We start from the raw sequence: 53,063 nt of genomic DNA, 5'->3' as shown, positions 1-53,063 counted from the left end.
CGGGCAGTTGGACGGTGACCTCCACGGAGCCGGAGCCGAGGAGCCGGCTGTCCGGGGCTCCGGCGGTGATCCGCAGGACGCCGTCGGCGTACTCGACGGTGGTCTGCTCGGCGGTCCTGCCGTCGCGACCCTTGGCCGGGTCAGCGGGCCGGACCTCGACGGTGGTGTCCGTACGGTCCGCGGCGATGAACTGGACCCGACCGGCGGGGACCTCCAGGACGGCGGAGACCGGGGCGGGGGTGTCGAACTTCTGCATCATGCTCTCCCGTAGTCGTTCGCTCTTTCCAACAAGAGAAACGCTACGTTGCTTTCCAGGCTTCGACAACATACTCGTTGCGACAGATCTACATCATCGCAGGTAGATAGCAGAAAACTGTTGCATCGACTTTGAATCTAACGCAACGGAAGTGCCCCCGATCATTGCAATAGATGAAACTGAACGCTACGGCGAGCCCGACCACCACCTGTCTGCATTGGGCCGCGTGGCCCGAACCCGCGCCGGCGCACACCCTCAGAGCGTCGCGGCGAGGGTGGCTGCCAGCCACTCCTCGTAGGCGTCGGCCGACCAGCCCCGTCCAACCGTGAGCTGGGTGTACAACTGCGGGCCGGCCAGGGCCCAGAGGGCGTCCGCCAGGTGGACCCGGTCCGCCTCCGGCCGCAGCGCGCCGGTCTCGTCGAGGTGCGCGACGAACGCGGTGACCCCGACCAGCCGCTCCCGCTCGCCAGCCCCCAGGACCTCCCCGACCTCCGGTCCGGCCTGGGTCAGCAGCGTGAACAGCGGGGTGATCCGCTCATGGATGCCGCGCACGAACCCGGCGTAGAGCCGGAGCTTGGCGGCGGGCTCGCCGGTCCGCAGGACCTCCTGCATCTGGGGGCGGTCCGCCATGGCCACCGGTTCGTCGTCGCCGGCCAGCGTGCTGTCCCACAGGGCCTTCACCAGGCCCGGCTTGCCGCCGAACGTCTTGTAGACGGTCTCGACGGAGACACCCGCCCGCTCGGCCACCGCGCGCACGGTCGTGGCGTGGTAGCCGTCCTGGAACAGCAGCTCGCGGCAGGCCTCCAGCACCGCGGCGCGGTTGCGGGCCGCGGCCTCGCGCCGGCGCCCGGAGTTGTAGGGCCGGCGTGGCGTCTCGGCTGGCATCGGCGCACCCTCTCATTTGATACAGTCGACTGTATTGAATTACTCCCCGGTTGCCGGAGGTCCGCATGTCCCGTCCCGCACCCACCCAGGTAGCCCCTGGCGTCCACCGCCTCGGCGATCACGGTGTCAACTTCTACCTGATCGAGGACCCGGACGGTCACATCCTGGTCGACGCGGGGACGCCCGCCCATCTGGAGCAGCTGCAGGGACTGCTGGCCGGCCTCGGCCACTCCCTGGCCGATGTCCGCGCCGTGCTGCTGACCCACGGTCACCTCGACCACACCGGCCTGGCCCACACCCTGCAGCAGGCCGGAGCGGTCGTCTGGATCCAGCAGCAGGACGCCGGCATCCTGCGCGACGGTCCGCGCAGCGTGACCCGCTACGCCAAGCCCGAGCGTTCGATGCTCCCCTACCTGCTGCGCAGGCCCTCCACGCTCGCCCTCCCGCTCCAGCTGGCCCGCTCCGGTGCCTTCACCGCGCACGCGGTCCAGGGCGCGCGGGCCTTCGACGCCGACCAGGTGCTGACCGACATCCCCGGCGCCCCGCAGGCCGTCGCGCTGCCCGGCCACACACCCGGCAGCGCCGCCTACCTCTTCGCCGACCGCGGACTGCTGTTCACCGGCGACGCCCTGGTCACCGCCGACGCGTTCTCCGGCCGCACCGGACCCACGATCGTCAGCCGCTGCTTCACCCACGACAGCCGGGCCGCACTCGCCGCCCTGGACCGCCTCGACGAGCTGGACGAGCTGGACGAGCCGAAGCCGACCCTGCTGCTGCCCGGCCACGGCGACCCCTTCGCCGACGGCATCCGAGCCGCCACCCGCCAGGCCCGGAACCTCGGCGTCAACTGACCACCCGCACCGCGGACCCGGCCATCAACAGTTCAGCCGCCTGCGGTCCAGCCGTCAGTGGTGGCCGGAGAAGATCTCCTGCGCCTCGCGCACCGCGTAGTAGACCAGCACGTACCCGGCCAGCGGGTCGGCCCACCACCAGCCGGCCAGGGCGTTGAGCACCAGGCCGAGCAGGACGGCGGCGGCCAGGACCCCGTCGACGAAGGTGACCCGGCCCTCGGTCCTCAGCACCGGGTTGTCCATGGCCGCCCCGGTCCGGGCCTTGCCCGCCGCCAGGGCGAACATCACCGCGGCGGTGACCGCGGTCCAGGCGATGCCCAGCGCCGAGTGGTGCGGCCGGAAGCCTGCGGCCAGGACCACCGTGGACTGCACCGCGAGGTACCCGGCCAGCAGCACGAAGGCCGCGCCGATCAGCCGCAGCGCCCGGCGCTGACGGTCCTCGCCGGTGCCCGACAGCTCCCACACCACCACGGTCGAGGCGCCGATCTCGATCAGCGAGTCCAGCCCGAACCCCGCCAGCGCCACCGAACGGGCCGCGATCGCCGCAGCGCCCAGCACGACGATGCCCACCACGTTCCAACCGAGCGTGACGTACTCCAGGGCGAGGCCCCGACGGAGCAGGGAACTGCGCGCGGTCGCATTCGAGGAGGTCACCCCGGAAGTCTCCCAGGTCCGTCCCTCGCCCACGGAACGGCCCCGCCGGGGGGCCGGTGCCACACAGAAGCCACAGCTCCGCCACAGCGCAAGGCCTCGGGGTTTCGTCGACGGGCTGCCGGGCCTTCCAGCACGATCCGGAGCAGTAGCTGCCGCAGAGGTGCGCGGTTGTATGTCCTTCGGTACGTACCCGAACCGAGGTCTTGACGTGTCGTCACCCCGGGCGCGATGGTGATGTGCAAGAAGACGTAAGCGCCTTCGCTGGGAGGACGTCATGACCCTACGGTTTATCGGAGTTGACCCGGACACCAAGAGCGGCGGCAGTCCGACGGTGTGGGTGGACGAGGACACCGCCGAGATCGTCATCCAGGGCTGGAAGATCAACGACGCGCTGCGCCGGCGGGTGGAACAGAACCCTGCTCCGGACCACGCTGCAGGAATCCCAGCAACGGAGGACGTCGTGCGCCTGCCCGCGCGCATGGCGCCGATCCTGAAAGAGGCTTGTAATGCCGCAATTCGACTGGGCTGAGTTCATGAGCGGCGCCCAGGTCTCGGCGGTGCATCTGGAGATGCGCGACACCTACGGCGTCGCCGACGAGGCCGAGGAGTTCGCCCAGTGGAAGGTTGACGGCCTGGTCGACGCGGACCCCGACTCGGAGAGCTGGATGCCCTGGACCTCGATCATCCGCGACGCCGTAGCGCGCGGCGTGAGCGTGCGACGGGCCCGGATCGTCTCCGAACCGGTCACCCAGTACACACACTGGCTGTATGCCAGCACCCCGGCCAATCTCGCGGCCGGCGAACTCGTCCGCTGGCTCCCGCGCGCCAAGGCATCCGACCTCTCCCTGCCGGGCAACGACTTCTGGGTCCTGGATGACCACACCGTGCTGTTCAACCACTTCACCGGCGACGGGGACTGGGCCGATCCGGCCACCGAACTGCGCCACGACGCCGCCGCGGTGAAGCTGTGCAGCGCGGCTTTCGAAGGCGTCTGGGACCGAGCCGTGGAGCACGAGAACTACACGATCCGCTGAACCCGACCATCGCACGAGCACGAGGCTCACCCATGGCACGATCCCCGCACTCAGGAGCCGAACAAGCCCGAGCGCGGATCGCCGCCCTGCTGCGGGACCTTCGCCTGGACGCAGGGATCACCGGCGACGAGCTGTCGCGCCGCTGCGGCTGGAGCGCGGCGAAGTCCTCGCGACTCGAGCACGCCAAGACCTCACCCTCCGACTCCGACATCCGCACCTGGTGCGGCGCCTGTGGAGCATCCGACCAGGCGGACGAGTTGGTGCTGGCCAACCGCCAGGCAGACCAGCTCTACAGCGAGTGGCGCCAGCAGCAGCGCTCCGGCCTGCGTCGCATCCAGGAGAGCGTCCTTCCCCTGCATGAGCGCACCCGCGTTCAGCGGGTGTACTGCTCCAACGTGGTCCCCGGGTTCTTCCAGACCCCTGCCTACACCCGAGCCCTGTTCGCCTCCTTCGTCCGATTCGAAGGCATCCCCGACGACATCGACCTGGCTGTGGAATCGCGCCAGAAGCGCGGTCGGCTGCTGATCGAGGGGGATCACCGGTTCGTGGTCCTGATGGAGGAGACGGTGCTGCGCTATCGCATCGGCGGTCGCCGCGTGATGGCCGAGCAGTTGGAGCGTCTCCTGGCCGTGTCGTCACTGCCCTCGGTCGCACTGGGCATCATCCCGTTCACAGCGGATCGCGACGCGATGTGGCCGCTGGAGGCGTTCTATCTCTACGACACCGAGAAGGTCCTGGTGGAGACGTTGTCCGCCGAGCTCAACGTGACCTCCCTGCGCGAAATCGAGCTCTACCATCGAGCCTTCCTGGAACTGGGCCAGATCGCGGTGTACGGTCACGCGGCTCGCGAGCGGATCCGCCAAGCCGTGGACGCTCTCCTGTGAAGTCTGCTGCAAGACGGTGTAAGAACATTGAACGCCAGGGCGCGAAGCGAGGAACGTGATGTTCTGTCAGCACACGTACCACGTACCCCGGAGCCCACGATGCCCGATGTCCCGAAGGGCTGGCCGATTCATCCGGCAACTCGATGGCTGGTCAAGCAGTACACCGGCCCCTCCACGAATCTCCACGCCCGCTGGCAGGACCCCGGTGTCCTGTCCTTCCCCCTGGGCAAGAGCTTCGACGCGATCCTGGTCACCCTTCACCTGGGCCGGGCCGCAGTCGAGGTGATGCAGCGCGCCGGCGACGGCCTCGGGCCGGTTATCGAGAGTTCCCGCGAAGCCCGCCTGATGTTCCTCGTGCCGCCCGGGACCGCCCGTTCCTGGAACTACCCGCTGACCTCGGCGCTGGGTGAGGGTGAGTCGGTATTCTGCCCCGAGCCCGGGCAGACGGCATGCAACCGGTTCTGGCTGGCCGAGCCGGACCCGCGCGGGACGTTGACCGATCCGGCGCGGCTGCTGATGGCGTTGATCGAGGCCGGGCAGGACCTGTTCAGCAAGACCGCCACGAAGGCGGGTTAGCAATGAGCAGAACGCCATCGGAGGCGGCGCAGGTCGCGAAGCTGCTGCGCGACGCCCTGGACGCCCAGGGCATCACCACCCCGGTCCAGGACGGCTCCCACCTGTTCCCGGAGTCCACGAAGGGCTGGGTGACGGTGGGCCTGATCGACGTCTCGGCCGCCTATCGGCTGCTGGAGTTGGTGACACGGCAGGATGCCGACCTCTACGCACGCTGCCAGAAGCAGTAAGGAACAGGCTTCGACTCCAGGCCAGACCCCTGACCTGCACGTTCAAGATGTTGAGGGCCCAGTGGAATGTGGCGACAGGCTGTGCGCCGTTTCGGGGCGATCTGCCAGCGTGATCTGTCCGGCCGCAGCCGTGACGAACTCGTTGATCAGTGAACTCACACGGTTGCGGCGCCGCTCCAGATCGGGCTTGTCGTCGGCGTCGTGGATGTCGGAGGCTTGTCCGATGACGTTCAGCGCCACAGCCAGCATGGGACCGGTGGTGGCGTTGTCCGGCGTGACCAGCCGGACACGGTAGTAGGCGACCCAGGCGGCGGTACGGGCTTGGAAGAATGTGTCTTGGATCGCGAACGACTCCTTCCCGTCCGGGCTCTCGCGTCGTCGATGCCAACGGTCGCCGGAGGCCGTCCGTAGCGCGGCCGCTGCTGCGGCGAACGCGCTGCTCGCCTCCAGCTGCTGCTCGCGCAGCCGTTCAGCGCGGGCGGCTGCCTCAGCACGTTTCGCGGCGCGACTGCCGAACACGAAAGTGAGCGTCGCGCCAGAGAGGGTGCCGACGACCGCAATCAGGCTGGACAGCAAAGCAGTCACGCCAGACATCAGAACACATCAGCGTCTGGCCGCAACAGTGCGGCGGCCACAGCTGGCTCTCCCCGACGGCAGCCGGGTAAGGACGGTAAGCAGTTTCTGAGAACAGCGGCCGGGAGCGTTTGAAACCCCCCATAACGCCTATCGTCGCCCGTACGCGCGCGACAGGGGGCAACACAAGCAATGGGGGAACCAGCACTGTGGTTCGGCCTGCTGGGGACACTCGAGGTCCGGCAGGACGGAGTGCCCGTCGCCGTACCGGCGCGCCGGCAGCGGGCGCTGCTGGCCGCTCTGCTGTTCCGGTCCAACCAGGTGGTGGGGCTGGACGAACTGGCCGAGGCCGTCTGGCAGAGCCGGCCCACCGAGGCGGCGGCGACCACCCTGCGCAGCTACGTCATGCGGCTGCGCAGGATCCTCGGGCCCCGGGACGGCAGCCGCATCAAAGCGCTGGGGACCGGCTATCTGATCGAGGTCCGCGAAGGTGAGCTCGACCTGCAGGTGTTCGCCGACCTCGCCGCGCGCGGACGCAGGGCCAGGGCCGCCGGGGACTGGGCCGAGTGCGCCGACCTGCTGGCCGGGGCGCTGCGGCTGTGGCGCGGGGAGGTCCTGACCGACCTCTCCCCCGGCGCCGCGGACCATGCGGACCTGGAGGGGTTGCGCGAGCTCCGGATGCAGTCCCTGGGCTGGCGGATCGAGGCCGACCTGCGGCTCGGACGCCACGCCGACGTGCTGGCCGAACTGCGGGCGCTGACGGTCCAGCACCCCCTGGTCGAGGTGTTCCACGCCCAGCTGATGCTCGCTCTGTACCGCAGCGACCGCCAGGCCGACGCCCTGACCGCCTACGAACGCGCCCGCACCCTGCTCGCCGAGGAACTGGGAACTGACCCGGGCCCGTCGCTGCAGCAACTCCACCGCCGCATCCTGGCCCTGGACCCGGAACTTGACCCGGTACTTGACCGGGAACGCGACCCGAGCGCAGTCCGCAGCCCGGACCGGCCCGCTGGCGCGGGCGCGGAGCCGCCGACCGTGACAGTGGCCACACCCACCCCGGCACCGGCCCCGGCGCCCCCCGTCCCGGCCCAACTCCCGGCCGACCTGCCCGACTTCACCGGCCGCCGGGACCAGGTGAGCCGACTGCGCGAACTGCTGCTGCCCCCTGCGGGCCAAGCCGCGAACCGCGTCGTCGTGGTGTCCACCATCACCGGGACCGGCGGGATCGGAAAGACCACCCTCGCGGTCCACGTCGCCCACGCCGTGGCCGGGTCGTTCCCGGACGGCCAGCTCTACGTCGACCTGCGCGGAATGAGCGAGTCGCCGTTGAGCCCGGCCGAAGTCCTCGGTGACGCCCTGCGCGCCCTCGGGGTGTCCGAGGGCGAGGTCCCGCGCGGCGACGAAGCCCGCTCCGCGCTGTTCCGGACCCTGCTGGCGGGCCGCCGGATGCTGCTCCTGCTGGACAACGCGCTGGACGCCGCCCAGGTCCAGCCGCTGCTCCCGGGCGTCGGCGGAAGCGGTGTGCTGGTCACCTGCCGCAGCCGGCTGGTGGGACTGGCCGGCGCCACGACCGAGTACCTGGACGTGCTGGACGAGGCCGAGGCGGCCGAGCTGTTCACCGCCGTCGTCGGGCAGCGCCGGGTCGCTGCCGAACCCGAGGCGGTCCGGGCGGTCCTCGGCTACTGCGCCGGGCTGCCGCTGGCCCTGCGCATCGCCGCGAGCCGGCTGGCCAGCCGCCCCGGGTGGACCGTCGCCCACCTGGCGGCCCGTCTGAGCGACGAGCGGGAACGCCTGGACACGCTCACCCTGGACACCGCGGATGCGGCGGTGCGTGCCACCTTTCGCATGAGCTACGCCCAACTGGTGCTGGCCGAGCAGCAGGGCGCCTCGGACGCGGGCCGCGCCTTCCGCGGGCTGGGCCTGGCTCCCCTGTCCGAGATCGGTGTGGCGGCCGCGGCCGCCCTGCTCGGCGAGACGTCCAGGGAGGCCGAGCGACTGCTGGAGCAACTGGTCGACGTCAGCCTGCTGGAGTCCCCGGCGCCGGGCCGCTACCGGATGCACGATCTGCTGCGCGCCTACGCCCAGGAGTGCGCCGCCCAGGACGAGAGCGATTCCTGGCGCCGGGCGGCGGTGCGGCGCCTGACGGCCTGGTACCTGCGCACGGCGGAGCAGGCCATGGACCTGGTCTACCCCCACCGGCGCAGGTTCCGGTCCGAGGAGGCGGCCGACCCGGGTGTCGAGGGCGCCGTGGGCATCGCCGGCCTCGCGTTCGAGGACACCGACCAGGCCCTGGAGTGGTGCGAGAGCGAGCGGGCGAACCTGGTGGCGGTGGTCCGCCTGGCCGGGGACGCCGGGCTGGACGCCGAGGCCTGGCTGCTGCCGGCGACGCTGCTGCACTTCTTCAACATGCGCGGCCACCTCCAGGAATGGCTGGAGTCCTACACCGTCGGCCTGCGCCATGCCCGCCGGGCGGGCTCCGCGTCCGGGGAGGCCTGGATGCTGGGCGGGCTCAGCATGGCCCACCGGACCCTGGAGCAGTACGACCTGGCCCTGACGGAGTGCCAGGAGGCGGTGGAGGTCTGCCGGAGGTCGGGCGACCTGCAGGGCGAGGCCACCCATCTGAGCGCCCTCGCCAGCGTCCTGCACCTGCTGGGACGGACGCCCGAGGCCGTCCTCTGGTTCGAGCGGGCGCTACCGCTGCGCCGGCGCACCGGCGACCTGAGCGGGGCCGCCGCCACCCTCAACAACCTGGGCTTCGTCCACCAGGCCAACAAGGACTCCGACCGGGCGGCGGCCTGCTACCGGGAGGCGCTGGAGATCTGCCGCGAGGCGGGCCTGCGCTACCTGGAGGCCGCGGTACTGGACGGCCTGGGCACCGCCTCGCTGGACCTGGGCGACACCGCGGCAGCCGTCTCCTCCATCCGGGCCGCGATCGCGATCCGGGCGCAGATCGGGGATGCGACCGGCGAGGCGGTCAGCCAGGAGAACCTGGGCGACGCCCTCGCCGCCGACGGACAGTCCCGGCAGGCCCGGCAGGCCTGGGAGTCGGCCGCCGCCTTCCTGCACCGCTCGGGCCACCCCAACGAGGCCCGGGTCAGAGCCAAGATCGCCACCCTGCCCCAGAGCGAGGCGCTGGCCCCGGCCCCGGCCGACAGCGTCACGGCAACGAGCGGGTGAGCCACACCACCTCACCGCTGTCCTCCGTGGAGACGTGGTCCCGCTCGAACCCGAGCTTGTCCAGGACCCGGAACGACGGGGTGTTCCATGCGCCGACGGTCGCCCACAGCCGCTTCCGCCCGGTCGCCGCAGCGGCACCGAGCACCGCACCGGCCGCCTCGGTGGCGTAGCCGCGCCCATGGGCGCGCAGCAGCAGCTCGTACGCGATCTCGGGTTCCTCCAGGGAGGAGCGGCCGATGATCAGCCCGCAGTAGCCGATGAAGTCGCCCTCGTCACGGCGCTGGATGGGCAGCAGGGCGATCCCGGTGCTCTCCGTCGCGGTGAGCAGCTCGGCGATGGCGGTCCGGATGTGCTCGACCGTCGGCGTCCCCTTGCCGCGTTCGGCGAGCAGGGTGCAGAAGTCGGCGGCGTCCGACTCGGCCCACGGCCGCAGGATCAGCCTCTCGGTCTCCAGGTGGAACGGCATCGTTTCGTACGCAGACATACCGCCTACTCTGCCCCACGGTGGTCACAGCCCCAGCAGCCGGGCCAGCCTTCGGTAGGAGTCGAGCAGGGCCTCGCGGTCGTAGCCGCTGGTGGTGACCAGGTACTCGTCCGCACCGCTGCGCGCCAGCAGCCGGTCCAGGGCGGCCGCCACCTCGTCCTCGGTGCCGTACAGCTGCCCGCGCTGGGCCTCCTCGTAGAGGGAGCGCTCACGCCCGGTCATCGCCGCCACGTCGGCCAGGACCGCGTCCAGCGGCGCCAACGGCGGGAACACTCCGTGGGTGCGGGAGTACGCCGTGGCCCGGGCCTCGGGCAGCAGCAGCCCGCGGGCCTGGTCGGTGCCGGCCGCGACCGCCACCGTGCCGGACAGCACGACGTAGGGCCGCTCACCCCAGGCGGACGGCCGGAAGCCGTCGCGGTACGACTCGACCGCCCGCAGCATCGCGTCCTCGCCCCGCACCGGCGCGATCACCAGCGGCAGCCCGGCCTCGGCCGCGACCTGCGCACCCCGCCCCGTGGCCAGCACGAACGCCGGCACCCGCAGGCCCTCGGCCGGATGGGCATGTACCTGGGGATGCACGGTCTGGGTGCCGGTGAAGTAGCCGAGCAGCTCGGCGAGCTGAGCCGGAAAGTCGTCGGCGTCGCTCTTGTCTCGGCCCAGAGCACTGCGGATGCCGTCGGTGAACCCCACCGACCGGCCCAGACCCATGTCGATACGGCCCGGGAAGAGCGATTCCAGCACCCCGAACTGCTCCGCGACCACCAGCGGCCGGTGGTTGGGCAGCATCACCCCGCCCGTCCCGACCCGGATGGTGGAGGTCGCAGCCGCGACGGCGGCGGCGAGCACGGTCGGCGCCGAGCCGGCGATGCCGGGCACACTGTGGTGCTCGGACACCCAGAAGCGGTGGTAGCCGAGTTCCTCGATCTGCTGGCCGAAGCGCACGGTGTCGCGCAGCGACTGCGCCGCGTCCTGCCCCTGTCGGGTGCGGGAGCGGTCGAGCACGGAGAACGGGATCCTGCCGGCGACTGGGCTCACCTGTGGTTCAACACCTCCGCAGTGCCGTGATTCCCGCCCGCTGCCCGAGCCCGGCGGGTAGCGGTCCGGCAACGCCCGAGCAAGCCCCGACGCGTCCGGGGCAGCGGCGGTACTGTGAGCCCCGCGGTCACCGGTGGCCGCTGCTCCTGGTTGACGAGGGGGATCGCGGATGTTCGACAAGGTGCTGCACCACAAGCTGCTGCGGGAGGGCCTGGAGGGCGAAGGGGTGGTCACCGAGCAGAAGGTCGAGGGCTCCAAGGGTCAGACCGGCGCCATGGGTTTCTACATCGGCGTCGAGGGCCGACTCCGGTTCCCCGACGGCACCGAGGGCAACTTCCACTCGAAGGGTCTGGACACCTCCAGGGTCGGAGACCTCATGCCGGGGGTGATCGTGCCGGTCCGCTACGACGCCGATCACAAGCACGTGGTGCTCGACATCCCCAAGCTGGAGGCCGTCCAGCAAGCCAAGAAGCAGGCCAGGGCCGACTTGGCGGAGCGCCAGAAGCACCAGGCGATCGCCGCAGCCGAAGCCAGGCTGGCCAAAGCGCCCAAGCACCCCCACCAGGGCTGAGGAAGGGGTGGGCCCGCTCCCCCACAAGGCAGGGCGGGGGCGGGTCCGGCGGTGTCGGATCTGTCAGACGAAGCAGAAGCGCGCGGCCGCTTCGGCGGGCGTAGTTCCCTGGCGGCGTCCGGGGACGTCGTGGACGGCGGTTGCGCCCTCGGAACGCAGTTGGTCTGCGGCGGCATGTCGGGCCATGATCGCGGCGTAGGCGCGGACGTCCGCGGCGGTGACGTCAGTACGGCCTCGCTCCGCGTGCTGCTGAAGGAGATCGGTGACGTCCGGGTCGAATCGCAACATGGTCACCGGGGCGTCGAAGCGCCGGGCGATAGCGATGAGTCGTGCGCGCGCCCGGGGGGTGACGTTCGTGGACTCCACTGGGGTGGCTACTCACCGGCCACCTCGCACCACACGACTTTTCCGAACGGCTCTCGGGGGTGCGTGCCCCACGCCCGCGTGATGGCGTCCACGAGAAGCAACCCCCGGCCGCCCTCATCGTCTGAGTCGCCGTGCTGCAATACCGGCGTGCCCCCGCCCGCGTCGTGCACCTCAACCCGCACGGCATCCGGGAGCGCATGGAGTTCCACCAAGATGTCCCGGACGCGGCCCCCTACCGCCAACGGGGCGTGCCGCACGGCGTTGGCCGTCAGCTCGGTGATGCACAGTGCCACCGTGTCGGCGATGTCGGTGCTCCGGCCCCAGTCGTCTGAGACGATGTGCCGCGCCCATTGGCGCGCTCCCGGGACACTGCTGCGCAGGTGAGCGAAGTAGCGCCGCTGGGTGCATTCGGTATGGGCGGTCTCCGGCATGACTGTCATGACCCGCCCTCCCTACGCCGCCGCCCGGATCGTTGCTGACCTCGGCATAGTGGGTATCTCCTCATCGTCTGACCCTTGGAAGGATCAGCGTCGTCTGGACGGCCGGACGATGACCACGACGGGCGTGCATGACGGATATGCACGGGACGAATACAACGAGCTACCGGCCCGGCCTGCCGCCGATACAATCCAGGGGCGAACCGGCCATGAGCGCCGGATGTGGGTGGTCGGAGAATCGCGATGAGCACCACAAACCAGCAGCCCAGACACTGCGTGCGGTGCAGTCATCGGCTGGCCCGGGATAACCGGGAGCCGTTATGCGCCAGCTGCCAGCAGAACGCCCGCACGACGCTCGCCCGCGCGCCCCAGGTGCCGGAGGCGTTCTGGCGGACCAACCACATGCGGGATGCACTGGATAGTTGGCACATGGGGGCGGTTTTCCGTGCATACCGGGGCCATCTCTACCATGGGCGACCAATCACCCAAGAGGCACTCGCATGCTGGCTCGACCTGACGCAGGCTCAACTCTCCCGCATTGAAAAGGGCGACGCGCCCCAGGAGCTCACCAAGCTGACGAAGTGGGCGCAGGCCCTCGGCATCCCAGGCGACGTACTGTGGTTCAAGCTGCCCGATCAACGGCGACCGGCGCGGCCGCAGTCTGGCAATGTCGTGCCCGCCCAACGAGTGAGTACGCATCCGCCGGCTGCGCAACCCGAAGCGTCGAGCGACGGATGGTCGCACATGACGGACATGGAGCGGCGAGCCTTCCTGGCTCGCAGCCTGGCCGCCGTGGCACTCCCCACGGTGGGACTCGAAGACCTCTCCCATCTTGTAGCCGCGCTGGACAACTCCCGCCGCTACCTCGACGCCGACGTCGTCGACCACTTCCGCGCCCAGATCACCGCCTGCGGTACGACGGACGGCACCCAGGGGCCCAAAGAAACGTTGCCCGTCGTGCTCGGCATCCTCGGCGCGATTGAGAGCCACGCCCGCCAGGTGAAGCCGCAGGTTCGCCGCGACCTTCTCCGTGTTGGCGCCCAGGCCGCCGAGTTCGCCGGTTGGCTCTACCGCGATGTCGGTGTACCCAGCATGGCCGCCTACTGGCGCGACCGGGCCACCGAGTGGGCGCAGGAAGCCAGCGACTTCGTGATGCAGGGCTACGTCCTGCTGAAGAAGAGCCAATCCGCCTGGGACGACCGAGACGGGTTGCGGATGCTCACCTTGGCCCAGGCCGCGCAAGAGGGGCCGTGGCAACTCCCGGTGAAGGTGCGTGCCGAAGCCGCTCAGCAAGAGGCCCGGGGCCACGCCATGACGGGTGGTGACCTGGCGATGGTGGAGCGCAAGTTGGATGAGGCGCACCAGCTGCTCGCCGACGCGCCGAGTGGCGACGACTCGGGGCAAGAGCTGGGCGCGCTCTACAGCTCCGCCTTGCTCGCCATGCAGACGGCCATTTGCTACTGCGAGGCGGGCCAGGGTGCCAAAGCTGCCGAGCTGTACCAATCTCATCTGTCTGCGGGGGTCTTCTCCAGGCGGGACTACGGGTACTTTCTCTCGCTCCGCGCCGGGGCCCTGGCGCAAGCGGGTGAGCCCGAGGAAGCGGCGCGCCTCAGCATGGAGGCGCTGCCAGTCGCCACGGCGACCAACTCCACGCGGACGACGGGGGAGCTGCTGCGCGTGGCTGACATGCTGCGGCCGTGGGCCGACGTTGCCGCTGTGCTGGAGTTCACCACGGCTGTGAGCAACTAGGGTTCTACGCCAAGGCCAGCGTGACGCTCTCCAGAGCCGAGCATTCCAAGTTGCCCGAGCTGTTCCGTGCTGCCATGACTTGGAAGAGCCTGCGTACCGAGCCGCTGCTCATCAGGTCTTGTTTGGCATGTCCTGCGACACGTGTGGTGCATTGTTGAGTGTGTAGTAGTCGCCGTTCGGTGAGACCTGTCCGGCCTTAATCAGTGTCAGCTGATCCGGCGTCACACTGATTAGGTAGTATGTCCGCTGGATTCCTGCTGTGGTGTGGGACGGGAATATTTGAGTCGCCGAGTCATGTGTGTTGAGAGTCCACACGAGCTTGTAAATAGTCCGCTCTTCTTTTGTCCCATCCAAGGTTTGGGAAACCAAGATAACCTCGTTGCCCTGCGGTACGGGGCAGGTGATCTTCACTGCGATGGGGAAGCTCGTTGTTCCAGGGTCTGGCGGCACCTGAAGGACGTTGAGGCATCTTGAAGATGGCATGGTTGAAGTCGGGCTTGGCCCGCTGGTGGCGAGCGCGGTAGTGGCGGGATCAGTGACCGTTGAGGGCGATCCTGTGAAGGAGCTGGGAGAGGCCGAGATTGTTGCAGACGCCATCGTCGACTCGGCGCCTGGGTTGACAATCACGGGGCAGTGCGAATGATCGGCACAAGCGTTAACTATGCCCCCGCCCTGGCCGCTTTGGGTGGTACCGGTACACCCGCACACTATGGTCACCATGGAGATGACCATTACGGGGCCCAACGATCTGGCCCAAGGCATTGCTTCCCCCCACCGAAACGCTACTTCTTGCTGCCGCTGCCCACGGGACAAGCGCTATGATCCTGGCAAGCGTTAATGATGCCGGTTCCGCCAGTGGTGCTTTGATTGATTTGATTGCTTGGGCCAGAAAAGACGCCCGCGATTGCTGCCGCACCGAGCGTCGCAGCGGCTGTGATACTCGCACAAAGAATGGTCACCTGCTTGCGAGTCATGCGCCCCCCGTACCTACTACTTAGACCTCTCTACAAGTTAGCACTGGACTGTCTCAACGGACGGGTACCGACAGCTGCTGTGACAATGCCGTTACCTAGGGTGATCCGTTGTTGCTGGAGGAAATTAAGAAGCCCGGAGGGCTCCTTTTAGGCACCTCGAACAGTCCTTCTTGATGCCTTTTCCCGTTCGCTAAGGCAAGGCTTGACTTACCAATTGAGTATTGATCCACTCCGCAGCAGTGCTAATGAATGAGCGCTGCCAATCTTGAGTCTGGGGGTCGGCGTACGCCGGATCGTCATGCACCGCGATGCCGTGCTGTGCGCCGTCAACCTCCAGGAGTTGCACCTCGACCGGGACGCGCTTGGCGAAGTCGCGAGAGCTCTCCACTGGGATGAAAGTGTCCCGGGTGCCATGGACGACCAGCGTCGGCACGGCCAGCTGCTCGACCACTCGATGCGGCTGGAGGTGGAAGACCTCGTTCAACAGGGGCCGACCCAGCTTGAAGGAAGGGGAGTGGGCCAGGTAGCCGTGCTCAGCGAGTTCACGGCCGGCCTCGATGTCCAACCGGTCGTCGTACCAATACGGCTTGTCGTCGATGAACCTCTTCTTGTAGTTGAGCAGTGGGTTGATGAGCACCAACCCGCGGAGCCAGTCCGGGTGAGTGGTCGCCACGTACGCACAGATGCCACCGGAGAAGCTGGCCCCGAGCAAGAAGAGCGGCACCTCTGGCACGGCAGCGGCCACATACTCCAGGGCTGAACGGATGTCGTTGGCTACCCCAGAGATGGTGAGGTCTTCCTGACGGCCGCCGGAGTCGCCATGGCCGCGCAGATCGAACCGGAGTGACGCGGTGCCGGCCTCGGCCAGGCCCTCGGCGAGCCGCGCGAAGAAGCCGCCCTCTTCCCGAGTGACGCCACCACCGTGCACCAGGACGATGGCGGCATGGGGAGCCTCAGACGGGATGACGAGCGTTCCCGCCAACTCGATGCCGTCCAAGCTGTTGAACCGGACGGTGCTGCTGTGCGGCATCTACGTCTCCTACCCAAGCCCAACAGGGGAGTTGCCAGTTTAGCGATGGGTACGCCTGACCCAGCTCGTGCGAGCCTCTGCGCCCAGCTGGGGCGATGCGAGCGGCGCATACGGGCCAAGGTGTCCGATACGGCCACCGTATGCCGCGCGTCCGTAGCCCCGACTAGCGTGCCCCTCGCGTCGACGTAGGCCCCAACAATCACGGGAGCAATGGCGACGTCCTGGCAGTGCGGACGTGTACTGGCGCGGCGTGAACCCGTTGCTCGGCCCTGTCGAGGAGGTGAATGAGATGACCGAATCCAACATGACCAACCCCACGGCCGGTACTGGCGGTGGCGGCGGTGGAACGGGTGGTGGCGGCGACGGCAAGCAGGCCGACAAGTCGAGCGGTCTGCGTGGTGGCGCTGGACGCTAACGCGCTCGCGGTACGAGCGGTCTCGACTCCGAAGCGTTGGGGTCGAGACCGCCGCATGGTCGTCACGTGTGAGCATGAGCGGCAGACCGCAGGCTGCGAGCTCTTCACCGGGCATCCGGCTCTTGTCTGAAGTGACCATCGGCATTGGACAGTTGCCGACTTCAGTAGGGCGGCGTTCCAGGCGGCCCGCTGGGAGAAAACCAGCCGTACTGGTTACAGGTGCGGCAAGATCGGTGAAACGGTTCGGGGCCGTTGCGCCTCCACTCGTACGTGGTGACGATGCCGGTACCAGCGCAAAAGCGGCACTCTCGCCAGCCAGCGCGGAGGGCAGCTTGGCGGCGGTGTTCGTTGTGCTGGGCCACCTTCCCCTGGGCTTCTGCCGCGACAACGCCCGAGCAGATTGCCAGGATGATGAGGAAGGCACCGAAGATGATGCTCGCTACGTCGTGTTGGGCTGCCCCATAGAAGATGAGAATCCAGGTGCCAACGATGCCAAAAACGAAGGTAAGTGCCGTCGCCATGCATCCCATGTAGAGCCCCCCGGCCCGGGCCACACCAGAGGCCCACGTAACAGATTGTGTCGATACAGGCACGTTAGGTCAATGTCCGGATGCGCGCAGCCGATCCGCTCAACTGCAACCGGCTCCCATGGGAGGGCACCGTGCAGTTGACCCTTGAGCGATGCTGCGCCGCCGGCCAGGCCAGTTGGCTTTCCTGAAGCCGGGGCGCTGGGACTTCAGCGTCAGCTAATGGAAAGTCAAGTTGGTCATTTGGTATAATTAGTGCGATATGCAAAGCCCGTTACAGCGCCTCTACCGCACGAAGCTCGCTCTCCTCGCCACCGTCTCGACCGTGGCGGGTATCGGCTTACTGGTGCTGGCGCACTGGGTGAGTGGCCACCTATACGGCTCATGGGTGTTGAACCTCCCCATCGGCGACGTCGGCTCGGCGCTCTTCACCACGGGCCTCATCGCCATCCTGTTCGAGTACATCAACCAGGCGGACGCCGAGGAACGCGCCAATGAACGGCTCCGCAAGGTACTCAAAGAGGAAGCCCCGGCCATCCGGGACGCCGTGGTCGACGGCTTCGCCTTTGCGCCAGAGGCGCTGACGAACGTCTCCTCTCCGGAGACCCTCGACCGCATCATCACCAACTGCCTGACGATCCAGTTGGGCGATCCCGAGTTGGCCGCCGACTCCTACACCGATCTCCGGGAGCAGGTGGTTCGGTCGCCGGAGCGCTTCTACGACGCCCGGGTGTCGGCCGACCTGGCTCCATGGGAAGGCGACCCGTCCACTGGTGACTCCATGTTCGTCGCCACCATCCGGTGGGAGTACCGCGTTACCCCGACCAGTTCGACCATGCGGTTCGCCTGCGTCTCTGACTTAGATGAGTACCGGGAGCTGCGCCAAGACCTCAGCGTGACGGACGCCTGGTACTTCGAGCCATTGGCCAGCCTCGATGGCACTGCTCCCGAAGCCTTCTCACTGGTGCAGTGCTCAGTGGATGGTGTGGTTCGGACGGCGCGCCGGACAGCGAAGAAGGGGAGCCAGCTCTACAGCGTCAGCCTCGGAGACGGCGTGGTGGCAAGTGGGAAGGAAGTGATCATCTCCTACACCTACCGCACGCTTGTGCAGCGGCACGGGCACCTGCTCCACCTCGACTTGGCGCGGCCAACCAAAGGGTTCGCTGCCGAGTTGCGGTATGGCGGGTGCGGTATCCGGCACGTCAACGTGCTCGACTACGTGGCGGGGTCGAAGCAGCCACGCATCTCGGGGCTACTCGCCAGCGACCCGACGCCATCCGTTGAGGTCAGCTTCCCGGGGTGGGTGTTCCCCAAGGGTGGAGTGGCATTCGTGTGGGTGTTGGAGGACGAGTTGACGACAGCTACCGCTGCAGTCGAGTAGGTTGCTGGAACATTTCAGCATGATCCATATTGTCAATGGATGGCTGATCTTTCCTAAACGCACTGACTCGCCAGACGCCTCCGTGCCAGACTTAGACTGGGCCAGGGGGAACAGTATGAGTAGATCAACTAAGTGGCTTGTCACAAATGCGGCCACGGTAGCAACCTTCGTCTTGACGCTACTATTCGTACGCTTGGTCGCCTGGGACTGGGTGCACACCGAAGACGTGAACCGGTATGTACTCGCTGCGGCAGCTGCGACGGTCAGTGCCTCTGCCGTCCTGGCCTCAGGCGCCTGGTGGGCGGGGCGAGAATCGGCTTCATCTAGCGAATCAACCGCGACGCCAGAGGCATCGAAGAGAAAGACGACTGCAACAATTGAAACCCAGATCAATGGAAACATTAAGGGGAATGTTGCACCGCACGGCAAGATTTATGTGAATCAGCCGAAGCGTCGAAAGAAGCAGCAGTGAGTAAAAGGAAGCCATCCGACTCTGTCGAAAATCAGTTCACTGGGTCAATTGATGGCAACGTGGCGCCTCACGGGAAAATCTTCGTTGGGCTGTCAGGTGGAACGGTTGCGCTGATCTTGGCTGTTGTCATTGTGGCTATCTTGGCAGTGATCCTTCTCGTTGACCCCGCTTGGCATCAGTCCCAGTCGCTGCCCAAGTCGCCAGCTAGCGGATCTCCGATCCCTGGAGATGATCTGAAGTCAAGCATTACCTCTCGCCAAGATGGAGGTGCCAATGTCTCGGATTACATTCCAACGCAATCGGAATTCTCCAAGTATCTTGCCAACTTGCAAGGCCAAACGCGCGATGCAGCCTATACGAGCTTTTGGAATCGGCTTCATTGGGTCAGAGTGAGTGATGCATATAAAATCTCGATCACAAATGTGGGTGGCACACTCGCAACAATTGAGGATATCAAGCCGGTAGTCGTGAAGCGTAAGCCGGCTCTTACGGCAGCCTGGTATGAGAATCTAGGTGGCGCGGCACCAGTGGAGGGAACTATTGCCAGCCTCGACCTTGATGAACACTTTCCAACGCTCAAAACACGCTCCGGGGGTCTTTTCATTCAGAAATCCGTACCCATAAAGGCAGGCGACACGTTCAATATCACCATAAATCCAAGCGCCAACGAGTCCTACTGTGACTACTACTTCCAAGTTATATATCTTGTCAATGGAGTCCAAAAAACTATTTCCATTTACGACAACCTTACGAGTCAGACCAAAGATTTTGAGTTCAGCGCAGATTTGCCCCTGTCCCGGTTCAAGGTGGTATTCAAAGCTCACGGTTTTGGCTACTCGGAGAATTTCAATTGACGGTATAGAGTGGAGAGGCAGCACAACCGATGCAGCTACCCGTCGGCTGACTTTCGGACTGCGTCTGGCAGTGCAATGGGCTTACACCAGCCCGTTGCAGCGTGAGGGAAACTGACACACACTCAGCGTGGACTGGTGCGCAAACATTGGTGTCTTATGCTAGGCCGAGAAACCAGCAAAATGAGCCGGGGAGGTTATGCCTATCCGGCTTTTGCCATGTAAATTGATGGCCGTGGGTTCCAAGAGTGATTCGGAACCCACGGCCTATGTTTTGTGGCGGCTACTTACCGCCAGCCTGAGCCCGCTCGTACGCCTGGCGCACGTCCGTCGGGATGGGGCACTTGTCCGAGATGGGGCGGCCGTTGCGCATCGCCCAGTCGCGAATGGCCTGCGACTCGTCGCCGTTGCGCGCGCGGCGGGGCGGTGAGATGGGTCGCGAAGCGGCCTTGTACGGTTCGAGCTGCCCCCGGAACTTGGCGGCATTGACTTCCGAGAGGTCGAGTTCGTACCACTCGCTGTCCATGCCCCACGTGACGGTTTCGGCCGCCTCCGACTTGCCGTCGAGGTCGTCGACCATCACCATGCGCCGTGCCATTTTTATGCTCCTCCCAAGAAGCGGATAGTGGCTATGGTGCATGGTTTATTATGAACTAATGACAGAATTAGTCCACCCTGTTCGGCCGGCTCTTGACTTACTCCGGATAGCCATGGTGTAGCTATACGAAATCGGGGCCGCGGGCAACCTGGCTACACCATCAACTCGCATGCTTGGCAAGAGCTAGTGAGGCCGCGCCAGGGCCTCAGCCTCACGGGCCACAGAATAACCATTGTGCGACGTTGTGAGATGCAGCGATGGGCGGCCATCAAATGGGTCATCAGGCTTGCTGGTGTGGACTATCATGCACCCATGGATGAAGCCTGCCAGATTTTCGGTGACGCGTTTGTTTCCTACTGTCTCAACGTTGAGGTTGACTCGCTGAGGTCAGCGACGTTGTCGAGTGAGCAGCTAGAGGTACTTCAAGCGCTGATGCTTTGGGCTGGTCAAATTTCTACGCAGCAGAATTCCTTTGCTCGATCTCATGCCATCGGACAAGTGCTGAGCTTTGATGCGGCCGCTCAAACCACGCTGCCGAACATCTGGCGGCAACACTGTGGCGGATCGCTGTTGGCCATTGAAAGTGATGACCCCCTAGAAGAGGCACTTTTGCATCTCGGTAGGGACTTCTTCGCCGGATGCCTTCTTCCTCGCCCGACTGGTAATGCTGCCGGTGGCATGTCATCAATTCTCACTATGCCAACGTTCAAGCATCCGAAGATCAGGGAATTTGCACAAGCTGTGCTCCGCGACTCCGTCATGTGTCGACTGTTTCCTGGCGTAGCAAATGCGGATACGTACAACGGCGACGGCGCAGATGTTCACTCACATCTCCTTTGGTCTAGTGGCCAGGGTGGCACCTGCCAACTTATTCTGCTGCCGAGTTCCCTCCTGGGGGTGGCACTGAGACGGCTTGGTGCTCATCCCACTCCGGGCGGCTTCTTCGATGTACTCCGATGGGCGCTAAAGCTGGGTCGTAACCTGGCGGCGAAAAGGAATGTCCACGTTCCCGTGCTCGTAGGCCTGGCCCACATCGAGCTTGTCAATGGGGAGCCCATTTTCTTTCAGGGAGGTCAGATCAGAGTTCCCACGGACGGGGATCGGGAAAATCTGTGGGATGCCGATGGCATTACGGCAGTCTTGGAGGTCGAGGTGCCCGTTCGCCTCCTGTCGGTCCGTTACTGGGCTCCCGGGCCGCAGGACGATTCAGGCCAAGTCGAAAGGCGTTGGGAGACGGCCCGTCCTTCCATCCAGAAGTTTCAAGATGAGATGCGGCGTCGCATTAACTTGATCCGACTGGCAATGCTGTTTGCTTCCCCATCCGGCGAGGTTATTGCCCCGGCGGAGATGGTATCAACTGCCATTAACCCGCTTTCCCTTGGCCAAAGCGCCTCCATGAGCGTGTACCGGTACCCAATGTCCGCTTTCGCTTCAACTCAAATTACAGCTGAGGTTGGCACGGAGATCCAACGCTGGGTGGTGCAGGTGGCGAAGCATCCAACGGGTTTGGACATGGCTATGCGGCGACTACTCTCCGCTGTGTCGACCCGCCCCGACCCCATGGATGGCTTTGTGGACGCTGTCATCTGTTGGGAGAATATTTTTGGCACCAATGAAGGTGAAGTTACCTTCCGCGTTTGCGGTGCTATGGCAATTCTTCTAGAGCCAGACGACATGGTAAAGCGCAGAGCTCTCTTCAAGGAGTTGAAGGAGCTCTACGGCGTGCGCAGCGAGCTTGTGCACGGAGCAAATGAACCCTCCATCGCTGACGCCTACAAACATCGGGAGCGTTCTGTGGATGTTGCCACACAAGCCCTCAAGGCGTTGTACTCGCGACCTGACCTCCTCAACGCGCCGGGGTCAAATGTCCGTGGGAGAATGTTGTTGCTCGGTGTCTAATGTTCACAATGGCATCGAAGACTCATTCCACCGAGGAGGCGCCATGGCAGTCAAGGCGAGGCTGGAAGGGCATGTCTACGATCTGGACAGTCTGGTTGAGCTGTTTCGCGAGGGGGAGCCCCTCGTTGCCGTCGATGATGATGGCTACTACCTAGAGTCGTCGCACTTTGATGGGCTCACGGAAGGTGGCCAGAAGCTCTTTGACCAGGCCGCAAACGTACTTCGGCGTGTGATGGGCGTGGCTCGCATTCTCGATAGCAGCTTTCGCCCTGTGTCGATAAGCGGCCATTTTGTCGTTGATGATGCTGAGGGTGTGCGTCACCTCATCGTGGTTGGTGACACGGTCGAGGTGCGTTCAAACGCCATTGTGGGGGTTGTTGAAGTTGGCGGAGTGGTTTCACCAACGCCTCCTCCCGAGCCGCTTGGGCCTCCCTACGTTCAACTGAGTGACTCCCACCCGGATGTTGAAGAGGTGCTGAGCATCCTTGGCAAGCCAAGTGTGGCGCTCACATGGGTTGACCTGTACAAGGTCTACGAAATCGTCCGGCATAGTGTGGGTGACGATAAGGTCTTGAAGGGGAACGGGTGGGCCGCGCCGGCGGAGATTTCAGCGTTCACAGCTTCGGCTAATAGGCCGGACGTGAGTGGGAGCCAGGCGCGCCATGCGAGGATGGGTGGGGATTCACCGAAGCACACTATGACGCTCGCCGAAGGAGAGAGCCTCATTCGCCGTCTGGTGGTTGCATGGTGGAATTCGCTCAGTCCAAGTGTGTAGCAGTGCGGCAATGGTGATGGACTAGCCTGCCGTGGCGGGGTTGCGTCCACCCAAGCGCTCCACGTTCACTTCTGCGCCTGGCACCTCGGCCAGCTCGTAGCCACTGCAGCGAAATACCTCGTGGCCCGAAGGGCGTACGCAGAAAATGGCGTAGTTCACGATTCGAGCCGACCAATCTTCCCCCTGAGTCCAGCAAGAAGCCTTCTAGCTTGCTGATCAACCGTTATGCTGGCAACTTCGATTCGGCGATGTTCTGCATCACTGAATCCCTGACGAGCCTCTTCTACCGCCAGTACCACTCCAGGGCCATATTCATCAGAATCTTCTGAAACATTTGTACGGCGCCGAGCCAATTCAAGCATATAGTTGGCAGCAACTAGCACATTATAACTGCGATTAACAAGCAGATCCCGAATCTCCCTTGTCCCGCGATCTGACACCCCTTGTGGGATAACTGATAGGACAGTAATTTCGTCATTCAGTAGCTTAACTAGTCCCGCCGCAACAGTGCGAATTCCGCGGACAGCCGCAAGGCGCTCCTCAAGATTTTCACTGTCGATCAAATTCGTAACATAGTCCTGAAGAGTAACCCAGTTCCTGCCAGCGATTCCCACCAAAGCGTTTGCGCTTATGGAACTTAGGTGGCGATTTAAATCGCCACGCTGCGGCGCAGGAAGTACCTGGTGAACCTCTCTGAGAAGCTCCCATAGGAGACCCCCGTCCAATGCATCTCCCAGCAGCCCGAACCAGCGGTCCTGTATTGTTCGGTTGCCTTGCGCCCATGTTCCACTTGTGGACACCCCTGCTCGCCTAGCGCGAACCTTCATTGCATCAACATCATCAATATACGCTGCAAGAAAATCGCCCAGAGGGCCCAGCAGCGATTTGTCCCAGGTGGGCGCCACTTAAGGCTCACGGCTGGGGGTGGTGATTGCGCCAGTTCTGCACTGCGTTCCGAAGATCCTGCGAGGGACCCTGTTGCAGGGCTTCCTCAAGAAGCTCGTCCATCTTTCGCAGATCGCCGTATTTTAATACATACTCCAGCACCAAGTGCCAATAGGTTCCAGCGCTGCTAGCTTGTGTTGGGAGTGAGATCTTCCCAGGAGAATAGCCGACTCGATTGACTATCCTTCGGATCATCGTGAGATCATCTATGGTCTGCTCCAGAGTATCCTCAACCGCGTTAAGCCAGGAATCTCGGCGAGCCCCCTCCTGCATTCGGTAAATTCCAGACGGCAAACTGGACTTGTCCACTGATGTGACAGTGAAGCTTGAGTCGGGAAGCGCAGAACTCTCTTTTTTGCTACTGCCTCCGAGGGGAGGTTCGAGCTCTTTGGAATCCGGCACTACCCAGACTGCCGTTCCTCCATATATCGCAGCTGCAATGGCACCTACGGTGCCGATCCCCACGCCGACATCAACGCGGTAATAGATGCATACGACTACAGCTCCGCCAATGAGACCAAACGCTCCAACAAGCCATACCGCCACTGGGCCACGCATACCCCACTTCGCCATGTCCTGATAGTGGCGGTTGGCCAGGAGCGTCAGCAAGAGGTTGTACTAGTCGATGTTGTACATCTTGTGACAAGTCATGCGGTCGAGCCCAGCGGTTCTGGGGGTGGTCCTTCTGGATCATGTGCTTCCGGATCCATCCCTTCCAGGAGCCACGGAAAGGGCCCGAGAGCAAACCTCAGCGCGCTGGCTTGCGGTTAAATCTCAGGCCCTGGTGGGTAGCTTGGGCTACCGGGTTGCGGTTCTGGGGGCGCCGCGTGAAACGATCTCAGGCACGGCATAGGCGTCGTAGTGGCCCCACGCGTACCCATCCTCCAGCGTGAGGACACCTTCTTCCAGCCGCGCGCTGAGGTCGAGAGTTCTCGCCCAGGTTCCTTCACCCTCGCGATCGATCACGTAACCCGCCAAGCAGACCGAGGGGAGATGTTCCTTGTATTGGTACATTCCTCGCACCCAGTTGGGAAAATAAGCTGCGGCTTGGATGACCTGCGCGTGCGCCGAGTTGGATCGTCGGACGTCTCTTGGCCGGACCCAGCCCCAGCGATTTCGATTTGCGCACAAGTCTAGGACGACCCATTCCAGACTGCGTGGCACGAACGGTACTCCTGGTGCGTGTCCTGCTCCGAAGCCAGTGCTCGCGCTACCTCCGGCGAGTCGAGCCGGTAGAGCACGGCCTCAGTCACAAACTCGTCCAGCGCGGCCGCGTCGCGGAACACTTTGCCGCAACCAATCTGCCGCGCGTGGTTGTCGAGTCCCTTGCAGCGGTAGCGGCGTTGACTCGTACCGTTGTCCCGCTTCCTTGCTTGCCCGTACATCGCGGTCCCACAGGGGTCGCCAGAGGCCAGTACTCCGCCGCATCGAGCGAGACCACTCAGAAGGTACTTGCGGCCGTTAGAGAGGCCGTGAGCCCACGGCTGGGTGTGTTGCTGGAACCGCGCCATCATGAGCTCGTACTCAGCCCGTGTGATGACGCCGGGCCACTCCGCGCGGTACTCCCCCGTTTGGTGCTCCCGGGTACCGCGCTTCTCGGGGTCACTGTCGTCGTAGATGACGTAGCGCTTCTTCGCGAACATGCGCTTGAGGTTGCCTACGGTCCAGAGCGCACCCTCTGCCGTCAGCGACCCTCGGTCGTTCAGCCGGCGGACCATGGCGGTCTGACTCTCCCCGCCAATGAGGCGCCGCACGCCTTCCTCGTACTCTTCGATTTCGGAGTCCCGAAGAGTGACACCATCCTTCTCGTAGCCGTAGGGGCGGCCACCGCCATGGAACTTCCCAGCCTCAGCACGCTGGAGAGCGGCGCGCGCCACTCGTTCAGCAGTCTCCTCGGCCTCGCCCGCATCCTTGGCGGCCAAGATGCGGGCTATCATCCGGCCGCTGGCGGTATTGAGGTCGAAGTCAGGCGACGCCACGTAGAAGAACAGCGTGCCGTGTGCCTCGGCCAACTCGATGAGGTCTTCGTTTTCGCGCGGCTTACGCGTGATGCGGCTGGTTGTGTACGCCAGCACCACCTTGAGGAACCCCGTGCTCGCGTCCCCAAGAAGCCGTTGGTAGTCCTTCCGCTTCCGCTTCGTCCTGGTGCTGGCGCTGATGTCGTTGTCCTTGTAGACGCCGACCACGCGCACTCCCAACCTGTCGGCGAGACGTCGACAGTCTTCTTCTTGCTTCTTCTTGCCGCTCAACGCCCAGCTCACGACCCTCGCGGTCGTCGCTAATGCGGAGGTAGATTCCGGCTGGCTGGCCCTTTGCCTGGGTTCGCACGTTTGTTCGTATCCCTTATGCCCGCATTGTGCTGGATACGTAGTTGTGTTGTCAAATCGGCGACTGCACTGTGTCCGATAGCGAGCCTGGCCGCGATTCTGCGGTCACGCTCCTCAAAGATCAGGGCGTCCGCCGCTTCAGGATCCGCTTCGGCGGGTGAGGTGTCGAAGAGTTCCGCGCGGATCTCGTCGCTGGACACCACGGCGTCCTTGTCGATCTGCCGACCTGCGATCAGTGCCCGAACGAAGCTGGTCTTGCCCGAAGCCGGCGGTCCGACGAGGACGACCAGGCCTGCCGGCACCCGGATCAGCCCGTCGATGCCCGGTGCGAAAGCCTTGAGGTAGAGGTAACCGGCGCAGTCGAGGGCTTCTTCAGGGGATCCGGCGGGAAGTCCGTTGGGCAGGATGCTGTCCCGGTAGCTGTCAGTGCTCTCCAGGTAAAGAGCGAAGCCCCAGGTGTGCAGCACGCCGGTGAACCGCAGGCGGCACAGCGGAATGGCCCGCTCGCCGAGCAACTCGGCTTCCACGTAGGCGAATCCGGCGCGGAATCGGACCGTGATGGCGTCCACGTACGGCCAGCGCTCGCGGGCGTGACGGTTCAGGCGCTGGCGCAGGTGCTGCTGCATCGATTCCGGCGGGTTCTTCGGCACGGCCTCATACTGCCGGGTGACAGCCTTCGGCACATGCCTCGACGCCACCGGCTTCGACGCCGACGGAACAAAGCTGCAGCTCTTCGGTCCGGCATGACCGCTGTGCACTACCGCGGTCCTTCAGACCTTCGCAAAGCGCTGGTACCGATCCTTGAACGATGGAGTCAGCCGTCACTGACACAGCCCCGTGACCGACCTGATCAGTCAGGGCCGGATCCAACAAACTCGACCTGGGAGATGCTCCATAAAAGGGCAGGTCGGCCTGGATCACTACCAGGTGAGGCACTGGACTTATGGGACCACCTGCTGCACTGGTCGACCTGGCGGCGCCGGCACCAGGCCCGGGCCCGACGCAGCCACTACCGGCACCGACTCGCCGACAGCGCATAGTTCCCAGCGAATCCAGTCCACCCGCGAACCACGAGAGGGATCACTAGGCTGGGCTGATGATGCGCGATCTGATCGCCGCGTTCAGCACCGCCACGCGGGACCGGATGACCGGTGCCGAGTGGCGCAAGCGCACCGGCGACATCTACACCCACGACCTCGGCGACGGTTTCCACGCCTGGGTCGGACTCAACCGCGCCTCGAAGCAGTACCCGCTGAAGATCAACCCAGTGGTCGGCCTGCGCTACGACCCCCTCGAACGACTCCTCGCCGACATCACTGGGGCCAGGTCCCAGACGGCGGCCACGATCGCTCAATCGGTCGGCTACCTCACCCCCGGCAACAGCTTTCTGCAACTACAGGTCACCGAACCGGATGACGCGGGACGGGTCGCGGACGAGCTGCACGACCTCGTTGAGACCTACGGCCTGCCGTTCGCCCGGCAACACGCCAACACAGACGCACTGCTGACCGCCCTTCGAGCAGGCGGAAACGTGCCCAATCCCGACCGAGCCAGGCTTCTCATCCCAGCCCTTCACTTTCTGCGCGGGGCCACGGACGAGACCCGCGCAGGCCTCGCACAAGGACTCGCCCACTACGGGCAGAACACAAGCATGCCGGTCGTCGCTGAGTACCACCGATTCGCCAATGCCCTGACCACACGCCTGCCGGCATGAATCAGTGGCGCCCACCGCCCACAGACCCTGATCATCAGGCTCTCGGCCCGCGCCGACGGGCAACCCGCAACGCAGGGAGAGTCGGTACCGATTGCTGCCGGTGCTGCGTCCGCTGCGCGCGGAGACTGGCCTGCCGCTCCGTCCTGCCCGCGAGCCCGTCCGGGCTCGCGGGCACCCTGGCGGGGGCCGGTTCCTGTGTTTCCCCAGCCTCTTCAGAGGTTCCGCAGCGTGACGGACTGACCGGTCCTGACGCTGATCTGTCGCGAACTCCCGTTGCAGACGAGCGTCGTGGAACTGCCGCCGACGCTCTTCAGGGTGACCTGGGTGACCTTGCCGTTCTTCCAGCTCAGGTCGGCGACGAAGCCGCCGCGGACGCCCACACCGGATATCGAGCCGGCGGCCGCCCAGGCCGCGGGCAGCGCGGGCAGCAGCTCGACGTGTCCCGGCCGCGAGTAGAGCAGCATCTCGATGATCGCGGCGGCCGTGCCGAAGTTCGACTCGATCTGGAAGATGCCGTCGCCCTGCGAGACCTCGTAGATGTCGAAGAGGTTCTGCGCGCTGCCGTTGCCCCCGTTCACCGACGGCTTGAGGTTGTTGACGACCTCCTGGTACGCCTTCTCCGAGTCTTTCAGCCGCGACCAGCACAGGCTGCGCCAGGCCTGGGCCCAGCCGAAGCTGGTCATGCCGCGTGCGGTCAGCAGCGCGGTCGCGCCGGCGAGGATGTCCTTGGGCGTGGAGTCGTCCGGGCGGATCCGGTCGCCGGGGAACAGGCCGATGAGCGGGGAGAGGTGGCGGTGCGTGGTCTCGCCGAGGTTGTCGGGCGACATCCACTCCTCCAGCCAGCCGCTGGTGGGGCTGACCACGGGCAGGTACAGGCGGGCCCGCAGACCGTCGATGGTGGCGCGGTAGGCGGCGTCCCTGCCGAGCTCCGTGGTGGCGGTGTGGTAGTTGCCGAAGAGGTTCCACACCAGTTCCTGGGCATAGGTGATGCCCTTGGCGTCGAGCGGGCCCTGTTCGGGCGACCAGTCGCTGTCGTTGATCAGGACCTCGCGGGAGGCGCCGGAGGCGTCGGTGACGGTCGTGGTGATGAGGCGGGCCTCCCAGAACTGCACGGCGCCCTTGAGGAGCGGGTAGATCTTCTCCAGGTACGCGCGGTCCTGAGTGAACTCGTAGTGCTCGAACAGGCTCAGGCACAGCCAGGCGTTGCCGGCCGGGTGCCACCACCAGCCGCCGCCTCCGTAGGGGTTGGTGGAGATGGCCACCGTCCAGCCGGCGATCTTGCCGCTGGAGTTGCGGTACCGGTTGGTCGGGGTGTTGAACAGTCGCTGGGTGAGGTCCGACCAGTCGGGCAGCTGCGCGAGGCAGTAGTCGGTGAGGGCGTCGAACTGGTTGGACAGGCCGACCCGGTCGGTGGCCCAGTAGTTCATCTGGATGTTGATGTCGGTGTGGTAGTCGCCCATCCAGTCCGGGTCGTTGCCGTCCAGCCATCCGCCCTGGAGGCCCATCGGCAGGCTGCCGGCCCGCGATCCGGAGATCATGAGATAGCGGCTGAACTGCAGGTAGGCGGCCTCGAGCTCCGGGTCGGGGACGTTGTCGCGCCAGCGCGCCTGCAACCGGTCCCAGGTGTCCAGTTCGCGTTGCGCGGCCGAGGAGGCGCCGAGGTCGATGTCCAGTTGACCGGACAGCGGGAGGAAGTCGGCGACGTGGGTGTGCAGCAGGGTGTTCGCTGAGTGGCGGGCCGCGGCCAGGACCTTGGTCCTGGCGAGGGCCTGCGGGTCCACGGACGGGTTGCGGTATCCGGCGGCCGAGTCGGGCGCGTAGTCGGTGCCGCCGCTGACCACGACGGTGAGGTCCTTGCAGCCGCTGAAGGTGATCGTCGTACCGTTGACGAGGACCTTGCCGGTGCTGCTGTAGGCGGTCGTGGCGGCGCCGTACTTCAGGCCGTTGCCGAGCGTGGCGCCGAACGAGGCGTAGCGTCCGGCGCTGTCGGCGGTGGTGGTCTCGCTGTGGGTGCCGGCGAGGGTGATGGTGCCGGTGTAGGTGCCGCCGCCGTGCTGGGAGAAGTACAGGACGATGGAGTCGTCGGGGCGGCTGGCGAAGATCTGCCGTTGGTAGGTGACGCCGGAGATGTCGTACGTGGCACCGACCAGGCCCTGGGCCAGGTCGAGGGTGCGGCGGTAGTTGTTGACGTTGCCCAGGTCGTGGTCGGGGATGGCGACGGTGAGCTGGGCCAGCAGGGTGAGTGAGCCGAAGTCGTCCCGGCCGTAGGGGAACTGGCCGTCGTCGGTGAGCGAGTCGTTGAGGCCGCCGGTCCACAGCGAGGCGTCTGTGATCATCAGGAGTTCGCTGGAGGGGTCGTTGCTCGCGAGCGCGGAGAGGCGTCCGTTGCCGACCGGCAGGCCCTGGTTGATCATCGAGTTGGCGGAGCCGGGGGCCTGCCACCACAGCTGGTTCTTCGCAGCGTCGGCCGCGGACAGCAGGGGCGATGCGGTGGGGCGCTGCGGGGCGGCCGAGGCGGTGAAGGCGGGCAGGCCACCGAGCGCGACGGCGGCGCCGGTGCCGGCGGCGAGCGCCAGAAAGCCCCTGCGGTTGGGGCGGTGGATCTCTGCCGGCTGTTGTCCGGGGCGGCTGTCGGGGGCTTCGGTGCGTTGGATGTTCACGGTGCTGACTCCCTGTTCGGGGAAACGGCGGATGCCAAGACGACGGCTGCGGGCGGTGCGGGTGGGGCCCGGTTCCCGCGGGGCCCGGGTGGTGCGGGCCGGGCCCCGCGGGGGTCACTGGACGTCAGGAGGACTGCGGAACGGCGATCTTGTCGATGTCGGGTCCGTATCCGGTGCCGCTGTCGAAGGTGATGGTGTTGGTCCCCGCCTTCAGGGCCAGCTGGACGCTGATCGTCTGAGGTGTGCCCCAGTCGCCCGTGGAGGGGAAGGGCACGCTGGTGCCGTTGCCGTTGTTGGAGTAGATGGTCATCGCGCGCGGGTCGCCGCTGACGTAGGCGACGTCGATGTCGTAGATCCCGGCCTTCTTCACCGTGATGTCGTTGAAGGTCAGCTTGCCGCCGAGGTAGAGGTTGCCGACCTTCTTGCCGCCGGAGCAGGCGTCGCACCCGGCCACCGAGGCGTTGCCCGCCAGGGTGTTGTCGGCGGCCTCGGCCTCGTAGCTCGTGGTCGTCAGCGGGGCGCCGGCGGGCTTGATGGTGAACAGGCGCGAGCCGTGTGCGGGCAGCGCCTCGGTGATCTTGCTCTTGTACGTTCCCAGGTTCGACTTGTTCCACAGGTCGCGCACGGAGGCGTTGCCGGTGAATCCGAGGGCGGCCCAGTCGGCGGTGACCGATGCCGGCGAGGTGCCCAGGTTGAACAGGGCGACGGTGTAGCTCCCGTCGGCATTCTTGGTGCCCCAGACCTGCTGGTCGCCCGTCGGGGTGATCGGACGCGCGACGGGTGAGGTGTTCTGGTCGACGGCGATGACTTCCTTGTTGGTCAGCAGCGAGAGCCCGTAGCTGTCCAGTTTGGTGAGGTCGTCACCGGTGAACAGCGGCGACTTGTTGATGGCCCACAGGGTCATGTAGCTCTGCCGCTCGGCGTTGGTGAGGCCGTCCATCTGACCGTTGCCGACATCGAGCGAGTCGAGGTCGTTCCAGCCGCCGGGGCCCGCCTTGTTGCTCCATGCGGGGGCGTCGGTCCACCGGTCGTTGACCGAGTTCTCCCAGGTGACCAGTGTGCCGCAGTAGCACTCGACATCGGTGTCGATGCGCCAGCCGTTGGAGTACTGCTTCCAGTCGGCGGCGTTGGCGATGCTGAGCGACCAGGAGATCTCCAGATGGATCGGGCGCCCGGTTGCGGCGATGGCCTTGTTCCAGGCGGCGACGTCGGCGACGTTGTCGTAGTTGTCACCGGACTTGCCCGAGCCCGGTCCCACGCCGTCCAGCTTGAGGAAGTCGTATCCCCAGTCGGCGAGTTCCTGCGCCTGCGAGTCGACGAACTTCTGCGCGCACGGGTTGTCGAAGTTCAGCTTGTACGCGCTGTCCCAGCCGTTGGTGGTGCGCAGGTCCGGGTAGACGATGTCGGCGGTGGTGCAGCCGGGCGCGTTGTAGATCGGCACCGTGCCGCCGCCGTACGCGCCCTTCTCCAGGCCCACCGGCAGGTAGATGCCGGCCTTGAGGCCCTTGGAGTGGATGTGGTCGGCTACCGCTTTCATGCCGTCGGGGAAGCGCGTCGGGTCGGGTGTCTGCCGTCCGTACTGGTCGTACTCGGGCGTCCAGCTGTTGTCCATCCACCAGCCGGCGTCGATGTTGACGTAGTCGTAACCGGCGCTCTTCAGCGTGGTGGCCAGCGCGTCCGTCTGCTTCAGGACGTTCGCCTCGGTGAGGTAGCTGTAGTTGCCGTCCGGGTTCAGTCCGGGGTAGCTGGAGGACTGCATGCTCCAGCTGGACCAGCCCATGTACGGCGTGTCGGCGACGCCGGAGGTGGCGCTCGCCGGGGTCGCGGGGGCGATGGAGGGGGCGGCGGGGGCTGTGGCAGCGGAGGGCTCGGTGTTCGCATGGGCGGCGCCGCTGACGGCGGTGGCGAAGCCGACGGTGACGGCGAGGGCCAGGGTGGCTCTGGTGGTGCGGCGCCAGGCGCCGGCCGGGATTCTGGACAGGGGTGAGTGCGAGGATGACCGCATGGGTCGAACCTCCAGTGGTGGTGGGGGCATGCGGGGGGAATCGGGCAGGGGCAGGTGCGTTCCGGTCGCCGGGGGCGACCGTCAGGGCCGTTCGGGCAGGCGGCTCAGCCCTTGCCCGAACCGATGGTGGGGCTGCTGGTGAACTGACGCCGGAGCGTGGACCGGATCAGCAGCGTGGGGATCGGGTCACGGGGGCGCCGACCGCGATGAGGTCCGGGTCGGGGATGTGCTCCGGCGTCCCGCCGGGCAGTGCCTCCGACACCGAACAGCGCCGAAGCACCGCTCGGCGCCGAGGGCCGGGCCTAAGTGGGTTCGACGGGTGCGGCTCTGCGGCGTCATTGCTACTCCTCGTAGGTGTCTGATCCGATGAAGGACTGGATGGCGGTGGCCGCGGCCCCGCGCGCCCACTCTTCGAATGGCAGCGGACGCGTCATCACATCGCTCTGTGCGGCGCTGCCGAAGGCGGACGCGGCGAAAGCGTCGCGGATGCCTTCGGCGAACAGGTCGTAGGCAGCGAGTCCTTCGCCCGAGATGATCACTCGCTGCGGACCGAAGAGGTTCACCACCGAGCCGATGGCCTGGCCGATGGCCTGGCCGGCCCGCGCGTACACCTCGCGTGCCCCCAGGTCGCCGCTGCGGGCCAGTTCCAGCGCTTCGGCTGCGGTGGCCACGGGCTTGCCGGTGGCCTCACGAACTCCGCGCAGGATCGCCGGATCCGCCGCGATGGCCTCGACGCATCCGTTGTTGCCGCAGTAACAGCACGGACCGAGCGGGTCGATGGACACATGTCCGATCTCGCCGGTCACCCCGTGCGCTCCCGACACCACCCGATCGTGCACCACCAGGCCACAGCCGATGCCGGCGCCCACGGTCACCAGGGCGAAGCTGGACAGACCCACTCCGGCTCCGAACCACTGCTCGGCGACGGTGAGCGCCCGTACGTCGTTGTCGACCGTGACCGGCAATCCGGTGGCAGCGCCGATGATCTCGGCGAGCCGCACGTCCCGCCACTGCAGGAAGGGCGAGTAGCGCACGACGCCGTCCTCCCGGTCGACATCGCCCGAGACGGCGATGCCCAGACCACGCACCGGTGCACCGAATCCCTCTGCCTCCGTGAGGAGTTCCAGCACCAGCTCGGCGATCGAGGCGAGCACTGCCCCCGGCTGACGGTCCGCCAGTGCGAGGTGGCGGACGACCCGGATGCGGCAGCACAGATCGGCCAGGACGGCGATGATCTCGTCGCCGGTGACTTTGACTCCGACGAAGAACGCCTTGCCGCCGTCCACCCGCACGGGAATGGCCGGACGCCCGAGAGCGGACCGTGTGCCCTGGTTCGGGTCCTCGATCACATAGCCCAACTCCATCAGGGGGCGCACTGCCTTGGTGACTGCGGCCGCGGACAGCCTGGTCCGCCGCGCTATCTCGGCCCGGGTGAGCGGACCGTGGGAGAGCACGGTGGTGAAGACCAGGGAAGCGGCCGGCGTGGTCGCCAGAGCCGCCTCACGAGCAGAGGCCGAGGGCATGGCCGGAAACCTAAGGTGGTTCTTTTCCGCTGTCAATGAAGATGACGTAGCCCTTTTGAAGATCATGGAAAGCTGGCGCTGAAGCTACGAAGCCCAGCCAGGATACGGGTCTTGACAGTCATTCAAAGGCACGCTTGGCTGCTGTGCATCACCCGCCTCCAGAGGGCGGATCCGGGGAAGGGGGCCGCACTGCCTGGAGGTTCACGGTCGACGGCGGCAGGGTGAGCCGCTTCGAGACCGGGCAGGCATAACGGGCTCGCTCGATCAGCCCAGGAGCCCCGGATCCACGACGGCCGAGCAGCTGGTTGTGACGCAGGTCTCCCATCTGCCCGGCCCGGGGATGTCACGCGGCTGGTCGCTGCCTTGTCCTCTATGCGGAAGCCCTGATCGAGGATCTTCCCCTTCGTCCGCTCACGACAGAGAGTTCACTGGCATGGAGACCCTTCGGTACGTGTTCCTCGTCTTCCACCTCTTCGGCTTCGCCGCGATCCTGGGCGGGCTGTTCTACCAGTTGCGGGGCAAGGACCCGGTGACCGGCGGCTACATGGTCACCAGCGCGGGCGTCCAACTGGTCACCGGCGCCGGGCTGATATGGGTCCGCATGTCGTTGGACCTGCCGGTGATCGACGCGAAGATGTGGGTGAAGCTGGCCCTGGACGCCCTGGTGGCGGCGATCGCGCTGGTGGGCATGCGCAACCGGAAGGCCTGGCCCTTCTACGGCGTCGGCACGTCCACAGCCGCCGCAGTCGTCGTGGCAGTGGCCTGGACGTAGTAGCCGGGGATCCGTGGCGGTGCAGTCCGCTGTGACGACGTGCGAACAGCAGGCACTGCACCTCGATGACCCGGCTCCCGGTGTTGCCGTACTCGGTTGTCGCGGTCCCGCATCCCAGCCGCCCGGCTGGAAGCCCGACGCGCCGCCGTCGGTGCCGAGCCACCGCTCTGAACCCGCGTCAGCCCACTGGTGCGGGGAGCGGCAGCGAGAACCAGACCGCCTTGCCCTCACCGGTGGGCAGCGTGCCCCAGTCCGAGGCGAGCGAGTCCACCAGGGCCAGTCCGCGGCCCGACTCCTCCTCAGGTCCGGCCGACCTGGCGTGCGGCAGCACCGGGCTGCCGTCGCAGACCTCGACGCTGAGTTCCGCCCCGGCCTGGCGCAGCCGCAGCCGCAGTGGGCCGCAGGCATGCCGGACCGCGTTGGACAGCAGTTCCGAGGCCAGCAGGCAGGCGGTGTCCGCGAGTTCCTGGCAGTCCCACTCCTCCAGGGTGCGGCGCAGGAAGCGACGCCCGGCGCCGACACTCTGCGGTTCCACCGCCAGCGTCGCTGAGACCGCGGTGACCGGGGCGCAGGGGATACGGACCAGCAGCAGTGTCACATCGTCGGCGTAGTCCTTCGGGTCGGGCAGCAGGGCCGCGAGCACCGAGTCCGCCGCCGCCTCCAGCCCCGGAGTGTCCGCCACCGCCTTCTCCAGCGCGAGACCCAGGGCCTTGACCTGAAGCTCGATGTCACTGACGGGTGTCTCCACCAGGCCGTCGGTGTACAGGGCCAGAACCGACCCGGGGAGCACCGGCAGCACGGTTTCCTGGTGCGGCACCTCGCCGACCCCCAGCGGGACGCTGACCGGCACCGGCAGCTCGCGCGCACGGCCGTCCGGGTCGACCAGCAGCAGTGGCAGGTGGCCGGCCGAGCACACGGTCAGCCGGCCCTGGTCGGGGTCCAGGACCAGGTAGCAGCAGGTCACCAGCTGGTCGGGGAGTTCGCTGACCACCGCGTCCAGGGCGCGCATCAGCTGCCAGGGCGGCATGCCCGTCTTGGCCAGCGCGTGCGAGGCCGAACGCAGCTGGCCCATCACGGCGGCGGCCTCCAGACCGCGGCCCATCACGTCGCCGATCAGGATCCCGACCCGGCCCCCGCCCAGGGCGATCAGGTCGAACCAGTCCCCGCCGACGCCGGCGCCCTGGCGAGCGGGAAAGTAGCGGCTGGAGGTGTCCATCCCGGGCAGCGGGGCCGGTGAGCCCATCAGACTGCGCTGCAGGGTCAGTGCCACGTGCCGCTGCTGCTCGTAGAGCTCGGCCAGCTTCGTCTCGACCAGTTTGCGCGTGCTGACGTCCCGGATGGCGGCGGAGACCAGGGTCCCGTCAGGGGTCTCCAGGGGGCTGAGGCTGATCTCGACGGGGAACTCGGCGCCGTCCTTGCGCAGCCCGTACAGCTCCAGGCCCGCGCCCATCGGACGGACCCGGCGGTTGTCGACGTAGCCGTGCCGGTGGCCGGGATGGTGCCGGTGGAACCGCTCGGGCACCAGCACCTCCACCTGCCGTCCGAGCAGTTCCTCGCGCCCGTAGCCGAACAGCGTCTCGGTCTGGGCGTTGACGAGCTGGATGGTGCCGGCGTCGTCCACGATCACCATGGCGTCGGGGGCGGCCTCCAGGAGTCCGCGGAAGCGCTCCTCGGCCGACTTGCGCTCGCTGACGTCACGGACCGCGGCCGAGATCAGCAGCCCGTCGGGGGTCTCCAGCGGACTGAGGCTGATCTCGACCGGGAACTCGGCGCCGTCCTTGCGCAGCCCGTACAGCTCCAGGCCCGCACCCATCGGACGGACCTGCTGGTTCACCGAGTAGCCGAACCGGTGGGCGGGGTGCTGGGCGCGGAAACGCTGCGGCACCAGGATCTCGATCGGCCGACCGAGCAGTTCCTGCCGCGGATAGCCGAACAGGGCCTCTGTCTGGGCATTGACCAGCCGTATCACGCCGCTGTCGTCCACGATCACCATGGCGTCGGGGGCCGCTTCCAGCAGGGCTCGGAACGGCTCCTCGGTGGTGGTCGTCATGGTGCTGCCGCCTTGTGGTCGACCGACGCTGCGTGCAGGACATCCCAGCACGAACCGGACCACACCTCTGCGGTTTGTCGCCAACCTGACCGGGACCGACCGTTTGCGATCGGCAGGTCAGCGATCCGGGGCAGGTGGGGGTGGTCCTGCCCCGTGCTTCCAGCCCCCTGCCGGTCAGCGCAGGTCGAAGACCAGCCGTGCGGACACCTTGCCCGCCAGGACCTCCTCGAAGCAGGCGTTCACGTCCTCCAGGCGGCGGCTCTCACGGATCACCCGGGTGCGGCCCATGGCATGCAGCGCGAACACCTCGGCCAGGTCCTGACGGGTGCCGACGATGGAACCCACCACGGAAGTACCGTTGAGGACGGTGTCGAAGACCGGCAGTTCCAGCGTCCCACCGGCTGGAAGGGCTACCAGGACCAGGGTGCCCCCGCGGCGCAGCGCGGCGTAGGCGGCCCGGAACGAGTCGTTGCTGACGGCCAGGGAGACCGCGGCGTGGGCGCCCCCGAGTTTGGCCGCCTCCGCGGCCACGTCCTGCCGCCGGGCGTCGATCACGTGGTCGGCGCCCAGATCGCGGGCGAGTGCCAGCTTCTCGTCGGTGACGTCGACCGCGATGGTCTCCGCCCCGGCGATTCGGGCGTACTGCAGCGCGAGGTGGCCCAGTCCGCCGATGCCCGAGATCAGGACCCGGGTGCCCGGACGCGCCCCGGAGACCTTCACGGCCTTGTACGTGGTGACGCCCGCGCAGGTGAGCGGGGCGGCGTCGAGCGGGTGCAGCCCCTCGGGCACCTTGACCACGTAGTCACCGTGGGCCAGCGCGTACTGGGCGTAGCCGCCGTCGACGGAGTAGCCGCTGTTGTGCTGCGCCAGGCACAGGGTCTCCCAGCCGGACAGGCACTGGTCGCAGTGCCCGCAGGCATCGGCGAGCCACGGAATGGCAACCCGGTCGCCGACCTGGACGAAGCGGACCTGTTCGCCGACCGCCTCGACGATGCCCACGCCCTCGTGACCGGGGACGAACGGCGGCGTGGGTTTGACCGGCCAGTCGCCGCGTGCGGCGTGGATGTCGGTGTGGCACAGACCGCACGCCTCGATCCGCACCCGCACCTGCTGCGGCGCGGGCTCGGGCAACGGCCGGTCCTCGATGACCAGCGGGGCAGTGAAGTCCCTGACGACTGCGGCTTTCACGACTTCTCCCAACGGCGGCAAGCGGGGCGAACCGGGGTCGCCATGAGCGATTTCCGGTTCCTTTCTCCCATCCAGGCAGCGCCGGCACCCCACCATGGGGGCCGAACGGCCCAAGCCCGCCTGCTGCCCGGCCCTGTCGGAACAGGCACCCTTGACCGCTGGCCGCATAGCGGCGGCCCGTCCCCCAGCCGCTGTCGGGCCAGTCTCCGGTGATCCGGATGGCGCCCTCGGCGCAGCACGAGGAGAGTGATTCGGGAGGACGCGAACGCGCCCCGGCACCGCGCCCGGGACAGATCACCGCTGGGAGACGTCACATGTCTGAAGTCACCGGTCCGTACGAACCGGGCACACCGTGCTGGATCGACCTGATGACCCCGGACCAGCAGGCCGCGCTGGACTTCTACCGGGACCTGTTCGGCTGGCAGGGCGAGATCGGCTCCGAGGAGTTCGGCGGCTACTCGGTGTGCACGCTCAAGGGCAAGTCGGTCGCAGGCGTCATGAAGTCGATGCCCATGGGCGACCAGCCCCCGCCGCCCACCGCCTGGACCACTTACTTCTCCAGCGCGGACGCCGACGCCACCCAGGCCGCGATCTCCGCGAACGGCGGCACGGTCATCTCCCCGGTCATGGACGTGGGCACGATCGGCCGGATGCTGATCGCCGCGGACCCGCAGGGCGCGGTGTTCGGCGTGTGGCAGCCGCTGGAGTTCCCCGGAGCCCAGATCGTCAACGAGCCCGGTGCACTGGTCTGGAACCAGCTCAGCACTCCGGACCCCGAGGCCGCCGGAACCTTCTACCAGGCGGCGCTGGGCCTGGTGGCCGGCCCGATGCCGGAGATGCCGGAGTTCACCGGGCTCATGGTCAAGGGCCGTGTCATCGGCGGCGTACAGGGCATGGAGAACCTCCCGGCCGGAGTCCCGCCGCACTGGCTCGTGAACTTCGCCGTCGACGACACCGACAGCACGGTCGACGCGCTGGTGCGGGCCGGAGGTTCGGTGATGGCTCCGGCGTTCGACATGGAGAAGGTCGGCCGGATGGCGGTCCTCCAGGACCCGCAGGGCGCTGCGTTCGCCGTCGTTTCCCTGAGCGCACCAGTACCTTCCTGACCCGCTCACCCTGCCTCCGCTGCGCGGCGGGCCCGCAGTGATCACCCAGGTCCCGGTTCAGCCCCAGATGTCGGCGCTGCCTTCGGCCACCGTGTACTTGTCGATCTCGGCCAGTTCCTCCGCCGACAGCGGAGCGCCGTGCACCGCCGCCAGGTTGTCCTCGAGCTGTGCCACCGAGGAGGCGCCGATCAGCGCGGAAGTCAGTCTCGGGTCGCGCAGCACCCAGGTCAGCGCGAGCTGGGCCAGCGACTGTCCACGGCGGCGGGCGATCTCGTTGAGCGCACGCAGCCGGGCCAAGTTGTCCTCGGTGAGCAAGCCCGGCTTCAGCGACTTGCCTGCCGCCGCCCGCGAGTCGGCCGGCAGGCCGTTCAGGTATCGATCGGTCAGCAGCCCCTGGGCCAGCGGGGTGAAGCCGATGCAGCCGGCGCCCGCCGCCTCCAGGGTGTCCAGCAACCCGTCCTCCTCGATCCAGCGGTTCACCATCGAGTAGGAGGGCTGGTGGATCAGCAGCGGTACGCCCATCTCGTGCAGCAGCCGCGTCGCATCCCGGGTCTGCGAGGCGCTGTAGGAGGAGATGCCGACGTACAGCGCCTTGCCCTGCCGCACCGCAGCCGCCAGCGCACCCATGGTCTCCTCCAGCGGGGTGTCCGGGTCCGGGTAGTGCGAGTAGTAGATGTCGACGTAGTCCAGACCCATCCGGATCAACGACTGGTCCAGGCTGGCCAGCATGTACTTGCGCGAGCCCCGCTCGCCGTACGGGCCCGGCCACATGGGGTGCCCGGCCTTGGTCGAGATCACCAGTTCGTCCCGGTACGGGCGGAAGTCCTGGGCGAGGTGGCGGCCGAAGTCGGTCTCCGCCGCACCTACGGACTGAATAGGGGTCGACTTCTTTTGACCGCGAGCTGATGAGCGTGCAGGAATATTCGAGTCAATTCCTCGCGTGGCCCCGAGAGGCAAGGGCGATCGGCGCCGCCCCTTGACTGCACGCCCGCCCGGCCCGGCTGCGCTACGAGCCGCTTTCCTCCACGAAGCGCAGGTAGCGCTCCGCGGAGCGTTGCACTGCGGCCGCCCCGTCGGTGCTGACCACGCGCCCCCAGAACGCACCGTAGATGCGCTCGAAGGCGAAGGGTTCGACCAGCGCGAGCGCGCGGCGGATGGTGCTCGGCCGCTCCGGAATGAAGTTGGGGATGCTGTACATGAAGCTGACCCAGCGCCGGTCCATCACCACCATGAAGATGTCGCCGCTGAACAGCGCGCCGCGACCTTCCGGATCGTCAGCCCAGTGCAGCACGGTGCCACCGGCGAAGTGCGTGCCCGCGTTGATCAGCGTCATGCCAGGTGCGATCCGGTGGGTGTCGCCCGTCCAGTACTCGATCACCGGATCGGGCCGTGCGACCCAGTCACGGTCCGCGGCATGGACGTACACGGGAGCGTCGAAGGCCCGGCCCCACTCGGTCATCACGCCGTAGAAGTGCGGATGACTGACGGCGATCGCGCTGATCCCGCCCAGGTCCTGGATCTCGGCGGCGAGGTCGTCGTCGAGGTAGCCCACGCAGTCCCACAGCACGTTGCCGGACGGTGAGCGGATCAGCAGGGCGCGCTGGCCGACGGCCACCGACGGCACCGCACCCACCCCGATCACACCGGGTCCCTCCTCATCGAGCCGACCGCGACGGCCGCCGGCGCGCAACTCGGCCAGCGTCGTCCACTGTTGGCCGCCCCAACCGACGTACTGCCGCTCGTCCAGGCAGATCGGGCAATCAGCGCGCGGTGCCCCGTACTGCACGCCGCACGTACTGCAGATCGGAAGCTGCACACCCGTGACCGACGCGACCGGCTTCAAAGACGACACCAGAACCCACCCCTCCATCAACTCACCACGTGACGACACCTGCACCGACGTCAACAGCCGACTCTGCCAGGCCTCTTCCCGGGACCCACCCCGACACGACAGTCCACTGACGCAGGTGGTCAGGAGGTCCGCAGCTACGCATTGGTCTGCGGGGCCGGGATCCCGGCCTCCTCCGCGTCCGGGGCGTCGGCGTCGGCGGGTCCGGGCTGGGCGGCGGCCTCGGGGGTGCGCAGGACTGCTGCAGCGAGCACGATGCCGAGCACCATGAGCGCGGCGGCGACGAGGTATGCCAGCCGGTAGCCGTCGGTCACCGCCTCGGCGGCGCTCTTGCCGTCGCGGAGCAGGGAGTCGCTGCGCGAGCCAGCGAGCGCGGCGAGGACCGCGACGCCGAGCGCGCCGCCGACCTGCTGCGTGGTGTTGACAAGGCCGGAGGCCAGGCCCGAGTCGGCGGGCGTGGCACCGGACATGGCGAGCCCGATGACAGCGGGCAGTGCGAGGCCGGCGCCTACCCCGAGCAGGATCACCGAGGGCAGGACGTCCACCGCGTAGGAGGCGTCCACCGGGAGCCGGCCGAGGAGCGCGAGGGCGATGGTCGTGGCGACCATGCCTGCCACCAGCACGGCGCGGGGCCCGAAGCGGGTGATCAGCTTGGCCGAGCAGCCGAGCGAGATCACGGCGATCACGATGGGTCCTGGCAGATAGGCCAGGCCGGTCCTGGCGGAGCTGTAGCCGGCTACGGACTGCAGGTACAGGGCGAGCAGGAACTGGAAGCCGAAGAGGCCTGCCACGAAGAGGACCATGACCGCGTTGGAGCCGGAGGTGTAGCGCGAGCGGAAGATCCGCAGTGGCAGCAGCGGGGTGCGCGCCCGGGCCTGGCGCCAGACGAACCCGATGAGCAGTGCGGTCGCGAGGCCGCCGAAGCCGAGCGTCCGGGCGGAGCCGATGCCGTCGCTCTCGATCCTGTTGATCGAGTACACGAACAGCATCAGGCCCGAGGTCACCAGGAGCGCGCCGACCAGGTCCGCACCGGCCCTGATGCCGAGTCCCCGGTCCGGGGCGAAGATCCGGAGGGCGGCGATGAGGATGACCGCGCCGATAGGCACGTTGATGAAGAAGATGGAGTTCCAGCCGGCCGCTTCGGTGAGGACGCCGCCGGCGATGACGCCGATGGATCCGCCGGCCGCGGCGACGAAGCTGAAGATGCCGATCGCCTTGGCGGTCTCACGGGGTCGAGGGAACATCGTGACGATCATGCCCAGGGTCACCGCGCTGGCCATGGCTCCGCCGACGCCCTGGATGAACCGGGCAGCGATCAGTACTCCCTGGGTCGTGGCGAGAGCGCACAGCAGAGAGGCGGCGGTGAACAGGGCGATGCCGCTCAGGAAGAGTCGCTTGCGACCCAACAGGTCGCCGAGCCGGCCCGAGATCAGCAGCAGGCCGCCGAACGCGATCATGTAGGCATTGACGAGCCAGGCGAGGTTCGACTGCGAGAAGTCCAGTTCCCTGCCGATCGTGGGCAGTGCCACGGTGACGACGCTGCCGTCCAGGACGATCATCAGCGTCCCGGCGCAGAGTGTGTACAGCGCCAGCCAGCTCCTGCGGTCGGCCGGGGCAGCGGTATCGACAGCCATGGACAGCCCTCTTTCCCTTGGGGAACGACTTGTTACAGGCCTCATCTTTTGTGACTATGAAGTCGCATGGAAGGAGGCACTTTTGTGTCCCAGAGGAACAGCGCTGTGACCGTCGAGGTCAAGGCGGCGCCGAGCGGCGAACACGATCCGGTGGCGTGCACCGTGCTGCAGGTTCTGGACCGGGTCAGCGGCAAGTGGGCCATCGGGATCCTGCTGGAGTGCGCGCACGGGCCGCGGCGCTTCACCGAGCTGGAGCGGGCGGTGAAGGGGATCAGCCGACGCATGCTGACGCTCACGCTGCGCAACCTGGAGCGGGACGGCCTGCTGACCAGGACGGTGTACCCGACCGTGCCGCCCAAGGTGGAGTACACGGCCACGCCGATGGCGCTGGAGCTCTACGAGTCGCTGGTGTCGCTCGCCTCCTGGGCGGAACGCCACCGCTCCGAGATCGCCGACGCGCGCAGCGCATACGACCACAGCTCCGCTCCCGACCCGACGCTCTGAACGGGTCGGCCCGGCAGTCTGTCCTTCATTACTGCCTACCGAGCCGCCCACCCCTACGACGCCAGCGGCGCCGACCCCACCGCACGGCTCACGCTCGATGTCGCCGCCGGCGCCCGCTACCTGATCGCCCTGGACCAGTACGCCACCGCAAAGTGACCACTGACCCGCCCAACACCTGCCAGGGCGGCGTCGGCGTCGGCTCCAGCACCTACAGCATCCCTGTCCCGATGCCCGCGCTACGCCAGAGCTGACACAGCGTAGGAACCCCGGGCAGGTCGGCATTGGGTGAGGAGCCCCGCCCTCCACCGTGGGTGGGCGGGGTGAACCCTGACGGACAGGCTCAACGCCTCGGGGGCGTTTTGGCAATCCGCGTCAGTACCGGGCGGCGATCTGCCTCAGACGGCAACCGGCGGCCTGCTCCAGGACAGCGATCTCGGCGTCGTCGGCATAGGTCCGATCAAGCTCCCGCACCTCGATCACGAAGCGCGCGAAACCGGCCGGCTGTCGGTATGCCAGATCGTTCAACGAGGTGGCGGAACCGCAGCACTCGGTCGACACGGACAGGTCGCCAAAACAGGTCTCAGCCGCGGTGTCCATCCGTTCCTCCCACCAGGAGGTGTCGATGGCCGCGCCGCAGTGAGGGCACGAGATGTCCTCGAACCACTCTCCTGGATCGACGAATCCGATGGTCCCGCGGTCGCCTGTTGTCACCTCGGCGCATCGGGTCTCAAACAGCTGGCGAGCGGTTGCTTCGACCTGTTCCGCGCGTATACCGTCCGGCGTCCAGTCCGGCAGATCCGCAATAATGCGGAGGTATTCGGAACTCATATCAGATTCCCTTCGAATACGGCCCGTCGAAGCTGCCACCGGAGAGCTTCACGGCTCAGTCATTACTGCTGTCCCCAGCCGCCTTGTTTTCCTGGGTATCACCCGTTGGCGGCTCGGTACTTCTCTATGACCTCGCCAGGTATGCGCCCACGTGGGGCTACCTCGATACCCTGCGCCGCGGCCCAGGCGCGCACCTCGATGGGGTTCGGTCGATCTCCCCCCGCTACTACGGACGCACTTGGATGATCAGGTCCTCGTCGTCGTGCCTTCCGTAAGTCCGCCACTCGGCCCGGATGATCTCGTCGACGAGATCCGGGCGCCCGGTCTCGCAAAGCCCAAGGCGACCAGTCATCCTCGGCGCGGTACGGTTCCGTCCTGCCAGCGGTAGAGGTCGCGGAGCAGGGAGATCTCGGCGCCGTGGTGGATCAGCTCCCTGTTGACGTGCAGGACGATGCCCTCCATGGGAAACCGCTCGGGACCCGCCGTGGGCGGATGCGCCAGGTCGACGTCCGAGAGCTCGCGGACCCCGGCGTTCCACCGTCCGTACATCTCGTCGAGCTGCTTCAGGGCCTCATCAGCGGTGCCCGCGTAAGCGAATGCCTGGAAGTCGATGTCCGGGCCGCCGAAGTGCCATCCGACCCGATAGCCCAGGCAGGAGACGATGATGTGCGCCAGCCGCCAGGCAATCGTGGTCACCGGCGCCGGCACCGGGTCAGCGGACGCACAGTCCATCGTCCACTCCCCCGAACCTGCCGACATCGGTGCGGCCGACGTGCCGTACGGGCGGATACTCCAGCAACCGCGCACCGGCTCCCAGAAGTACTCCTCATCGGCAAGACCCTGCAGTCGCGGCCGCAGGTTCCTGTGCCAGTGCCGATCCAGCTGGTCCGCGATTCGCTCGCTTCTTGTCATTTGCGCACACTACCTACAACGGAGAGCTGGCCGCTGCGTGTACAGACACGCTCGCGGACGTAGCGGTGGCCGGTTGCCATGCCGATGCCGATGAACCCGTGCGCCGGAGGCTTCACCGCGCTGTACGGCCCACAGCAGCCAACCAGCCACCCTCACCGACAGGTTGAAAACAGCTCAGTTTCTTCCTTCGACGCCGGCCGACCAACCATCACATGCAGATGTAGTAGTGTCCGGTGGAGTAATTGCTGCCCAGGGTGACGTTCTTGGCGGACTGCGGAAGCTCGATGACTGTAGTGCCGCCGGCCGCTACCAGCCCCCACGCGTCGAACGACGAGTTGGGCTCGCTGGAACAGTTCGCCGACGAGGAGTACATCTCGTCGCTGGTCACGGCGTACTCACGAGCCGCGGGGCAAGCTCCGTTGCTGTGGCCGCACACCGAGTACTGGGTGGCGTAGATTCCCTGCGCTGCGTTCGCAAGGTCCGCCCCGACCGTGATGTTGGCGCACTGCACCACCACCCCGGAGCTGTTCTGGCAGTAGGCCTCGGCCACGGCCCAGGCGTGATAGGGGTAGGTCGCATTGCCCTGGCTGTCCTGGGCCGGTTGGGTGTACAGATCCGCGCAGACGATGGCCTGGTTGCCGTACTGGTCGCTGCCGATCTCCTCACAGTGATGGGCTCCACCGCCGACCGAGGCGTAGAGGATCGTGAAGCCGTCAACACCGGTCGCGGCGCTGGCCGGTGTGAGCTGCACGGCGGACGCGATCACCACACCGGCTACGGCAGAAACTATTCGCAGGCTTGTGCGCTTGAACATCAGAGCCTTCTCCCCTTGCTGTGACCGTCCGCCAGACGGGCATTGTCGGTAGACGGCGCAGTCTTGACGTCCACGCCAGCGGGATCGTACAGCTGGGACCCGAGGTGCTGCTGGGAAGTCGATCGACTGGTTGACCGAGCCGACTCCGGCAGGCTTGCCCTTGGGTTGATCCTCGGTGGGGGTGTCGGACGCCTTCGGAGACGTCTGAAGACTGTTCGTGATCGCCCGTCAGATGGTCGGTCAGGTCTTGGCGGGACCCTCCGGGTGCTCAGGAGCGCAGGTCACGGAGGGCGCCGAGCGGCCGGCGGCGTGCCGGCATCGGTGAGGCCGCTGCGGTGGGCGAAGACGACCAGTTGGGCACGGTCGCGGGCGCCGACCTTGACCATGGCGCGGTTGACGTGGGTTTTGACGGTGGCGGGGCTGAGCACCAGGGTCCTGGCGATCTCGTCGTTGGACAACCCGGTCGCCACGAACGCGGTGATCTGGCGTTCGCGGTCGGTGAGGGCCTCCAGCCCACGGCGGACCGCTTCGTCCTGGGGCCGCGACGGGGCAGGGGTGGCGAGGAATCGGCTGATGAGGGTCCTGGTCGCGGCCGGGGAGAGCAGAGCGTCGCCTCGGCTGACCGTGCGGATCGCCTGCAGCAGTTCCTCCGCGTCGGCGCTCTTTCCCAGGAAGCCGCTGGCGCCGGCGCGCAGTGCCTCGAAGACGTACTCGTCGATCTCGAAGGTGGTCAGGATCAGGACCTTCACCCCGGCGAGGTCGTCGTCGCCGGTGATCAGGCGGGTCGCCGCAAGGCCGTCGAGGACCGGCATGCGGATGTCCATGAGCACCAGGTCCGCCTGGGTGGTCCTGGCCAGTCGCACCGCCTCGTGGCCGTCACCGGCCACGCCGACCACCTCCAGGTCCGGCGCGGGGGCGATCAGCGCTTTGAAGCCGGTGCGGACCAGGGGTTGGTCGTCGGCGATGACGATGCGGATGGTCACGGGGCGGGCTCCTGGGCGAGGTCGAGGGGACGGCACGGCAGAGTCGCGGTCACCTGGAACCCGCCGTCCGGGCGCGGCCCGGCGGTGAACTGACCGCCCAGGGCGCAGATCCGTTCGCGCATTCCCACGATGCCGTGCCGTGCGGCGGTGGGCGGTTCGCAGGCGGCGTCGGGTCCGGCGCTCATGCCGCCTTCCCCGGGGTCCTCGACGGTGATGCGGAGCTCCTTCGGGTCGTAGGCCAAGGTCAGCCGTGCCTGACGCCTGCGCGAGTGCTTGTAGACGTTGGTGAGCGCTTCCTGGATCACGCGGTAGGCGGTGAGGTCGGACGAGGGCGCCAGCGCGAGGACGTGGCCCTGCATGCGGCAGTCGATGTCCAGCCCGGAGGCGCGCAGCGAGGCGAGCAGATCCGTGAGTGCGTCCAGTCCGGGGGCCGGAGTGGCGGTGGGCGCGACGGGGTCACCCGGTTGCCGCAGCAGGCTGATGGTGTCGCGCAGTTCGCCCAGGGCCTGGCGGCTGGCGGCCTTCACATGGGCGATGGCTTCGCGTGCCGTCGCGGCGTCAGAGTCGATCGCCTGCCCGGCGACGTTGGACTGCACGCTGATGAGCGCGAGTTGGTGGCCCACGGCGTCGTGCAGGTCGCGGGCGATCCGCAGCCGGTCCTCGGTGACCCGTCGCCGGGCGTCGCGTTCGCGCTCGACCTCCGCTCGCCGGGCGCGTTGTTCCACCTCGGCGAGGTAGGCACGGCGGTTGCGGGAGGAGTCGCCGGCGGCGATGGCCAGGCCCCCGAGGGCGGTGAAGGCCAGGTTCTCGGGACCGAGCACGGCGAACGCCGGGTGCGTCAGCATGTGCCAGGCGGCGAGCGCGACCAGTGCCAGACCTCCCAGGAGCAGGCCGCGCCGGCGCTCGACGAGGTCGGCGACGGTGTAGAGGGCGATCGAGGGGGCCAGCAGGATCAACTCGCCACGGGTACCACCGGTCTGATGCAGGAACACCTCTGCGGCCAGCGCACTCACGGCCAGGGCGACCACCGGGCGCCGGCGGCGCGCGGCCAGCACACCGCAGGCGATCACGGCGGAGACCAGCGCAATGGTGCCGTTGCCGACCGTAGCAGCGGCGTGCCCGGCGAAGGTCGTCACAGCGGTGGCGCCGAAGACCCCCAGCGCGACCGCCGCATCCGCCAGGTGCGCATGCCGGCGGGCGGCCAGACGTAGGTGGCAGATGCTGTCCATGCTCACACGATAGGCGCGCGGCCCCGCCGTGCCCTCGGCCGCGCGTGGGTGCCGCGGCTACCGCCGACGCGGTAGCCGTCGGGTCGTCTGACGCATGCGTGGTAGCAGCGGTTGCCGTGCCGGGGCGACGACAGTGCGGTGGTCGGTCCGGGACGGTGGTGGCGACGCCCGGGCCAGGTACCGGGTGTGGCGGCCGAGCCGTCAATGCCGGTGAAGGGGAGGACTCCGATGTTTCCGATGTATCCGATCGTTCCGCTGGGTTCGCGCAGGAGGCCGTCATGAGCGCCGGGATCACGGTGGACGGCCTGACGAAGCGTTACGGGCCGGTGACCGCTGTCGACCGGTTGACCTTCGAGGTCGAGCCCGGGGTGGTGACCGGGTTCCTCGGTCCGAACGGAGCGGGTAAGACCACCACGCTCCGCATGGTCCTCGGGCTGGTGACACCGACCGGGGGCCGGGCCCTGATCGACGGCCGCCGCTACGGCGACCTGGACCAGCCCCGACGCGTCGTCGGCGCGGTGCTGGAGGCGACCGGCTTCCACCCCGGCCGCCGCGGGCGCGACCACCTGCGCATCATCGCCGACGCCGCGGGCCTTCCGCGTCCTCGGATCGAGGAGGTGCTGGACCGCGTCGGTCTGACCGATGCCGCCGACCGGCGTGTCGGCGGCTACTCACTCGGTATGCGCCAGCGGCTCGGCCTGGCCGGCGCGCTGCTCGGCGACCCACGCGTGCTCGTCCTGGACGAGCCCGCGAACGGGTTGGATCCGGTCGGCATGGTCGACCTGCGGGATCTGCTCCGCGGGCTGGCCGCAGAGGGCCGCACCGTACTGATGTCCAGTCACATGCTCAGCGAGGTGGCCCAGACCGTGGACAAGGTCGTCATCGTCGCCGCAGGCAGGCTGCGCTACGCGGGCCCGCTGACCGAACTGACCGGCGCCCATGGGGAGACGCTCGAAGCCGCGTTCCTCCGGCTGACCTCCGACCCCGGCAGCGACTCGGACACCGGCCCTGACAGTGCGACCGACGCCACCGCGTCCTCCGCCCACCACTGAACGCGAGGAACGAAAAGAGATGAACAGCCTGATCAAGACCGAGGTCCTGAAACTCCGCACCATCCGCAGCCCGTGGCTGCTGCTGCTCGCCGCCCCGCTGCTGGTCACCGCAGGCATCAGCGGCATGGTGCTCTCCGGCAACAAGCCCCTCGACGCGGCCGCGCAGAGCGGGGCGCTCGCCCATGTCGGCCTGACGTCGCTGTTCACGATGGTCTTCGGGATTCTGGCCGTCGCCGGGGAGTACCGGCACCGGACCATCACCGACACCTACCTGACCACGCCCTCGCGAGGACGGGTCATCAGCGCCAAGCTCCTGGTCTACGCGGCCTTCGCCATGCTGTCCGGCCTGGTGAGCAGCCTGGTGGGCCTCGGGGTGGCGGCGGCCTGGTGGTCCGACAAGGGCGTCTCCTTCGCCTGGGGCGACACGGCGATGTGGACCACCATCGGCGGCGGGATCGTCTGGAACGCGGCGTTCGCCGCGATCGGCGTCGGCGTCGGCGCGCTCGTCCGCAGCCTGGTCGGCGCGATCGCCGTCTCGCTCGCCTGGGTCGCCCTGGTCGAGGGCATCGTCGGGCAGTTGATCGGCGGACTCGCCCGCTGGCTGCCGTTCAACGCAGGCCAGGCCCTGGGCGCCGGCACCGGGTCGATGACGACCAGTCACCTGCTGCCCCGCTGGGACGGCGGGCTCGTCCTTGCGCTCTACACCCTGGCATTCGCCGCCCTCGCCCTGACCACCAGCATGCGCCGCGACGTGTCCTGACCTCGACGATCGCCTTGGCGTCGCCCTGTCGGCGGATACTGGTCGGCGCCGCCGCTTGACCTCGCCCTTGGGGCGAAGCCCATGGTGGGGACCAAGGCCGCACGGCAAGCGTGCGGCCCGTACCCATACCGAACAGGACACCGAACTGCCATGCCTGATGACGAACTGCTGTCCAGCGGCGAGTTCTCCCGCCGCTCGCGGCTGTCGCCCAAGGCGCTGCGCCTGTACGAGCAGCAGGGTCTGCTGCTCCCCGACGAGGTCGACACGGCCAACCGGTACCGCCGCTATCGAGGCGACCAGCTGAACGACGCCCGACTGATCGTGTGGCTGCGCCGGCTGGACATGCCGCTGGGCGAGGTCGCGGCGGTGCTACGGGCCCCGGTCGCCCAGCGCGCCGAACTGCTGGCGGCCTACTGGGAGGCGGTCGAGGCCAGGTTCGCCGCGCAACGGCACCTGGCGGGGCATGTGCGTGATCTGGTGTCCGGCGGTCGTCAAGGAGGCTATGCCATGTCCCACACCGTGCTCACCCGCGAGATCCCGGCACAGATGGTGCTGACCGAGCAGCGTCACGTCACTCCCGAGGAACTGCCCGCCTGGATCGGCGCGGCCATGACCCGCCTGTACGGCGCCGCGGATGCGGTAGGGGGTGCGGTGGCGCCGGCGTTCGTCGTCTACCACGGCGAGGTCAACCACGACAGCGACGGCCCCGTCGAGGTCTGCCTCCCGGTCGACCCGAAGACCGCCGACAGCATCGATGCCGCGATGCGCGAAGAGCCGGCACACCGAGAGGCGTACGTGCGCATCGCCAAGGCCCAGGTGGCGTTCCCGCAGATCCTGTCCGCCTTCGAGGCGGTCGCCGGCTGGCTGCACGACCAGAACCTGCCGTCGGCCGGTGCACCGCGCGAGGTGTACTTCACCGACTTCATGGCCGCCGGTCCCGACGACGAGGTCTGCGACATCGCCTTCCCCATGTGAACTCGGCAGCTGGGGCAGTGGCAGTCGGAGGGTTCCCTACCCGGATCCCTCCGGCTGCCCGGCCGGTCAGATTTCTGCCAGACAGTGCAGTCTTGGCGACGAGGCGCAGAAGCCTGCCTGGTTCGATCTCCTCCACGCGCCAGAAGTCGAGCGAGTCGCCAACGCGCAGTCGGTGGGGATCACGGCGTCCGCGTCGCAGCCCGACGCCGGTTCTGCCATTGGTATTGCTGACGCGCAGGCATTCGCTTCAATACTCTCCTGCCGCCTCGCTCCCGGGCACGATCGAATCCTCTTGCCGAAATGGCATGCCTCTTTGCTGTTGCGTCCTTTCGGGTCGCAGGATGAGGGGCATGGATGAGCGAGAGATGACGTGTGTGGATGGAACGGCCTGGGACGTGGTGGTGGTCGGCGGTGGTACTGCCGGCCTCTCGGCCGCGCTGACGCTCAGCAGGGTGCGCCGGTCGGTGCTGGTGATCGACGCGGGTGAACCGCGCAACGCACCATCCGCCGGCGCCCACGGCGTTCTGGGACGGGAGGGCATCGCGCCTTTGGAGCTGCTGCGCCTTGGCCGGGAGGAGATCGCCGCATACGGCGGCAGGGTGGTCTCCTCCCGGGTGGCGCAGGTTCTCCCCGACGGCGAGGGCTTCACGGTCCTCACCCAGGACGGGCAACAATGTCGGACCCGGCGTGTGCTGGTGACGACGGGGCTGGTGGACGAGCTGCCAGCGGTGCCGGGGCTGGCTGAGCGGTGGGGACGCGACGTGATGCACTGCGTCTACTGCCACGGCTGGGAGGTCCGCGACCAGGTGATCGGCGTACTGGGCAACTTCCATCAGGCGCTGATGTTCAGGCAGCTGTCCAAGGACATCACACTGTTCCGGCACACCGGTGCGGAGCTGAGCGAGGAGCAGTGGGAGCAGCTCGCCGGTCTGGGTATTGCCGTGGTGGACGGCGAGGTCGGTGGCCTGGATGTCGATGATCAGGACCGGCTGGCGGGGGTGCGTCTGGTGTCGGGCACGGTGGTGCCGGTGCAAGCACTGGTGGTGTCGCCGAGGTTCGTGGCGCGCGCCGGCTTCCTCGATGGCCTGGGCCTGACCGTGCGGGAGCACCCGACGGGCTTCGGTGAGCACATCGCGGTGGACGCCTCCGGGTTCACCGGGGTCGCGGGTGTCTGGGCGGCGGGCAACGTCAGCGACGTGCTGGCCGGTGTTCCGCAGGCCGCGGCCGCCGGGGTGACTGCGGCTGCGGCGATCAACATGGATCTGCTGACGGCTGATGCCCACGGTGCCGCGGCCTCCCGTGCCGCGATCTCCGAGGTCGACGTGTTCAGCGGGGCGATGGAGGCTGAGGTGTCGAGGCGGGTGCTGGGGTCGCGTGTGCACGGCCTGGAAGGTCTCGTTGAGGGCGATTGAGCACCCGCGGCGGTGTTTGCTCCTGGTTCCCAATAAGGGTTAGGTAGTGCGGGCCTTGAGGTGGGCCCGTTCGCCCTGGGGGCCGAACAGGATGAGGAGTTCCACGGTTCGCCTGTCGTCCGAGCCGAGCCAGTGCGGCACGTGGGTGTCGAACTCAGCGGCCTCGCCGGGCTTGAGAACCACGGTTTCCTCGCCCAGCAGCAGGCGGAGCCGGCCGGCGAGGACATAGACCCATTCGAACCCCTCGTGCGTGCTGAGCTGTGGTTCGGTGTCGGGCCGGGGCGGGATGAGGAGTTTGTGGGCCTGGACGCCGCCGGGACGGCTGAGCGGCACGAAGGTCATGCCGTTGCGGTTGACGGGCCTGAGGTGGATGCGCGGATCTCCGGTGCGCGGTGCGCCGACCAACTCGTCCAAGGGCATGGTGAAGACCTCGGCAAGTGGGAGCAGCATCTCCAGGGTCGGCTTGCGGGTGCCGCCTTCGAGGCGCGAAAGCGTACTTTCGTTGATTCCGGTCTGCTCGGCGAGGTGGGCCAGTGTCAGCCCGTGACGCTGCCGCAGCTCCCGCAGCCGTGGCCCGACCGCTGCCAGCCTGTCCTTCTTCTCCTGCTCGGTGCTCATGTCTGCCAGCTTGCTGAAACGCCCTGAGCCTCTGCAACTCCAGCCAAGCTGGACTGCCACAGGGAGGGCGTCCCCGACCGTCATCGGCGGGGCCGCCACCCTGAGCCATAGCTCGGCGAAATGGTTGGACCGGCTCGTCGGGGGCGTCGGCCTGCACCTGGGCGACTCGCTGGGCTTCCGGCGTGTCGAGGAATTCCTCCCGGGCCGGCTGCTGCGGCCCACCGGTGCAACAAGCCGAGTTGGGTCGTCCCTACGACGGCAAATGCGTGGCACGATCGACCCCGTGTCGAGGAGGATGGGTTCGCCGGAGGCTCCTTCGTCGGGTGCGCTGGAGGGCCATTGCCATGACCGGAATCGAACCCTGGGCGTCTCCGCCTCCTCTGCCGCGCTGGTTCGGCCCCAGAGCCAGCCCTGATGACCCGGCTGTCTCGGCCCTGATCGCCCGCGTTGCGCACGGGGCCCGATGGGCAGACATCGGCGGTGAGTTCAACCTCAACCTGCGGATAGACGCTGAGCCGCCGA

General features: G+C 67.2%; 52 protein-coding genes and 3 pseudogenes (1 of these 55 running past the window's edge). 24 read left to right on the top strand and 31 right to left on the bottom strand.

Features of this window, described 5'->3' with window-relative positions; genetic code table 11:
• Window positions 1-256 (bottom strand): annotated as a pseudogene (locus IF29_RS0133505) (DUF4097 family beta strand repeat-containing protein); the annotation flags it as partial.
• Between the two features lie 255 nt (window positions 257-511).
• The gene (locus IF29_RS0133500) at window positions 512-1,141 is read right to left on the bottom strand and encodes a TetR/AcrR family transcriptional regulator (RefSeq protein WP_030263067.1); all 630 of its coding nucleotides are present in this window, start codon (window positions 1,139-1,141) and stop codon (window positions 512-514) included.
• Between the two features lie 65 nt (window positions 1,142-1,206).
• Here IF29_RS0133500 and IF29_RS0133495 point away from each other — a divergent pair, with 65 nt between their 5' ends.
• Window positions 1,207-1,992 (top strand): MBL fold metallo-hydrolase, encoded by a 786-nt coding sequence (locus tag IF29_RS0133495; protein ID WP_030263064.1) that lies wholly within the window; start codon window positions 1,207-1,209, stop codon window positions 1,990-1,992.
• A gap of 54 nt (window positions 1,993-2,046) precedes the next feature.
• On the opposite strand, the gene IF29_RS0133490 is transcribed toward IF29_RS0133495, so the two are convergent.
• The gene (locus IF29_RS0133490) at window positions 2,047-2,646 is read right to left on the bottom strand and encodes a cation diffusion facilitator family transporter (RefSeq protein ID WP_030263061.1); all 600 of its coding nucleotides are present in this window, start codon (window positions 2,644-2,646) and stop codon (window positions 2,047-2,049) included.
• Window positions 2,647-2,920: 274 nt separating this feature from the next.
• Here IF29_RS0133490 and IF29_RS0133485 point away from each other — a divergent pair, with 274 nt between their 5' ends.
• The 5 genes from IF29_RS0133485 (at window position 2,921) to IF29_RS0133465 (ending at window position 5,367) form a co-directional block, all read left to right on the top strand.
• Window positions 2,921-3,175, top strand: a complete 255-nt coding sequence (locus IF29_RS0133485) for a hypothetical protein (protein ID WP_030263056.1) — start codon at window positions 2,921-2,923, stop codon at window positions 3,173-3,175.
• Between the two features lie 4 nt (window positions 3,176-3,179).
• Entirely contained in the window at window positions 3,180-3,680 is a 501-nt protein-coding gene (locus IF29_RS0133480) for a DUF6879 family protein (RefSeq protein WP_037597523.1), read from the top strand.
• Between the two features lie 32 nt (window positions 3,681-3,712).
• Window positions 3,713-4,564, top strand: coding sequence for a helix-turn-helix domain-containing protein (locus IF29_RS0133475; protein WP_030263050.1), 852 nt, complete (start codon window positions 3,713-3,715; stop codon window positions 4,562-4,564).
• 99 nt (window positions 4,565-4,663) lie between these two features.
• The gene (locus tag IF29_RS0133470; RefSeq protein WP_051726357.1) at window positions 4,664-5,140 is read left to right on the top strand and encodes a hypothetical protein; all 477 of its coding nucleotides are present in this window, start codon (window positions 4,664-4,666) and stop codon (window positions 5,138-5,140) included.
• Window positions 5,141-5,142: 2 nt separating this feature from the next.
• On the top strand, window positions 5,143-5,367 hold the full coding sequence (locus IF29_RS0133465; RefSeq protein WP_030263044.1) for a hypothetical protein: 225 nt from the start codon (window positions 5,143-5,145) through the stop codon (window positions 5,365-5,367).
• 42 nt (window positions 5,368-5,409) lie between these two features.
• On the opposite strand, the gene IF29_RS44045 is transcribed toward IF29_RS0133465, so the two are convergent.
• Complete coding sequence (locus tag IF29_RS44045; protein ID WP_157624057.1) at window positions 5,410-5,952, bottom strand: hypothetical protein; 543 nt, start codon at window positions 5,950-5,952, stop codon at window positions 5,410-5,412.
• Between the two features lie 180 nt (window positions 5,953-6,132).
• Between IF29_RS44045 and IF29_RS0133455 the strand changes: the two genes are divergently transcribed.
• The gene (locus IF29_RS0133455) at window positions 6,133-9,117 is read left to right on the top strand and encodes an AfsR/SARP family transcriptional regulator (protein WP_051726355.1); all 2,985 of its coding nucleotides are present in this window, start codon (window positions 6,133-6,135) and stop codon (window positions 9,115-9,117) included.
• On the opposite strand, the gene IF29_RS0133450 is transcribed toward IF29_RS0133455, so the two are convergent.
• Together IF29_RS0133450 and IF29_RS0133445 are read right to left on the bottom strand one after the other, a co-directional pair.
• The gene (locus IF29_RS0133450) at window positions 9,098-9,601 is read right to left on the bottom strand and encodes a GNAT family N-acetyltransferase (RefSeq protein ID WP_030263038.1); all 504 of its coding nucleotides are present in this window, start codon (window positions 9,599-9,601) and stop codon (window positions 9,098-9,100) included. The two genes, IF29_RS0133455 and IF29_RS0133450, sit on opposite strands and share 20 nt — an antisense overlap.
• A 24-nt stretch (window positions 9,602-9,625) precedes the next feature.
• Complete coding sequence (locus tag IF29_RS0133445; protein ID WP_030263036.1) at window positions 9,626-10,636, bottom strand: MsnO8 family LLM class oxidoreductase; 1,011 nt, start codon at window positions 10,634-10,636, stop codon at window positions 9,626-9,628.
• Window positions 10,637-10,805: 169 nt separating this feature from the next.
• Between IF29_RS0133445 and IF29_RS0133440 the strand changes: the two genes are divergently transcribed.
• A complete protein-coding gene (locus IF29_RS0133440; RefSeq protein ID WP_030263034.1) occupies window positions 10,806-11,207 on the top strand; it encodes a hypothetical protein in 402 nt (133 codons plus the stop codon).
• 63 nt (window positions 11,208-11,270) lie between these two features.
• On the opposite strand, the gene IF29_RS0133435 is transcribed toward IF29_RS0133440, so the two are convergent.
• Entirely contained in the window at window positions 11,271-11,573 is a 303-nt protein-coding gene (locus IF29_RS0133435; RefSeq protein ID WP_232242708.1) for an ATP-binding protein, read from the bottom strand.
• Between the two features lie 8 nt (window positions 11,574-11,581).
• On the bottom strand, window positions 11,582-12,013 hold the full coding sequence (locus IF29_RS0133430; protein ID WP_051726354.1) for an ATP-binding protein: 432 nt from the start codon (window positions 12,011-12,013) through the stop codon (window positions 11,582-11,584).
• 240 nt (window positions 12,014-12,253) lie between these two features.
• Between IF29_RS0133430 and IF29_RS42610 the strand changes: the two genes are divergently transcribed.
• On the top strand, window positions 12,254-13,759 hold the full coding sequence (locus IF29_RS42610) for a helix-turn-helix domain-containing protein (protein WP_232242707.1): 1,506 nt from the start codon (window positions 12,254-12,256) through the stop codon (window positions 13,757-13,759).
• Window positions 13,760-14,923: 1,164 nt separating this feature from the next.
• Here the strand turns inward: IF29_RS42610 and IF29_RS0133415 are convergent.
• Window positions 14,924-15,763 carry an alpha/beta hydrolase gene (locus tag IF29_RS0133415; RefSeq protein ID WP_030263025.1) on the bottom strand — a complete coding sequence of 280 codons (840 nt, stop codon included), beginning with the start codon at window positions 15,761-15,763 and terminating at the stop codon, window positions 14,924-14,926.
• Between the two features lie 289 nt (window positions 15,764-16,052).
• On the opposite strand from IF29_RS0133415, the gene IF29_RS48645 reads away from it, so the two are divergent.
• Complete coding sequence (locus IF29_RS48645; protein ID WP_269665064.1) at window positions 16,053-16,178, top strand: hypothetical protein; 126 nt, start codon at window positions 16,053-16,055, stop codon at window positions 16,176-16,178.
• Window positions 16,179-16,339: 161 nt separating this feature from the next.
• Here IF29_RS48645 and IF29_RS46440 read toward each other — a convergent pair whose 3' ends face one another.
• Entirely contained in the window at window positions 16,340-16,699 is a 360-nt protein-coding gene (locus IF29_RS46440; protein ID WP_157624056.1) for a hypothetical protein, read from the bottom strand.
• 331 nt (window positions 16,700-17,030) lie between these two features.
• Here IF29_RS46440 and IF29_RS0133410 point away from each other — a divergent pair, with 331 nt between their 5' ends.
• The 3 genes from IF29_RS0133410 (at window position 17,031) to IF29_RS46430 (ending at window position 19,412) form a co-directional block, all read left to right on the top strand.
• Window positions 17,031-18,086, top strand: coding sequence for a hypothetical protein (locus IF29_RS0133410; protein WP_232242706.1), 1,056 nt, complete (start codon window positions 17,031-17,033; stop codon window positions 18,084-18,086).
• A 193-nt stretch (window positions 18,087-18,279) separates the two neighbouring features.
• The gene (locus IF29_RS46435; RefSeq protein ID WP_157624055.1) at window positions 18,280-18,558 is read left to right on the top strand and encodes a hypothetical protein; all 279 of its coding nucleotides are present in this window, start codon (window positions 18,280-18,282) and stop codon (window positions 18,556-18,558) included.
• Entirely contained in the window at window positions 18,555-19,412 is an 858-nt protein-coding gene (locus IF29_RS46430) for a hypothetical protein (RefSeq protein WP_157624054.1), read from the top strand. Before IF29_RS46435 ends, IF29_RS46430 begins: the two co-directional genes overlap by 4 nt.
• Window positions 19,413-19,692: 280 nt before the next feature.
• Here IF29_RS46430 and IF29_RS0133405 read toward each other — a convergent pair whose 3' ends face one another.
• Window positions 19,693-20,007, bottom strand: a complete 315-nt coding sequence (locus tag IF29_RS0133405) for a histone-like nucleoid-structuring protein Lsr2 (protein WP_030263020.1) — start codon at window positions 20,005-20,007, stop codon at window positions 19,693-19,695.
• Window positions 20,008-20,319: 312 nt separating this feature from the next.
• Between IF29_RS0133405 and IF29_RS46425 the strand changes: the two genes are divergently transcribed.
• Both IF29_RS46425 and IF29_RS47110 read left to right on the top strand, forming a co-directional pair.
• Window positions 20,320-21,906 (top strand): HEPN domain-containing protein, encoded by a 1,587-nt coding sequence (locus IF29_RS46425; protein ID WP_157624053.1) that lies wholly within the window; start codon window positions 20,320-20,322, stop codon window positions 21,904-21,906.
• A 43-nt stretch (window positions 21,907-21,949) separates the two neighbouring features.
• Window positions 21,950-22,681 (top strand): hypothetical protein, encoded by a 732-nt coding sequence (locus IF29_RS47110; protein ID WP_198037631.1) that lies wholly within the window; start codon window positions 21,950-21,952, stop codon window positions 22,679-22,681.
• A gap of 155 nt (window positions 22,682-22,836) precedes the next feature.
• Here IF29_RS47110 and IF29_RS46415 read toward each other — a convergent pair whose 3' ends face one another.
• The 4 genes from IF29_RS46415 to IF29_RS48100 form a co-directional block, all read right to left on the bottom strand.
• On the bottom strand, window positions 22,837-23,244 hold the full coding sequence (locus IF29_RS46415; RefSeq protein ID WP_157624051.1) for a hypothetical protein: 408 nt from the start codon (window positions 23,242-23,244) through the stop codon (window positions 22,837-22,839).
• A gap of 349 nt (window positions 23,245-23,593) precedes the next feature.
• A complete protein-coding gene (locus IF29_RS46410) occupies window positions 23,594-24,235 on the bottom strand; it encodes a hypothetical protein (protein WP_198037630.1) in 642 nt (213 codons plus the stop codon).
• A gap of 524 nt (window positions 24,236-24,759) precedes the next feature.
• A complete protein-coding gene (locus IF29_RS0133390) occupies window positions 24,760-25,875 on the bottom strand; it encodes a recombinase family protein (RefSeq protein WP_198037629.1) in 1,116 nt (371 codons plus the stop codon).
• Between the two features lie 29 nt (window positions 25,876-25,904).
• Entirely contained in the window at window positions 25,905-26,603 is a 699-nt protein-coding gene (locus tag IF29_RS48100; RefSeq protein ID WP_232242705.1) for an AAA family ATPase, read from the bottom strand.
• A gap of 446 nt (window positions 26,604-27,049) precedes the next feature.
• Between IF29_RS48100 and IF29_RS0133380 the strand changes: the two genes are divergently transcribed.
• Window positions 27,050-27,667 (top strand): hypothetical protein, encoded by a 618-nt coding sequence (locus IF29_RS0133380; protein WP_030263011.1) that lies wholly within the window; start codon window positions 27,050-27,052, stop codon window positions 27,665-27,667.
• Window positions 27,668-27,879: 212 nt separating this feature from the next.
• On the opposite strand, the gene IF29_RS0133375 is transcribed toward IF29_RS0133380, so the two are convergent.
• From IF29_RS0133375 to IF29_RS0133365, 3 genes are all read right to left on the bottom strand, one after another.
• Complete coding sequence (locus tag IF29_RS0133375) at window positions 27,880-30,321, bottom strand: glycosyl hydrolase family 95 catalytic domain-containing protein (RefSeq protein ID WP_380524670.1); 2,442 nt, start codon at window positions 30,319-30,321, stop codon at window positions 27,880-27,882.
• Window positions 30,322-30,451: 130 nt separating this feature from the next.
• Entirely contained in the window at window positions 30,452-32,332 is a 1,881-nt protein-coding gene (locus tag IF29_RS0133370) for an alpha-galactosidase D (protein WP_030263006.1), read from the bottom strand.
• A 341-nt stretch (window positions 32,333-32,673) separates the two neighbouring features.
• A complete protein-coding gene (locus IF29_RS0133365) occupies window positions 32,674-33,855 on the bottom strand; it encodes an ROK family transcriptional regulator (protein WP_030263003.1) in 1,182 nt (393 codons plus the stop codon).
• 433 nt (window positions 33,856-34,288) lie between these two features.
• Here IF29_RS0133365 and IF29_RS0133360 point away from each other — a divergent pair, with 433 nt between their 5' ends.
• Window positions 34,289-34,627 carry a hypothetical protein gene (locus IF29_RS0133360; RefSeq protein ID WP_030263001.1) on the top strand — a complete coding sequence of 113 codons (339 nt, stop codon included), beginning with the start codon at window positions 34,289-34,291 and terminating at the stop codon, window positions 34,625-34,627.
• 178 nt (window positions 34,628-34,805) lie between these two features.
• Here IF29_RS0133360 and IF29_RS45450 read toward each other — a convergent pair whose 3' ends face one another.
• Entirely contained in the window at window positions 34,806-36,677 is a 1,872-nt protein-coding gene (locus tag IF29_RS45450) for a PAS domain S-box protein (RefSeq protein ID WP_084715358.1), read from the bottom strand.
• Between the two features lie 174 nt (window positions 36,678-36,851).
• Window positions 36,852-37,865 carry an alcohol dehydrogenase AdhP gene (adhP, locus tag IF29_RS0133345; RefSeq protein ID WP_030262999.1) on the bottom strand — a complete coding sequence of 338 codons (1,014 nt, stop codon included), beginning with the start codon at window positions 37,863-37,865 and terminating at the stop codon, window positions 36,852-36,854.
• 314 nt (window positions 37,866-38,179) lie between these two features.
• Here adhP and IF29_RS0133340 point away from each other — a divergent pair, with 314 nt between their 5' ends.
• A complete protein-coding gene (locus IF29_RS0133340; protein WP_030262996.1) occupies window positions 38,180-38,971 on the top strand; it encodes a VOC family protein in 792 nt (263 codons plus the stop codon).
• 57 nt (window positions 38,972-39,028) lie between these two features.
• Here IF29_RS0133340 and IF29_RS0133335 read toward each other — a convergent pair.
• The 3 genes and pseudogenes from IF29_RS0133335 to IF29_RS0133325 form a co-directional block, all read right to left on the bottom strand.
• A pseudogene (locus IF29_RS0133335) lies at window positions 39,029-39,835 on the bottom strand (aldo/keto reductase); the annotation flags it as partial.
• 142 nt (window positions 39,836-39,977) lie between these two features.
• Entirely contained in the window at window positions 39,978-40,868 is an 891-nt protein-coding gene (locus tag IF29_RS0133330; protein ID WP_232242710.1) for an MBL fold metallo-hydrolase, read from the bottom strand.
• A gap of 89 nt (window positions 40,869-40,957) precedes the next feature.
• Entirely contained in the window at window positions 40,958-42,454 is a 1,497-nt protein-coding gene (locus tag IF29_RS0133325) for an MFS transporter (RefSeq protein ID WP_051726350.1), read from the bottom strand.
• Window positions 42,455-42,538: 84 nt separating this feature from the next.
• On the opposite strand from IF29_RS0133325, the gene IF29_RS0133320 reads away from it, so the two are divergent.
• Entirely contained in the window at window positions 42,539-42,958 is a 420-nt protein-coding gene (locus tag IF29_RS0133320; RefSeq protein WP_030262985.1) for a winged helix-turn-helix transcriptional regulator, read from the top strand.
• A gap of 372 nt (window positions 42,959-43,330) precedes the next feature.
• On the opposite strand, the gene IF29_RS0133315 is transcribed toward IF29_RS0133320, so the two are convergent.
• The 6 genes from IF29_RS0133315 to IF29_RS0133290 all read right to left on the bottom strand — a co-directional run bounded on the left by IF29_RS0133315 (window position 43,331) and on the right by IF29_RS0133290 (window position 47,724).
• Entirely contained in the window at window positions 43,331-43,786 is a 456-nt protein-coding gene (locus IF29_RS0133315) for a hypothetical protein (RefSeq protein ID WP_051726349.1), read from the bottom strand.
• Between the two features lie 98 nt (window positions 43,787-43,884).
• Window positions 43,885-44,070, bottom strand: a complete 186-nt coding sequence (locus IF29_RS45445; protein ID WP_198037628.1) for an Lsr2 family DNA-binding protein — start codon at window positions 44,068-44,070, stop codon at window positions 43,885-43,887.
• Window positions 44,071-44,134: 64 nt separating this feature from the next.
• On the bottom strand, window positions 44,135-44,698 hold the full coding sequence (locus IF29_RS0133305) for a DinB family protein (protein ID WP_030262980.1): 564 nt from the start codon (window positions 44,696-44,698) through the stop codon (window positions 44,135-44,137).
• A gap of 208 nt (window positions 44,699-44,906) precedes the next feature.
• Window positions 44,907-45,512: a hypothetical protein gene (locus tag IF29_RS0133300; protein ID WP_157624049.1), complete on the bottom strand. Its 606-nt coding sequence runs from the start codon at window positions 45,510-45,512 to the stop codon at window positions 44,907-44,909.
• 281 nt (window positions 45,513-45,793) lie between these two features.
• Window positions 45,794-46,495, bottom strand: a complete 702-nt coding sequence (locus IF29_RS0133295; protein WP_037597520.1) for a response regulator transcription factor — start codon at window positions 46,493-46,495, stop codon at window positions 45,794-45,796.
• Entirely contained in the window at window positions 46,492-47,724 is a 1,233-nt protein-coding gene (locus tag IF29_RS0133290; RefSeq protein WP_051726348.1) for a sensor histidine kinase, read from the bottom strand. Before IF29_RS0133290 ends, IF29_RS0133295 begins: the two co-directional genes overlap by 4 nt.
• Window positions 47,725-48,002: 278 nt before the next feature.
• Between IF29_RS0133290 and IF29_RS0133285 the strand changes: the two genes are divergently transcribed.
• The 3 genes from IF29_RS0133285 (at window position 48,003) to IF29_RS0133275 (ending at window position 50,511) form a co-directional block, all read left to right on the top strand.
• On the top strand, window positions 48,003-48,776 hold the full coding sequence (locus IF29_RS0133285) for an ABC transporter ATP-binding protein (protein ID WP_030262968.1): 774 nt from the start codon (window positions 48,003-48,005) through the stop codon (window positions 48,774-48,776).
• Between the two features lie 19 nt (window positions 48,777-48,795).
• Complete coding sequence (locus IF29_RS0133280; protein WP_030262965.1) at window positions 48,796-49,536, top strand: ABC transporter permease; 741 nt, start codon at window positions 48,796-48,798, stop codon at window positions 49,534-49,536.
• Between the two features lie 150 nt (window positions 49,537-49,686).
• Window positions 49,687-50,511, top strand: a complete 825-nt coding sequence (locus IF29_RS0133275) for a MerR family transcriptional regulator (protein WP_030262960.1) — start codon at window positions 49,687-49,689, stop codon at window positions 50,509-50,511.
• Window positions 50,512-50,587: 76 nt separating this feature from the next.
• Here IF29_RS0133275 and IF29_RS45440 read toward each other — a convergent pair.
• Window positions 50,588-50,719: pseudogene (locus tag IF29_RS45440) on the bottom strand (DUF2867 domain-containing protein); the annotation flags it as partial.
• 142 nt (window positions 50,720-50,861) lie between these two features.
• On the opposite strand from IF29_RS45440, the gene IF29_RS0133270 reads away from it, so the two are divergent.
• Entirely contained in the window at window positions 50,862-51,923 is a 1,062-nt protein-coding gene (locus IF29_RS0133270; protein WP_030262957.1) for an NAD(P)/FAD-dependent oxidoreductase, read from the top strand.
• A 39-nt stretch (window positions 51,924-51,962) separates the two neighbouring features.
• Here the strand turns inward: IF29_RS0133270 and IF29_RS0133265 are convergent, their stop codons facing one another.
• Complete coding sequence (locus IF29_RS0133265; RefSeq protein ID WP_030262954.1) at window positions 51,963-52,541, bottom strand: helix-turn-helix domain-containing protein; 579 nt, start codon at window positions 52,539-52,541, stop codon at window positions 51,963-51,965.
• A gap of 344 nt (window positions 52,542-52,885) precedes the next feature.
• Here IF29_RS0133265 and IF29_RS45435 point away from each other — a divergent pair, with 344 nt between their 5' ends.
• Window positions 52,886-53,063 carry the beginning of a phosphotransferase enzyme family protein gene (locus IF29_RS45435; RefSeq protein WP_157624047.1) on the top strand. 794 nt of this gene lie beyond the right edge of the window, so the window shows 178 of its 972 coding nt (coding positions 1-178); the start codon lies at window positions 52,886-52,888; the stop codon falls past the right edge of the window.

Source organism: Streptacidiphilus jeojiense, from assembly GCF_000719095.1.
GTDB lineage: Bacteria > Actinomycetota > Actinomycetes > Streptomycetales > Streptomycetaceae > Streptacidiphilus > Streptacidiphilus jeojiensis.
This window is presented reverse-complemented; position numbering and strand designations above follow the sequence as displayed.

Bases quoted from the DNA above. Each gene is read 5' to 3' on its own strand.
- IF29_RS0133370 (WP_030263006.1), bottom strand. From the start codon at position 32,332: ATGCGGTCATCCTCGCACTCACCCCTGTCCAGAATCCCGGCCGGCGCC.
- IF29_RS0133450 (WP_030263038.1), bottom strand. From the start codon at position 9,601: ATGTCTGCGTACGAAACGATGCCGTTCCACCTGGAGACCGAGAGGCTG.
- IF29_RS0133305 (WP_030262980.1), bottom strand. From the start codon at position 44,698: ATGACAAGAAGCGAGCGAATCGCGGACCAGCTGGATCGGCACTGGCAC.
- IF29_RS0133340 (WP_030262996.1), top strand. From the start codon at position 38,180: ATGTCTGAAGTCACCGGTCCGTACGAACCGGGCACACCGTGCTGGATC.
- IF29_RS0133265 (WP_030262954.1), bottom strand. From the start codon at position 52,541: ATGAGCACCGAGCAGGAGAAGAAGGACAGGCTGGCAGCGGTCGGGCCA.
- IF29_RS0133285 (WP_030262968.1), top strand. From the start codon at position 48,003: ATGAGCGCCGGGATCACGGTGGACGGCCTGACGAAGCGTTACGGGCCG.
- IF29_RS45450 (WP_084715358.1), bottom strand. From the start codon at position 36,677: ATGACGACCACCACCGAGGAGCCGTTCCGAGCCCTGCTGGAAGCGGCC.
- IF29_RS47110 (WP_198037631.1), top strand. From the start codon at position 21,950: ATGGCAGTCAAGGCGAGGCTGGAAGGGCATGTCTACGATCTGGACAGT.
- IF29_RS0133325 (WP_051726350.1), bottom strand. From the start codon at position 42,454: ATGGCTGTCGATACCGCTGCCCCGGCCGACCGCAGGAGCTGGCTGGCG.
- IF29_RS0133405 (WP_030263020.1), bottom strand. From the start codon at position 20,007: ATGGCACGGCGCATGGTGATGGTCGACGACCTCGACGGCAAGTCGGAG.
- IF29_RS0133315 (WP_051726349.1), bottom strand. From the start codon at position 43,786: ATGAGTTCCGAATACCTCCGCATTATTGCGGATCTGCCGGACTGGACG.
- IF29_RS0133280 (WP_030262965.1), top strand. From the start codon at position 48,796: ATGAACAGCCTGATCAAGACCGAGGTCCTGAAACTCCGCACCATCCGC.
- IF29_RS0133500 (WP_030263067.1), bottom strand. From the start codon at position 1,141: ATGCCAGCCGAGACGCCACGCCGGCCCTACAACTCCGGGCGCCGGCGC.
- IF29_RS48645 (WP_269665064.1), top strand. From the start codon at position 16,053: ATGACCGAATCCAACATGACCAACCCCACGGCCGGTACTGGCGGTGGC.
- IF29_RS0133415 (WP_030263025.1), bottom strand. From the start codon at position 15,763: ATGCCGCACAGCAGCACCGTCCGGTTCAACAGCTTGGACGGCATCGAG.
- IF29_RS0133495 (WP_030263064.1), top strand. From the start codon at position 1,207: ATGTCCCGTCCCGCACCCACCCAGGTAGCCCCTGGCGTCCACCGCCTC.
- IF29_RS46440 (WP_157624056.1), bottom strand. From the start codon at position 16,699: ATGGCGACGGCACTTACCTTCGTTTTTGGCATCGTTGGCACCTGGATT.
- IF29_RS0133365 (WP_030263003.1), bottom strand. From the start codon at position 33,855: ATGCCCTCGGCCTCTGCTCGTGAGGCGGCTCTGGCGACCACGCCGGCC.
- IF29_RS0133465 (WP_030263044.1), top strand. From the start codon at position 5,143: ATGAGCAGAACGCCATCGGAGGCGGCGCAGGTCGCGAAGCTGCTGCGC.
- IF29_RS0133475 (WP_030263050.1), top strand. From the start codon at position 3,713: ATGGCACGATCCCCGCACTCAGGAGCCGAACAAGCCCGAGCGCGGATC.
- IF29_RS0133430 (WP_051726354.1), bottom strand. From the start codon at position 12,013: ATGACAGTCATGCCGGAGACCGCCCATACCGAATGCACCCAGCGGCGC.
- IF29_RS0133300 (WP_157624049.1), bottom strand. From the start codon at position 45,512: ATGTTCAAGCGCACAAGCCTGCGAATAGTTTCTGCCGTAGCCGGTGTG.
- IF29_RS0133270 (WP_030262957.1), top strand. From the start codon at position 50,862: ATGGATGAGCGAGAGATGACGTGTGTGGATGGAACGGCCTGGGACGTG.
- IF29_RS0133290 (WP_051726348.1), bottom strand. From the start codon at position 47,724: ATGGACAGCATCTGCCACCTACGTCTGGCCGCCCGCCGGCATGCGCAC.
- IF29_RS0133485 (WP_030263056.1), top strand. From the start codon at position 2,921: ATGACCCTACGGTTTATCGGAGTTGACCCGGACACCAAGAGCGGCGGC.
- IF29_RS0133360 (WP_030263001.1), top strand. From the start codon at position 34,289: ATGGAGACCCTTCGGTACGTGTTCCTCGTCTTCCACCTCTTCGGCTTC.
- IF29_RS0133440 (WP_030263034.1), top strand. From the start codon at position 10,806: ATGTTCGACAAGGTGCTGCACCACAAGCTGCTGCGGGAGGGCCTGGAG.
- IF29_RS0133380 (WP_030263011.1), top strand. From the start codon at position 27,050: ATGATGCGCGATCTGATCGCCGCGTTCAGCACCGCCACGCGGGACCGG.
- IF29_RS42610 (WP_232242707.1), top strand. From the start codon at position 12,254: ATGAGCACCACAAACCAGCAGCCCAGACACTGCGTGCGGTGCAGTCAT.
- IF29_RS0133470 (WP_051726357.1), top strand. From the start codon at position 4,664: ATGCCCGATGTCCCGAAGGGCTGGCCGATTCATCCGGCAACTCGATGG.
- IF29_RS46425 (WP_157624053.1), top strand. From the start codon at position 20,320: ATGGATGAAGCCTGCCAGATTTTCGGTGACGCGTTTGTTTCCTACTGT.
- IF29_RS0133480 (WP_037597523.1), top strand. From the start codon at position 3,180: ATGAGCGGCGCCCAGGTCTCGGCGGTGCATCTGGAGATGCGCGACACC.
- IF29_RS0133275 (WP_030262960.1), top strand. From the start codon at position 49,687: ATGCCTGATGACGAACTGCTGTCCAGCGGCGAGTTCTCCCGCCGCTCG.
- IF29_RS0133455 (WP_051726355.1), top strand. From the start codon at position 6,133: ATGGGGGAACCAGCACTGTGGTTCGGCCTGCTGGGGACACTCGAGGTC.